We start from the raw sequence: 56,534 nt of genomic DNA on the forward strand, positions 1-56,534 counted from the left end.
TCGGCCACATGGCGCAGGCGGTCGAAGTTGACGTTGGCGCCGGAGTCGATGGCCACCAGGGTCTGGCCTGTCACGCCCTTGAGCTCGACGTACTTCTTGATCCCGGCAACGCCAAGTGCGCCGGCAGGTTCGGTGATCGAGCGGGTATCGTCGTAGATATCCTTGATGGCTGCACAGATTTCATCGGTGCTGACGGTGATCACCTCATCGACGTGGTGACGACAGATATCGAAGGTGTGCTGGCCGATCTGCGCCACCGCCACGCCGTCGGCGAACAGCCCGACCTGGGGCAGCACCACGCGCTCACCAGCGGCCATGGCGGCTTGCAGGCAGTTGGAGTCGTCCGGCTCGACGCCAATCACCTTGATCTCAGGGCGCAGGTACTTCACATAGGCGGCGATGCCGGCGATCAAGCCGCCGCCGCCGACCGGCACGAAGATAGCGTCCAGCTGGCCCGGGTGCTGGCGCAGGATTTCCATGGCCACGGTGCCTTGGCCGGCGATGGTGTGCGGATCGTCGTATGGATGGATATAAACGAAGCCCTTTTCCTCGACCAGCTTGAGCGAATAGGCCAGCGCCTCAGGGAACGAGTCGCCATGCAGCACCACCTTGCCGCCCCGCGAGCGCACGCCTTCGACCTTGATTTCCGGGGTGGTCTTGGGCATCACGATGGTCGCCTTGATGCCCAGCTCGCGGGCCGCCAGGGCCACGCCCTGGGCATGGTTACCGGCCGAGGCGGTGACCACGCCCCGGGCCAGTTCCTCGGCACTGAGCTGCGCCAACTTGTTGTAGGCCCCACGGATCTTGAACGAGAACACCGGCTGCAGGTCCTCGCGCTTGAGCAGCACCGTGTTGCCCAGGCGCTTGCTCAGCTGCCCGGCACCGTGCAACGGGGTTTCGACGGCAACGTCGTAGACGCGCGAGGTGAGGATCTTCTTGACGTACTGTTCGAGCATCGGAAAGCATCACTGGGCCGCGGGACAAGGGCTGGGAGTCTACCGCAGCGCTACGTCGGGCGACCACAGCAAAGCCACGGGAGCCGTTATACTAGGCCATTTCCCGCCCTGCCCCTCCCGGAGCCCGCATGACCCAGGACCAACTCAAACAGGCCGTCGCCCAGGCCGCCGTCGACCTCATCCTGCCGAAACTGGATGAGAAAAGCGTCGTCGGCGTCGGTACCGGTTCGACCGCCAACTTCTTCATCGACGCCCTGGCCCAGCACAAGACCGCCTTCGACGGCGCCGTCGCCAGCTCCGAGGCTACCGCCCAGCGCCTGAAGGGCCATGGCATCCCGGTATACGAGCTGAACAGCGTCAGCGAGCTGGAGTTCTACGTGGACGGCGCCGACGAGAGCGACGCCCACCTCAACCTGATCAAGGGCGGCGGCGCAGCCCTGACCCGCGAGAAGATCGTCGCGGCGGTGGCCAAGACCTTCATCTGCATCGCCGACGCCAGCAAGCTGGTGCCGGTGCTGGGCGCCTTCCCGCTGCCGGTCGAGGTGATCCCGATGGCCCGCAGCCACGTGGCGCGCCAGCTGGTCAAGCTGGGCGGCGACCCGGTCTACCGCGAAGGAGTGGTGACCGACAACGGCAACGTCATCCTCGATGTGCACAACCTGCAGATCACCGACCCGGTGGCCCTCGAAAGCCAGATCAACGCCATCGTCGGCGTGGTCACCAATGGCCTGTTCGCCGCGCGCCCGGCCGATGTGCTGCTGCTGGGCACCAGCGAAGGCGTGAAGACCCTCAAGGCCGAGTGACAGGCACCGCGCCGCCTGCTTCGCGGGTAAACCCGCTCCCACAGGCGTAGCGCATGGCTTGAGGTCAGCGCGGTCGCTGTGGGAGCGGCTTCAGCCGCGAACACCGGCGCAGCCGGTGCCAAACACCGCGTCGCCTGCTTCGCGGGTAAACCCGCTCCCACAGGTGTGGTGCATGCCCTGAGGTCAGCGCGATCCCTGTGGGAGCGGCTTCAGCCGCGAACACCGGCGCAGCCGGTGCCAAACACCGCGTCGCCTGCCTCGCGGGCAAGCCCGCTCCCACAGGCGTAGCGCATGGCTTGAGGTCAGCGCGGTCGCTGTGGGAGCGGCTTCAGCCGCGAACACCGGCGCAGCCGGTGCCAAACACCGCGTCGCCTGCTTCGCGGGTAAACCCGCTCCCACAGGTGTGGTGCATGCCCTGAGGTCAGCGCGATCCCTGTGGGAGCGGCTTCAGCCGCGAACACCGGCGCAGCCGGTGCCAAACACCGCGTCGCCTGCCTCGCGGGCAAGCCCGCTCCCACAGGCGTAGCGCATGGCTTGAGGTCAGCGCGGTCGCTGTGGGAGCGGCTTCAGCCGCGAACACCGGCGCAGCCGGTGCCAAACACCGCGTCGCCTGCTTCGCGGGTAAACCCGCTCCCACAGGTGTGGTGCATGCCCTGAGGTCAGCGCGGTCGCTGTGGGAGCGGCTTCAGCCGCGAACACCGGCGCAGCCGGTGCCAAACACCGCGTCGCCTGCTTCGCGGGCAAGCCCGCTCCCACAGGCGTAGCGCATGGCTTGAGGTCAGCGCGGTCCCTGTGGGAGCGGCTTTAGCCGCGAACACCGGCGCAGCCGGTGCCAGACGCCGCGCTGCTAGTTTCTCGGGCAAGCCCGCCCACAGGTCCATCAAGGCTGCCTGAAGACATAGAACAGGTTCGGCTCACTGACCAGGTAGATAGTCCCCGCGTCATCCATCGCAATGCCCTCCGCCTGCGGCACGTTGCGCTGCAACCCCTGGAAGCCCTTGCGCAACGACAAGGTGCTCAACGGCCGGCCTTGCACATCCAGCTCCAGCACCAGCCGCGACTCGTCCGACAGCGCCATCAGGTGCCCGCTGCGCTCGTCGAACTGCAGGCTGGACAGGTCACGCACGAACAGCCGACGGTCACGCTTGCGGTCCTGCAGCACATGCACGGCATAGGGTTTGTCAGGGTTGTCGTGGGGGAAGCCGTGCACTTCGTAGATCATCATCGGGTCGCGTTCCTTGGCCACGAACAGGCGCTTGCCGACCGAGTCGTAGGCCAGCCCCTCGAAGCCCTTGTTGCCGTTCAGGCCAATGCCCAGGGACAGTTGCTCGGCATCGTTGGCGTCGAGGAACGGCGTGTCGTCGTCCAGGCGCACGCGTATCAGCCGCTGCTCCCGCTCGTCGGTGATCACGTAGCTGTTGGGGCCTACATATTCCACGGCTTCGGGGTCGCCGAAACCGGTCAACGGCACCCGGCGCAGGATGCGCCCATCCAGCGACAGCTCGATCAGCTCCGACTTGGCGTTGGTGACGGTGAACAGGCTCTTGCGGTCAGGGTCGTAGGTCAGCGCCGAGATATCGTCGTCCAGGCCTTCGATGGGCTGCGCCTCAATCGCCACCTGGTAACGGTCCAGGCCAATGCTCTGCTCGGCCGGTTGCCACCAGGTCTTGAGGTTGAACCAACCGCGCTCGAACAGGCGGAACTCATGCCCGGCCACGCCCAGCACGAGCAACGGGACCAACACGATGAAGACAAAGAACAGGCGATGGGAACGGCGCATGGTGGCAGACTCGGCTTGAGGAGCACGCATCTAACCACTATCAACTGAAGCAAAGCTTAATGCCATCATCCGAAATGGCTGAGGGCATTGTCAGTGCTTTCTGAAGCGATAGAACAGATTCGGCTCGCTGACGATGTACAGGGTGCCCTGCTCGTCCATGGCCACGCCTTCGGCCCGCGGGATAGTGTCGGCCAGGCCATTGAACCCGCCCAGCAGGGTCATGAAACTGACCTGCTCGCCCTGCTCGTCCAGCTCCAGCAGCAAGTTGGAGTCGGCCGACAGCACCAGCAGGTGGCCGGTGCGCGGATCGACCCCCAGGGCCGAGAGATTGCGCAGGTCGAGCTCATCGTTGGGCAGCGGCTGCTTTTCGCCCTGCAGTGGGCTGTGGCCGTCGGTGTTCCAGGTGTACAGCTTCGGCGGACGCTCTTCGCCAATGATCAGGCGCTGGCGCGGCACGTCCCAGGCGATGGCCTCGAAGCCCTTGTTGCCATTACCGGCATCGCCCAGGTCGTGGCTGAGGTAGTCGGCGCGGTTGAGCGAGGTAGTGCCGGCGTCTACCTTGACCACCGTCAAGTCGTGGTTGCGCTCATCGACAATGGCGATCTGCCCGTCCTCGAGCACCGCCACGCCTTCGGGGTTGGCCCATCCGACCAGGGGCATCTTGCGCAGGACGTCGCCATCGAGGGTCAACTCGACCAGGAACGGGTGCTTGCCCATCACCGAGAACAGCGTGCGAGTGTGCGGGTTGTAAGCCAGGTCGGAGGCTTCGTCGCGTTCCATGCCCGGCAACGGTTTGGCGTCGATGTCCGCCACATAGTCCGGCAACCAGATGCTTTCCTGGCGCTCGGCCGGGCTTTCGAAGCCTTCCTTTATCCACAGCAGGCCACGGTCATCCCAATGCATGGCCACCACCACGCCATAGCCGATCAGCGCGGCCACGGCCAGGCAGAACGGCCAGCGCAGGTAAAAACGGCGCTTGGAAGGTACGGAGGCGCTGGCGGGAGACGGCATGCAAGGGTCCTGGGAAAATGGGCGGAGTTTCGCGCATTATCCGCATGAGGTGTGAAAAAACGGTAAAAGCGAAGGTATCAACCATGCCGGTGTTCGCCGGCAAGGCCGGCGTCTACCCAGGCTTGGGTCAGAGCACCCGGCCTTCGAAGCGGCTGGCGCCGGGAAGCTCGAGCACCAGCTCATCGCCAACATTGAACGGCCCCACGCCGGCCGGGGTGCCGGTGAGAATCACATCGCCCGGTTGCAGCGCGAAGTGCCCTGCGATGTGTTGGATCATCGGCACGATGGGGTTGAGCATCAGCGCGCTGTTGCCATCCTGGCGCACTTCACCGTTGATGGTCAGGCGGATACCGATATCGGTCAGATCCTCGAAAGTCCCCGCCGAAACGAACGGTGGCAGCACACAGGCGCCATCGAAGCTCTTGGCCAGCTCCCACGGCAGGCCCTTTTCCTTCAGCTTTGCCTGCACCTCGCGCAGGGTGAGGTCGAGCGCCGGGGCATAGCCGGAAATCGCGTCGAGCACCTCTTCCTCGGTCGGATGGGTGGACAGCGGCTTGCCCAGCAGCACGGCGATCTCCGCCTCGTAATGCACCGAGCCGCGGTCGGTCGGGATCTTGAAACCACCTTCCAGGGGCACCACGCAGCTGCCCGGCTTGATGAACAGCAGCGGCTCGCTGGGGATGGGGTTGTCCAGTTCCTTGGCATGCTCGGCATAGTTGCGGCCGATGCACACCACCTTGCCCAGCGGGAAGTGGATACGGGTGCCATCTACATACTGGTGCTGGTAACTCATGGCCGACTCCTGTGAATACTGCTTTTATTCGGGAGCGAAGATCTTACCCGGATTCATGATGCCGTTAGGGTCGAACACGGCCTTGATCGCCTTCATGCAAGCGATTTCATCCGCCGAGCGGCTGTAGCCGAGGTAGTCGCGCTTGGTCATGCCCACGCCATGCTCGGCGGAGATCGAGCCGTTGTAGCGCTCGACGATCTCGAACACCCATTTGTTGACCTTGGCACACGAGGCGAAGAAGTCGTCCTTGCTCATGGCGTCGGGCTTGAGAATGTTCAGGTGCAGGTTGCCGTCGCCGATGTGGCCGTACCAGACCACTTCGTAATCCGGGTAGTGCTCGGCGACGATGGCATCGATGTCGCGCAGGAACGCCGGCACCTTGGATACGGTGACGGAGATGTCGTTCTTGTACGGCGTCCAGTGGGAGATGGTCTCGGACAGGTACTCGCGCAGCTTCCACAGGTTCTTCAGCTGGGTTTCGCTCTGGCTCATCACCCCATCCAGCACCCAGCCCTGTTCGACGCAGTGCTCGAAGGTGGCCAGCGCTTGGTTGGCCACCTCTTCGGTGCTGGCTTCGAACTCCAGCAGGGCGTAGAACGGGCACTCGGTCTCGAAGGGCGCGGGCACATCGCCACGGGCGAGGATCTTGGCCAGGCCCTTGTCGGAGAAGAACTCGAAGGCTGTCAGGTCGAGCTTACCCTGGAAGGCATGCAGCACCGGCATGATCGCGTCGAAGTCCGGCGTGCCCAGCACCATTGCCGTCAGGTTGCGCGGCGCGCGGTCCAGGCGCATGGTCGCCTCGACCACGAAGCCCAGGGTGCCTTCGGCGCCGATGAACAGCTGGCGCAGGTCGTAGCCGGTGGCGTTCTTGATCAGGTCCTTGTTCAGCTCGAGCAGCTCGCCCTTGCCAGTGACCACTTTCAACCCGGCGACCCAGTTGCGGGTCATGCCGTAGCGAATCACCTTGATGCCGCCGGCGTTGGTGCCAATGTTGCCGCCAATCTGGCTGGAGCCACTGGAGGCGAAGTCCACCGGGTAGTACAGGCCCTGGTCTTCGGCGAACTGCTGCAGCTGGCGAGTGATCACGCCTGGCTGGCAGACCACGGTGCGGTCGAATTCGTTGAACGCGAGGATCTGGCTCATGTAGTCGAAGGCCACCACCACCTCGCCGTGAGCGGCGACCGCGCCTCCCGACAGGCCGGTACGCCCACCGGACGGCACCAGGGCGACCTTGTGCCGGTTGGCCCAAAGCACGACGGCCTGGACCTGCTCGATGGACTTGGGGAAGACAATGGCGCTGGGCGCGGGCGGGTAGTGCTTGGTCCAGTCCTTGCCATAAGCCTCGAGCGAGGCGGGATCGGTGAGGACCTTGCCAGGGTCGACCAGGGTCATCAGCTCATCAATTACCGCAGACTGGGTCATCGCAGGAACTCTCGACTTATTCATAGTCACCCTGAGCACGCTTCACCTGTCGGGATAAGCTCAGATCAGGTCGCGTATGCTAGCATAGCCCTCCCGTCGTTCGTGCTAAGGCCGACGCCGCGCCGCTTCACCCCCCTCGCCATTTTTCTCCGGGATACAGGTTTACGCAGATGAGCAAGACTTCTCTCGACAAGAGCAAGATCAGGTTCCTTCTTCTTGAAGGCGTCCACCAGAACGCGGTGGATACCCTGAAGGCTGCCGGGTACACCAATATCGAGTACCTCACCGGTTCGCTGCCAGACGCCGAACTGAAGGAAAAGATCGCCGATGCCCACTTCATCGGCATCCGCTCGCGCACCCAGCTGACCGAAGAGGTCTTCGACTGTGCGAAGAAACTGGTCGCGGTCGGCTGCTTCTGCATCGGCACCAACCAGGTCGACCTGGGCGCGGCCCGCGAGCGCGGCATCGCGGTGTTCAACGCCCCGTACTCCAACACCCGTTCGGTGGCCGAGCTGGTGCTGGCCGAAGCCATCCTGCTGCTGCGCGGCATCCCTGAGAAAAACGCCTCCTGCCACCGTGGCGGCTGGATCAAGAGCGCAGCCAACTCGTTCGAGATCCGGGGCAAGAAACTGGGCATCGTCGGCTACGGCTCGATCGGTACCCAGCTGTCGGTCCTGGCCGAAAGCCTGGGCATGCAGGTGTACTTCTACGACCCGCTGACCAAGCTGCCGCTGGGCAACGCCACCCAGGTCACCAGCCTGAACGAACTGCTGGGCCTGGCCGACATCGTCTCGCTGCACGTGCCTGAGCTGCCGTCCACCCAGTGGATGATCGGCGAGAAGGAAATCCGCGCGATGAAGAAGGGCGCGATCCTGATCAACGCCGCCCGTGGCACCGTGGTCGAGCTCGACCACCTGGCCGCCGCGATCAAGGACAAGCACCTGATCGGCGCCGCCATCGACGTGTTCCCGGTGGAGCCGCGTTCCAACGACGAAGAGTTCGAAAGCCCGCTGCGCGGCCTGGACAACGTGATCCTGACCCCGCACATCGGTGGTTCCACCGCCGAGGCCCAGGCCAACATCGGCCTGGAAGTGGCCGAGAAGCTGGTCAAGTACAGCGACAACGGTACTTCCGTGTCGTCGGTCAACTTCCCGGAAGTGGCCCTGCCGGCCCACCCTGGCAAACACCGCCTGCTGCACATCCACGAAAACATTCCGGGCGTGCTCAGCGAGATCAACAAGGTGTTCGCCGAGAACGGCATCAACATCTCCGGCCAGTTCCTGCAGACCGACGAGAAAGTCGGCTATGTGGTGATCGACGTCGACGCCGAGTACTCGGACCTGGCCCAGGAGAAACTGCAGCACGTGAAGGGCACCATCCGCTCGCGCGTCCTGTTCTGATTTTTCCTGCGACATGAAAAAGGGAGGCCCTGGTGGCCTCCCTTTTTTTCGCCCTCGGGCCGGCATGCCCCTGTGTAGGAGCCCGGATGCGTGCGGTTTACTTCACGGTGACCGTGATCTTCTGCGACTCGACACTCGGTTTGAACGGCACGTGGTACTGGTCACCCAGCACCAGTTGCAGGGTGTGCTTGCCCGGGGTCAGGGTGATGGTCGCCTCGGTCTGCGCCTTGCCAAAGTGCAGCACTTGCGGGCCGGCCGGCAGCGGCGCGTTGTTCTCCGGCATCAGGCTGGTGGGCAGCGGCTGGTCGGCCAGCGGCGCCTTGTCGACATCCACCAGCAAATGATGGTGGCCGGTGTGCGGAGTCTGGTCACCGGCGGGCTTCAGGCCCATGCCTTCGATGCCGAACTTGACGGTGAAGGTCTTGTCGACCGTGGCCCCATCGGCCGGGGAAACGATGAAGACCTTGGCGCCTTCCGGTGGCTGCTGGCTCTTCAGGGCATCCGCGGCGCTGGCGAACACCGACACCCCCATCAGCAGACCGGCGACGGCAGCACGCGAAAATAGGCTTTTCATTCACTTCTCCTGTGATTCACTTCAATTGACCGCTATCACTCAAACCCAGTGCGGCGGTACTTCACCATAGTCCACCTGAACCTCGAGTGGTTCAAAAACGCTGCACAAATATTTCAGGAGCAGGGCAAACATAAGGCCTGCGCCGAGGTCATAGGCTGCGTTCGACCGGCGCATGAACAAAGCGCCGGCGGCTGACACTCTTCTGCCAAACAAGAAAGGGGCTCCCATGCGTTTGACCATTGGCGTACTGCTGGCTGTACTGTTCACCCCGTTGGCCCAGGCCGAACTGATCGACGAGATCAACGATCGGGGTGAACTGCGTATCGCGGTACAAAGCGACGCCGCGCCCTATGCATTCAAGCAGGACGAACACCTGACCGGTTTCGATATCGAGCTTGGCCAGGCATTGGCCAAGGAATTGGACCTGCGCGCCGAATTTATCGAAACGCCCGCCGCGCAAGTGCTACCGGGAGTGGAGAGCGGCAAGTTCGACATTACGGTCGACAAGCCAGACGAGGAAAACAAACTCGCACCCGCGTTGAGCGCCAGCCAGCCGTTTGGCGAGCAGCACCTGGTGATTCCATTCCAGAAGGATAATCCGGCGTTCGAGAGCGCCGTGAACAACGCCTTGCAACGGCTCAAGGACAATGGACGCCTGGCCGAACTGGAACAGAAATGGTTCCCGTAGGCACCAGCTCGCGGGCTTCTACGGGCCCGCGAGATTCAAGGCCTGCGCGGCCTGTTCCAGCTCCAGTTCGCTGAACACCAGCACCCCTTCGCGCCGCAGCGATGCCGTGGTCACCCCCTCCCCCGACACCTTCACACCGGTGAAGCTACCGTCATAGGTCAGGCGGTTTCCACACGAAGGGCTGCCGGATTTGAGCACCGCCACGCGGATCCCGTGCCGCCGCACCAGGGCCAAGGCTTGCCGGGCGCCAGCGAGAAATGCCGCGCTGACATCCTCGCCGGACACCGTCACGACCTGCGCCAGCCCATCCAGCACCTCGCCGCCCTGCCCGCCCGGAATCTCCGCGGGCGGGCGCGGCGTCGGCAAGCCACCGGCTACCTCCGGACACAACGGCACCACCCGGCCTTCGGCCTGCCAGCGTTGCAACAGGTCGGGATGGCCACTGGCGCGCCCGTCGTAGCGCACCGGCTGGCCCAGCAGGCAGGCGCTGACCAGGACCTTGGGCAACTCAGAACGGGTCATTGCCACGACGCCGGAACCAGCCCGTCAACGACAGGCGCTCGCGCCCGGCCGGCAGGACTTCGTGGGGCACATCGCCCGAGAGGAACACCACCAGGGTGCCGGCGCGCGGTTGCACATCATGCTCGCGGTCGCCGTCCAGGAACATGCGCAGCTGCCCACCATCCTCCGGTTGCCAGCCTTCATTGAGATAGAGCACGGCGGAAACCATGCGCCGGTCATCGTCGCGGAAGCGATCGAGGTGGCGTTTGTAGAACGCACCCGGCGGGTACAGGGCGAAGTGGCATTCGAAATCCTCCAACCCCAGGAACAACCCTTGGTTGATGGCCTGACGCAACCCATCCATCTCGTCCAGGTAGCCGTCGCAGGCGTCCGACTCCCCAGGATCGATCCACTGGATCTGGTCACCACGAATCGCTTCGCGGATCTCCTGCCCGGCGCCGCGCCCGACCCCGGCGGGGTTGAGTTCGCCCTCGGCGTAACGGCGCCGACACTCGGCCGCGAGCGCGCGCGACAGCTCGTCGGGCAGGAATAGGGATTGCTGCGACCAGCCACGGGTGGCCAGGTCGTCGACGATGGCCGACAGCAGCGGATGTTCGGAAGGATTGTGCATGGCGCATCATATCCATTCGCCCGGCGCTCGCACAGCGCCACTTGGTCAGGAAGCGCCACGGGCGTCTCGACAAAGGCCCGCCACGCCAAGGACAATAGCGGCCTGCCGACAGGAGTCCTGAATGCGCCGTTTGTTTTCCCTGCTAGTGCTGCTGACCTGCACCATGCCTGTCTGGGCAGACAGCCTCGATCAACTGTACAAGGCCGCCGGCTGGCCCGACCAGCGCGCCCACTTCAACGATGCCGTGAGTGCCGCCCAGCAGCGCTACCGCAACAGCCTGCCGCCGGCCGTCTACCAGGCGCTGGTGAACAACAGCAACCAGCGCTTCCAGGCCCAGGCCATGGACCGCCGCGCCCAGGCACAGCTGCGTGCCAACCTGGGCAACCCGACACCGGCCCTGGCGTTCTTCCAGTCGCCCGTGGGGCGCAAGGTGGTGGCCGCCGAGCTGCTGGCCACGCGCAAGGACCAGCTGGCGAAGAACGCCAAGGGCCTGCCGAAGATCCAGGCCAGCGACACCCGCCTGCTGATCATCGGCCACCTGGCCCAGGCCCTGCCTGCCCGCGAAGCCGGTGCCGAAGTCAGCCTCGCCATCGCCGGGGTCGCGGCCGACAGCCTAAGCTCGATGCTGCCCGGCCTGTTCGGTGGCGGCCAGGCCCAGAGCCTGCTCGACGGCCAGCGCCAGCGGCTGATGAACCAGGTGGGCGAAGACCTGAACAACACCCTGTTGTACGTCTACCGCGACCTCTCGGATACCGAACTCGAGGCGTTCGCCACCTTCGCCGAATCCGCCGACGGCCAGGCCTACTACAAGGCCGCGGTGACCGCGGTGCGCGCCGCCTTGGCCGTCGGCCAGAACGCCGCCGACCTGAACTGATCAGCCCAGGCGCTGGCCGATGAAGTCGAAGTAGCGCTGGCGGATACCAGGCAATTCATTGGCCAGGTGATGGCGCGCTTCGGGCAGCATGAGGATCTGCGGTTCGGCGAACTTGGCCTTGAGCACCTGCAGGTTGTAGGGCCAGTCCACCGTGCCGTCCGCCTCGCCCTGCACGATCAAGGGCCGCCGTGCGCTGCGCGGCGCCGCCTCGATCCGCTTGACCCAACGCAGCAGCGCCCCGACCCAGGCGGTCGGCAGGCGGCGCGGCTGCAGCGGATCGGCCTCGAGAAACGCCAGGAAGTTCGGGTCGTTGGTGTTCTCGCTGAAGCGCCGCTCGATGCCGTTGACGAAATGGCGCAGCACGCAATAGCTCAGCTTGGACCAGTGCCAGGCACGCGGGCGTACCAGCGGCGCCAGCAGGATCACCTCGCCATCCGCCGGGCTGTGCTCACCTTGGTGCAACAGGTGGTCGACCACGATCGCCCCACCGGTGCTTTGCCCGCACAGATGCCAGGGGCGCGGCAGATCGAGCTGGCGCGCCTGTTCGAACAAGGTGTCGAGCACCTGCTGGTATCGCCCGAAATCGTCGATGCTGGCCCGTTCGCCGCTGGACAACCCATGCCCGGGCAGGTCGCAGGCGATCACCGCATAGCCCTGTTGCAGGGCCCAGGCGATCACATGGCGGTACAGGCCCATGTGGTCGTAGTAGCCATGCAGCAGGAACAGCGTGGCCTGGGGCTGCTCGGGCAACCAGGCCTGGCCGACCAGGTCGAAGCCGGCCGCCTGGAAACCGCCCAGCCAACTGCGTACCGGCAGGTCCAAGCCATAGAAATGCTGGTAGGCCTGGCCCTGGCTGGATAACGGCTGGCGAGCGGTGAGAGGCGACAGGCTGGCGCGCAGCACGTCGGCTTGGAAACTGGCGGTCATGGGGTGAATCCGAAGTGCAGCGAGTATTGATCTGCGATATTCAGCTCTGGGCCGCGCCATGGCAAGCTTGGCCCCTTTTCCAACCAACCACGCGACCCAGCGGGCGCGGGCCAGGGCACCTATGGCAAAGCGACTCTTCACCCTCCTTGCACTGCTACTCGGCGCCGCCGCCCTGTGGTGGGCCTACGACAGCTTCCAGAGCCGCTACCTGCGCCCGTTCGACAACCAGGCCACCCTGTTCGACGGCAACCAACTGCGCCTGCCGCCAGAACTGGCCGGCCCCGGCCCGATCCGCGTGGTGCATTTCTGGGACCCGGCCTGCCCCTGCAACGTCGGCAACCAGCAGCACCTGGGTGAGCTGGTCGAGCGCTTCGCGCCCCTGGGCGTGAGTTTCCATGTACTGCAAAAGCCCGGCAGCCATGGCCAGCTGCCGGCCAACCTCGGCGCGCTCAAGCCCCTGGCCAACCTGCCCGGCAGCGAACAGTTGCCGGCCAGCCCTGCGGTGGCAATCTGGGACCGCGATGGCCAGCTTGCCTATTTTGGGCCATACAGCGAAGGCGCGGTGTGCAACGCGAGCAACAGCTTCATCGAGCCGATCCTCAGGGCATTGCACGAGGGGCGTCGGGTTCAGGCCTCCAATACCCTGGCGGTAGGCTGCTACTGCCCCTGGGCCGGTTGACGATAACGCTGGCCAGCGCCAGCGGTTGTTCATCGAGGGGCATGGAAACGCCCTCAGGGACTATGCTCAGGTCGCGATTGCGCCGATGATCGGCCCACAGCCAACCCTCGAATGCACAAGGAGTCTCGATGAAGCGCAGCCTGACCCTGCTGGCGGTGGTGATCACCATCGCAGCCGCTGGCACCGGTTACTGGTACGTGCAAGGCAAGCAGCCGCAACGTGAGGGCGAGCTCGCCATCGCCGGGTTGCAGGCGCCAGTCAGCGTGCGCTATGACGCCCGTGGCGTACCGCACCTGCAGGCGCAGAACGAACAGGACCTCTATCGCGCGCTCGGCTACGTGCACGCCCAGGACCGCTTGTTCCAGATGGAAATCATGCGCCGCCTGGCCCGCGGCGAACTGGCCGAAGTGCTGGGCGACAAGCTGCTGGCCACCGATACCCTGTTCCGCAGCCTGCGCATCCGCGACCAGGCCGCGTTGATGGTACAGCGACAAGACCAGCAATCCCCCGCCTGGCAGGCGCTGCAGGCGTACCTGGACGGCATCAATCAATGGCAGGCCGGCCACCCGAAACCCATGGAGTTCGACCTGCTCGGCATCCCATCCCGGCCCTTCACCGCCGAGGACACCCTGAGCATCGCCGGCTACCTGGCCTACAGTTTCGCCGCGGCGTTTCGCACCGAGCCGGCACTGACCTACATCCGCGACCAGCTCGGCCCCGACTACCTGAAGATCTTCGACCTCGACTGGCAGCCGGACGGGGCCCTGGCCACGCCGCTGGCCGCCGCCGACTGGCGCAGCCTGGAGCAGCTCGCCCAGCTCAGCCAGGAGGCCCTAGGCGACGCTGGCATCCCGCAGTTCGAAGGCAGCAACGCCTGGGCCGTGGCCGGCCGCCATACCCGCAGTGGCCGCCCGCTGCTGGCCGGCGACCCGCATATCAGCTTCGCCGTGCCGGCAGTCTGGTACGAGGCCGAGCTGTCGGCACCGGGCTTCAACCTGTATGGCTATTTCCTGGCCCTCAACCCGTTCGCCCTGCTTGGCCACAACCGCGACTTCGGCTGGAGCCTGACCATGTTCCAGAATGACGATGTCGACCTGATCGCCGAAAAAACCAACCCGGACAATCCCGAGCAGGTCATGGCCGATGGCCGCTGGCAGGCCCTGGAGAAAACCGAGCAGCGCGTTGCCGTCAAGGGCGAGGAAGCCACCACCCTCACCCTGCGTCGCTCACCCCATGGCCCGATCGTCAACAACGTGCTGGGCGACACCGCCGGCCCCACGCCGATCGCCCTGTGGTGGGCGTTCCTCGAAACCGAGAACCCGATCCTCGAAGGCCTCTACCAACTCAACCGTGCCGACACCCTGGACAAGATGCGCGAGGCCGCGGCCCAGATCCAGGCGCCGGGGCTCAACCTGGTCTGGGCCAATGCCCGCGGCGATATCGGCTGGTGGGCGGCGGCGCGCCTGCCGATCCGCCCGGACGGGGTCAATCCAACGTTCATCCTCGATGGCAGCAGCCACCAGGCCGACAAGCTCGGCTTCTACCCGTTCAGCGTCAACCCGCAGCAGGAGAACCCGGCCAGCGGCTACATCGTCTCGGCCAACTACCAGCCGCCGTCGGCAGTACCGGTGCCCGGCTACTACAACCTGGCCGACCGCGGCCGCCAGCTGGACCGCCTGCTGCGCAACTCTGACAGCCAATGGGACACCCAGAACAGCCAGGCGCTGCAGTTGGACACCAGCAGTGACTACGGCCCACGGACCCTGGCACCGCTGCTGGGCACCCTGCGCGAAGTGGCCCAGGGCGATGAGGAAAAAGAGCTGGTCGAGCAACTGGCCGCCTGGCGTGGCGACTACCCCGTGGACTCCACCAGCGCCACGCTGTTCAACCAGTTTCTCTACGAGCTGGCCTACGCCGCCCTGCACGACGAGCTCGGCGATACCTGGTTCCCGGTGCTGCTCGGCACCCGCGCCATCGACGCCGCCCTGCCGCGCCTGGCGGCCGACCCAAGCTCACCGTGGTGGAACCTGCGTGGCGGCAACCAGCACAGCGACCGTACCGCCGTGGTGCGCCAAGCCTGGCAACACAGCCTCGCGCACCTGCGCCAGACCTTCGGCCAGGACCCGGCCAGTTGGCAATGGGGCAAGGCTCACACCCTCACCCACAACCACCCGCTGGGGGTGAAGAAGCCGCTGAACCTGCTGTTCAATGTCGGCCCGTTCGCCGCGCCCGGCACCCACGAGGTGCCCAACAACCTCTCGGCGAAGATCGGCCCAGCACCTTGGCCGGTCACCTATGGCCCCTCGACCCGGCGCCTGATCGACTTCGCCGACGCCGGCGCGGCGCTGACCATCAACCCGGTCGGGCAGAGTGGCGTGCCGTTCGATCGACATTATGGCGACCAGGCGCAGGACTATATCGAGGGCCGCTACCACAAGGCACGGATGGGGGTGATTCCAGCGCAGAGCACATTGCGCCTGGTGCCCGCTCAGTAACAGTGGGCGCCGGCCTTGTCGGCGAACACCGGCGTGGCCGGTGCCAGCCGCCATGGCCGGGAGTGCTCAACCCTGCCACTTGCCCCCTTCGACGATCACGCTCTCAGGCTTGGTGTCGTCGCTCAGCTCCTTGCGCACGTACTGGTCGTACAGCTTGAGCAGGTACTTCTCCTCGCCCAGCTTGGCCAGCTCGGCGTTCACCCAGTCACGCAGCTCGGTGTTGCCCTTCTTCACCGCCGGCGCAATCGGCGCTTCATCGCCCAACAGGTCAGGCAGCACACGGTAGCCCGGGTTCTGCTTGGCCCAGCTGAACAGGATCAGGTTGTCCTGGGCGTAGGCGTCGCCACGGCCATTGGCCAGGGCCGCCAGCGACTCGGTGTTCTTCTCGAACTTGAGCAGCTTCCACTGCGGATGGGTCTTGGTCAGCCAGATATCGGCCGTGGTGCCGGTGGTGACGATGATGGTCTTGTCGGCCAGGTCGTCGAGCTTCTGCACCGGGCTGCCGTCGGCGACGATGGCCTGTACCGCCACGCGCAGGTTCGGGTTGGTGAAGTCCACCACCTCCTTGCGCTCCGGGGTGACGGTCATGTTGGCCAGGATCAGATCGACCTTGTCGCTCTGCAGGAATGGAATGCGACTGGCGGGCTCGACGGCGACGAACTCGACCTTGTTCTCGTCGCCCAGCAGGTCCTTGGCGAAACGCCGGCCAATGTCGGTGTCGAAGCCGACATAGCGGCCGCTTTCATCGACGAAGCCGAATGGCGGCTTGTCGGTGAACACGCCGACGATCAGCTTGTCGCGGGCCTTGATGGTTTCCAGGTAGCTGCTGGCCGGCGAAGCGGCAGCGGGCTTGGCCGTCTCTTCGGACTTGTTGCAGCCGGCCAGCAAGGCCAGGCCAAGCAGGGGGGCGAGCAGTTTGGCGAACGGTGCGGTCTTCATGACAGTTCCTTGTGCAATGACATGGGCAGGCTTTCGACGAACGAGAATTTCTCCAGGAACTGCTGCGCGCGTGCGGTCCGCGGTCGGGTGAAGAAAGGCTCGGGGTGACTCTGTTCAAGGATCCTGCCGGCCTCCATGAACACGATGCGGTCGGCCACCGCGCGGGCGAAGGCCATTTCGTGGGTGACGATCAGCAGGGTCATGCCGTCGCGGGCCAGGCCCTGGATCACCTGCAGCACCTCCTTGACCATTTCCGGGTCGAGGGCCGCGGTGACCTCGTCGAACAGCATCACCTGGGGGTTCATGCACAGCGAGCGGACGATGGCGATGCGCTGCTGCTGGCCACCGGAGAGCTGGCGCGGGAAGGCATCGCGCTTGTCCAGCAAGCCCACCCGGGCCAGCAACGCCTCGGCCTGGGCCAAAGCCTCGGCGCGTTCGCGCTTCTGCACCTTGAGTGGGCCGAGCAACAAGTTGTCGATCACGCTCATGTGGCCAAACAGGTGGTAGCTCTGGAACACCATGCCGACCCGCTGACGCACCTGGCGCCAGTCGGTATCCGGCCTGAGCAGCTGCTCCCCGGCCAGGGTCAGGCTGCCGCCCTGGGCCGCCTCCAGGCCGTTGAGGCAGCGCAGCAGCGTGCTCTTGCCGCAGCCGCTGGGGCCGAGGATCACCACCACCTCACCGGCGTTTACCTGCAGGTCGATGTCCGCCAGCACCTGGTGCTGGCCGAAGAATTTGTTGAAGCCTTGGAATTCGATCAGTGGATTCATGCATGGGCCCAGCGCCGCTCCAGCACACGCGAGGCGGCGGACAGCGGATAGCAGACGAAGAAGAAGAACAGGAACAACACGCCATAGATCAGCACCGACTCGTAGGTGCGCTCGATGATTTGCTGGCCGGCCTTGATCACCTCGACCACGCCGATCAGCACTGCCAGCGAGCTGGTCTTGACGATGCGCGTGTAGATGTTGATGGTCGGTGGAGTCATGCGCTTGAGCGCCTGGGGCAGCAGCACGTAGCCATACAGCTGCCAGCCGGACAGGCCGATCGACAGCCCGGCTTCGCGCTGGCCCCGGGGCAGCGAGCGTAACGCGCCGCGCACCACCTCGCCGACCTCGCTGGCGCCCCATAGCCCCAGCACCAGCACCGCGCACCAGAAGCTGGGGATGCTCAGGCCAAAGAAGATCGGCAGGCCGAAGAACACCAGGTACAGCCAGACCAGCACCGGGATAGCCCGGAACAGCTCCAGGTACACCTGCAACAAGACATTCAGCAGTCGGTTGCCAAGGCTCGCCAGCACCCCGTAGAGCACGCCGCCCAGGGTCGCGAAGACGATGCCCAGGGCCGAGATCGCCAGGGTCTGCGCGGCGCCGGCCGCCAGTTGTGGCAGCGACACCTGCAACAGCTCAAATGCCGAACTGGCCATGTTGCAGCCTCCGTTCCAGGTAGCGCAGCAGCAGCGACAGCGGCAGGAAGATCAGCACGCACAGCAGGGTCAGCACGGCGAGCATCTCGTAGGTCTTGTAGTACAGGGCGATGTAGTTCTTGGTGGTGTAGAGGATCTCCGGCACCGCCACCGCCGAGACCACGGTGGTCTCCTTGAGCAGGAACACGAAATTGGCGAACAGCGCCGGCAGGCTGAGGATCCCTGCCTGGGGCAGGATCACATGGCGCAGCAACTGGCCTTCGGACAGGCCGATGGAACGCCCCGACTCCAGTTGCGCCCGTGGCACCGCCTCGACCCCGGCGCGCAGCACCTCGGTGAGGTAAGCACCGCCCATGAAAGTCATGGTGATGATCGCGGCGCTGAAACCTGAGACTTTCAGCCCCAGGCTCGGTAGAGCGAAATAGACGAAGAACAGCTGGATCAGCAACGGCGTGTTGCGCGCCAGCTCCACATAGCCTTTGACCAGCCGCCACAGGTACGGGATGCGCAGCACCAGCAAGGTGGCGTTGACCAGGGCCACCAGCAGCGAAGTGGCAATGGCGATCAGCCCGACCTGCAGGGTCACGCCCACGGCCTTGAGGAAGGCCGGTAGGGTGCTGAGCATGAAAGCGGTGTCGAAGCTCATGCTGGGCGCCTCGACAGAAGATTACGGGGGTACGGCATTGGGGTACGTCCAGGGTCGGCACGAGGGTCGCTCGGCGTCTGTCAGAAGAGATGGCGTTGTGCCGGTAAGCACGTAGCGCTGACTTTACGGGTATAAAAAACTTTTTATAAATACCCATATCGCATATCGATATCCCTGGCGGGGCTAACGGTAAAAATCGCTCATCGTGTCGGGATCTTTCAGCAGGATTGCCCCTCAAAAGGGCTTCACCTCCTGTCTTGCATGGCCATTCCCCTACAAGGACGACAACGATGAACAGCCCTTGCTCGCCGACCTCGAACGAACAGCTTCTCTGGCTCCTGGCCCTGCGCCGGGCGCTGGCCAACGCGTAGGCGCCAGGCTTTCTGGCGCAAACGAAAACGCCGACGCAAATGCGTCGGCGTTTTCATGTCAGGTCTGGCCAGTGCCGCGTATCAGAACGCCGGCAATACCGCGCCTTGGTATTTCTTCTCGATGAATGCCTTCACTTCCGGGCTGGTCAGGGCCTTGGCCAGTTTCTGGATGGCGTCGCTGTCCTTGTTGTCCGGGCGGGCCACCAGGAAGTTCACATACGGCGAATCGCTGCCTTCGATCACCAGGGCGTCCTTGGCTGGGTTCAGGCCGGCTTCCAGGGCGTAGTTGGTGTTGATCATGTCCAGGTCGACCTGGTCCAGCACGCGCGGCAGCATGGCCGACTCGAGCTCCTTGAACTTGAGCTTCTTCGGGTTCTCGGCGATGTCCTTGGGCGTGGCCAGGGCGTTCTTCGGATCTTTCAGGGTGATCAGCCCAGCCTTTTGCAGCAGGAGCAGCGCGCGGCCGCTGTTGCTGCCTTCGTTGGGGATGGCGACGGTGGCGCCGTCCTTCAGCTCGCTCAGGTTCTTCACCTTCTTCGAGTAGCCGCCGAAGGGTTCGACATGCACACCGACCACGGTCTCCAGGTGCGTGCCCTTGCCTTCGTTGAAGTTCTTCAGGTACGGCAGGGTCTGGAAGTAGTTGGCGTCCAGACGCTTCTGGTCGACCTGCACGTTGGGCTGGACATAGTCGGTGAAGACCTTGATCTGCAGGTCCACGCCTTCCTTGGCCAGGGTCGGCTTGATCAGTTCGAGGATTTCAGCGTGCGGTACAGGTGTGGCGGCGACCACCAGTTTCTCGGCGGCATTGGCCAGGCCGGCGAACGACAGGGCGGCGGCCAGGGCGGTGGTCAGCAGGGTCTTTTTCATGGTGATCCTTGTTATCAAGCTGGGCCATCGCAGATGGCGAGTCGGATGCCCATCCGTTCGGGTGGGCGTGAGGCCGACGATACCGGGATTTTTTATTCCGTAACAATATCTTTTGATTAGCTTCTTATTCCAAAAACAAATGGCCATTACGGCCTTTGGTCATGAGCGCCTGTCCACTGCTCTAGACCGTGGCTTGGCCAAGTTTCGCCAGGTTTTGCGCAAGCAACTGGCGCAGGGTATCGAGGGTCTGCACCTCGCCACTGCTGCCCAGTTGCGCCAGTTGGCGGGCCAGACTGGCCAAGGGCGTGACATCCGGCAGGTCGAGGTGCTCGGGGAGGATTTCCTCACCGTCACTGACCAGCAGGGCAAAGTGAATGACGTTCTCCAGTTCACGGGTGTTGCCAGGCCAGGCATGGGCCTCGAGCGCCTGCTGGGCGGCCTCGCTGATCAGCGCCACGGGGCGGTCCAGGCGCAGGCTGTAGATGCCGACGAAGTATTCGGCCAGGGGCAGGATGTCACCGATACGTTCGCGCAACGCTGGCAGGGCCAGCTCACCTTCGTGCAGGTAGTGGTAAAGCCGCTCGTTGAAGCGCCCGGCTTGTACCGCCCTGGCCAGGTCGATGCTGGAGGCGGCCACCAGGCGCACGTCCACCGGCTGCGGGTGCGCGGCCCCCACCCGGGTGACCTCGCGGTTTTCCAGCGCGGCCAGCAGCTTGGCCTGGATCGCCAGTGGTAAATCAGCGATCTCGTCCAGGTACAGCGTGCCGCCATTGGCCGAGCCGAACCAGCCGGCCCGGCTGCTGGCGGTGCCGCCCTGGCTGCCGGCGCTGTAGCCGAACAGTTCGGCATCGGCATAGGTCGGGCTGATCGCCGCGCAGTTGACCGAGACGAACAACCCGCCACGGTCGCTGGCACGGTGGATCTGCCGCGCCAGCAACTCCTTGCCGGTACCGGTCTCGCCACGGATCAGCACCGGCAGCGCCTGCGGCGCCAGGCGCTCGAGGGCCCGGCGCAACGCCTGCGAACGCGGGTCGACGAACACCAAGGCCTTGGCGCGGATGCTCAGCGGGCTCTTGTCCAGTTCGGGGAAGGTCAGCAGCGGCTGGCCGAAGGGGCTGTGAAAAGTCATGCAATGCTCCCGCCCCGGCCATGGCGTGCCGGGGAATCAGCTGGTTCGAAAAACACCGGCGACTCAGGCGCGGCGCAGGGCGCGCTGGTCGACTCGGGCCTGCAGGCGATAGAGGTAGGCAAAGCCTTGCTCCCAGCGCTCATGGCCGGACTTGACGTTGATATGCCCGGCGTTGGCCAGCAGCCCGGCCTCGGCGCCCCAGGCGCGAGCCAGGTACAGGGCGCGTGGCACGCTCACCGCTGGGTCGTTGTCGGAGCTGACCACCTGGCTGGGGAACGGCAAGGCCTGCAACGGGATCGGCGCGAAGTTGCGCAAGGCCGGCGCGCAGGTCGGCCGCTCAACATCCGCCGGCGCCACCAGCAGAGCGCCACGCACCTGGCGCAGCCGTTGCGGGCTGGCCTGGGCGGCCCAGTGGGCGACGGTGATGCAGCCCAGGCTATGGGCGATGAGAATCACCGGCGAGCGCTCGGCGGCAATGGCCTGCTCCAGCGCCTGCACCCAGTCGCGGCGCTGCGGGGTCAACCAGTCTTGCTGCTCGACCCGGGCGCTGTTGGGCAGGCTGCGTTGCCAGTGACTCTGCCAATGGTTGTCTGGCGATCCTTGCCAGCCCGGCACAATCAGGTAACGAATCGACTCATTGCGCATGGGGACGCCTCCGGAAGTTTGCGTGCTTGGCTGCAAGTATAGGGAGGGGGTTATATTCGTAAAGGAATAAGAAGCTATTTATTAATAACCAAAATCATATTAAAGCAACTGTCTTGCACAGTGTTAAGCCCCACGCTTCCCCCTGTAGGAGCGGCCTCGTGTCGCGAAAGGGCTGCGAAGCGGCCCCGGCGATCTGTGCATAAACACTGAAATCCTGGGGCTGCTCCGCAGCCCTTTCGCGACACGAGGCCGCTCCTACAGGAGAGAGGGGATTCCTGATCATTGATAAAAAAAGGGCCATCCCCTGCCAAGGAAAATGGCCCCTAAGCACTTGCCTGAAGAGGGTATCGCCGGTCAGCGCGCGGTGATCACCGCCAGCTTGCTGATCCCGGCCCGTTCGATGGCCGCCATCGCCCGCGCGACCTCGCCGTAGTTCACACCATCATCGGCCTGCAGCTGCACCCGCAGCTCGGCGTCCCTGTCCTTGGCAGCCTTGAGATTGCTCTCCAGCAGGTCCGGCTGGATTTCGTCCTTGTTGATGAACAGCTTGCCGCTGCCATCGATGCTCACCACCAACGGATCCTTCTGCTCGACCGGGGCCACGGCCTCGGTCTTGGGCAGGTTGATGGGAATGGCGTTGGTCAGCAGCGGCGCGGTGACGATGAACACCACCAGCAGCACCAGCATGACGTCCACCAAGGGCGTGACGTTGATTTCACTCAACACTTCGTCGCTGTCCTGGGTCGAGAAAGCCATGTCAGGAGGCCTCCTTCACCGGCTGGGTGAAACCGGCCTGGGCCTTGTGCGCCGTCGGGTGCACCAGCACGCGGAAGGCACTCTTCTGCGCCAGGCTGTAGAAGTCGTGGGCGAAGTCGTCGAGGTCGGCGGCGGTCAGCTTGAGGCGCCGCAGGAAGTAGTTGTAGACCAGCACCGCCGGCACCGCGACGGCGATCCCCACGCCAGTGGCGACCAACGCCGCGCCGATCGGCCCGGCCACGGTTTCCAGGCTCGCCGAGCCGGCCGCGCTGATGCCCTTGAGCGCTTCCATGATGCCCCACACCGTGCCGAACAGGCCGATGAAAGGGGAAGTGCTGCCGATACTGGCGACCACCGCCAGGCCAGTTTCCAGCGAGCGCCGCTCGCGCACGATCTGCTGGCGCAGGGCGCGCTCCAGGCGGTCTTGGTGATTGATCGCATGGCTCAGGTCATTGGCCTGGCCCGGTTCGCCCACGGCAATGGCGGCATAACCAGCCTGGGCGACGCGGGCGGCCGGGCCGGGGCGTTCGTGGCTGAGCTCGGCGGCCGAGTCCAGGCTCGAGGCTGCCCAGAACTGTTGGTGGAAGCGCTTGTCCTGATTCTTCAAGCGCACGAACTGCACGACCTTGACCAGGGCCAGGGCCCAGGTGGCGACGGAAAAACCAACCAGCAGCCAGATGACTGCGCTTTCTACGGATTCGAGGGGGGATGCCAGCAGGCTCATGGTGATGTCTTCCTGTGTTCTGCGAAAAAGTTAGCGAAGCTTGAAATCGATCGGCACGCTGACCCAGCCCGCCTGGGCCACGTCGCCCTGCTTGGCGGGGACGAAGCTCCAGCGCTTGACCGCGGCCAGCGCGGCCTCGTCCAGGGCCGGGCGGCCACTGCTCTGCTGGATCTGGATCTGCCCCGGCTTGCCGCTGGGCAGCACCTCGACACGCAGCAGCACGGTGCCTTCCCAACCCCGGCGCAGGGCCATCTGCGGGTATTCCGGTGCCGGGTTCTTCAGGTACGCGGCATTGGCCGACGGCGGCGTCACTGGCGCCGGCGCGGGTGGCGCCGCTGCGGCCACTGGTGGCGCGGGCGGCGCCGGGGCCGGCTTGGGCTCGGGCTTGGGTTCTGGCTTGGGCCTGGCCACCGGTTTGGGTAGCGGTTTGGGCTTGGGCTTGGGTTTGGCGGCCAGTTCATCGATCACCGGCGGTGGCGGTTCGACCACCGGTGGTGCCGGGGCGGGTGGCGGCGGCTCGACCACTGGTGGCGCGGGTGCGGCGAATTCGATGGTCATCGGTGGGATCTGCGGCGGCACCACCGGCAGCGCCGGGGTCGGTGCCTGGCTGACCCAGTAGGCCGCGGCGCCATGCAAGGCCAGCACCAGCAGGCCCAGGGCCAGCTTGTCGCGGCGCTTGAGGCCACTGACCGGGGTGCGCTGCAGGCGCAGTTGGCCAAGCGGCAGGCGCAGCGTGCGTCCGAGCTCGACCAGGTCGCCCGCTGCCGGACGCCATGGCTGGTCGTAGGCCCTGACGGCCGTCTGGACATTACCCATTGCTCAAACTCCTGGGGTCTCGATTCAGGTGTGTGGCTGAATCATCGGGGCCAGAGACTTAGGTCATAAAGTAATGTTTGAAGTTAAAGTTAGATCCTTTGGGAATATTTGATTTGAGCGCTTGGCTCTAGGCCGCAGGTTTCGCGGGGTGTGGCGTCAGAGCGTTTGGATGATGCTTTACCGGCATATTAAATATTCGCGCAAGGCATCAAATTCTCGCGAGGACGGCGCCCTTGTTCGCGGGTAAACCCGCTCCCACAGGTGTGGTGCCGGCGCGTTCCCTGTGGGAGCGGGTTTACCCGCGAAGACGATGGCGCAGGCAATAAAAAACCCGGGACCATGCCCGGGTTTTCATCACAAGCGGCGGCTCAGATATCCGCCACCTTCTGCCACACCTTCGGCCGGAAGAACAAGGTCTCCCCGCGCGCCAGCCCGGTCAGGCTATCGTGGTCCTTGACCACCTCGGCCTCGATCAGCTCGCTCTGCCCTGCCACCTTCAAGGTGACCCGCGTGGTCGCGCCCAGCGGGCGGATATCGCGCACTTCGGCGGCATGGTGCCCCTCGGTCTCATGGCGCGACAGCGACACCTCGTGCGGGCGGAACAACACATGCTGCCCTTCGGCCAGCGCCAGGCGGTTGGAATCGCCAAGGAAGTGGTAGACGAAATCGTTGGCCGGCTGCTCGTACACCTCGCCGGGCGAACCGATCTGCTCGATCACGCCCTTGTTCATCACCACGATGCGATCGGCCACTTCCATTGCCTCTTCCTGGTCGTGGGTGACGAACACCGAGGTCAGGTTGATGTCTTCGTGCAGCCGCGCCAGCCAGCGGCGCAGCTCCTTGCGCACCTTGGCATCCAGCGCCCCGAACGGTTCGTCGAGCAACAGCACCTTGGGCTCCACCGCCAGGGCGCGGGCCAGGGCGATACGCTGGCGCTGGCCACCGGACAGCTGCTCGGGGTAGCGATCCGACAGCCAGTCGAGTTGGACCATGTTCAGCAGCTCATGGACTTTCTCGGCGATCTTGCTCTCGCTCGGGCGCTCGCCCTTGGGCTTCATGCGCAGGCCGAAAGCGACGTTGTCGAACACGCTCATGTGACGGAACAACGCGTAGTGCTGGAACACGAAGCCGACGTTGCGATCGCGCACGTCGTGGCCGGACACATCCTCGCCATGGAACACGATGCTGCCGTTGTCCGGGGTCTCGAGGCCGGCGATGATGCGCAGCAGGGTGGTCTTGCCGCAGCCGGAAGGGCCAAGCAGGGCCACCAGCTCGCCGCTGTGGATGTCCAGGTTGATGTTGTCCAGGGCCTGGAAGCTGTTGAAGCGCTTGCTGACGTTACGTACTTCGATCGACATGAATCATTCCTCCGCGGCGCTGTGGCGCAGGCGGTTAATACGGTTCTCGCTCCACTGCTTGAGCAGCAGGATGAAGAGCGCCAGGATCAGCAACAGGCTGGCCACACTGAAGGCCGCGACATGGTTGTACTCGTTGTAGAGGATCTCCACGTGCAGCGGCAAGGTGTTGGTGACGCCGCGGATGTGCCCGGACACCACCGACACCGCGCCGAACTCACCCATGGCCCGGGCGGTACACAGCACCACGCCGTAGATCAGGCCCCACTTGATGTTCGGCAAGGTCACGTGCCAGAACATCTGCCAGCCGTTGGCGCCGAGCAAGCGCGCGGCTTCCTCTTCCTGGGTACCTTGCTCCTGCATCAGCGGGATCAGCTCGCGGGCCACGAACGGCACGGTGACGAAGATGGTCGCCAGGACGATGCCTGGCAGGGCAAAGACGATCTGGATGTCATGGTCCTGCAGCCATGGGCCGAACAGCCCCTGGGCGCCGAACATCAGCACGTAGACCAGGCCGGCGATCACCGGCGACACCGAGAACGGCAGGTCGATCAGGGTCACCAGTACGCTCTTGCCACGGAAGCTGTACTTGCTCACGCACCAGGCGGCGGACACCCCGAACACCAGGTTCAACGGCACCGAGATGGCCACCGCCAACAACGTGAGCTTGAGCGCGGACAGCGCGTCGGGCTCGAAGATCGCCTCGAAGAAGGTGCCGAAACCGTTCTTCAGGGCCTGCGACACCACGATCACCAGCGGCAGCGCCAGGAACAGCGCGAAGACGATCCAGGCCAGGGTGATCAGCACGCGGCGCGAGGTCGCGCTGCCACGCCGGGCGGCGTTTGCGGCGGCGGTTGCAGCGAGGGTTTGACTAGACATTGCCGGCCTCCTTCAAGGGGTTTCGATGCGCCGCTGCAGCAGGTTGATCAGCAGCAGCAGGATGAAGGAAACCACCAGCATCAACACGCCGATGGCGGTGGCGCCGGTGTAGTCGTACTGGTCGAGCTTGACCATGATCAGCAGCGGCAGGATCTCGGTCTTCATCGGCATGTTGCCGGCGATGAAGATCACCGAACCGTACTCGCCGACACCCCGGGCGAAGGCCAGGGCGAAACCGGTGAGCCAGGCCGGCAGCAGCGCTGGCGCCAGCACATGGCGGAACACCTGCAAGGGTTTCGCGCCCAGGCAGGCTGCGGCTTCTTCCACTTCACGCGGGATATCGGCCAGCACTGGCTGCACGGTACGCACCACGAACGGCAGGGTGACGAAGGTCAGCGCCAGGGTGATGCCCAGCGGGGTGTAGGCGATCTTGAAGCCCAGCTCGGTGGCGAACTGGCCGACCCAGCCCGCCGGGGCGTACAAGGCGGTCAGGGCGATGCCGGCGACGGCGGTGGGCAGGGCGAACGGCAGGTCGATCATGGCGTCGATGACCTTGCGCCCAGGGAAGGTATAACGCACCAGTACCCAGGCCAGCAGGGTGCCGATCACCCCGTTGATGATGGCGGCGAACAGGGCGGTGCCGAAACTCAGCTTCAGCGCGGCGATGACCCTTGGCGCGCTGATGATGTTCCAGAACTGCTCCCAGGTCAGCTGCGCGGCATGGATGAACATGGCCGCCAGCGGTATCAGCACGATCAGGCTGAGGTACACCAAGGTGTAGCCCAGCGTCAGCCCGAAGCCGGGTATGACGGGGGAAATGCGACGTGACATAAAGGTCCCTGGTTGAACGCACGAAGCCCGGAAACGATCCCGGGCTGGTGCTAGCTTCTGAATCCCGGGGCTGCTTTGCAGCCCATCGCGACACAAGGCCGCTCCTACAGGGGATCGCGCTTTTCTGTAGGAGCGGCCTTGTGTCGCGAAAGGGCCGCAAAGCGGCCCCCGCTCTTTCCATTGCCGATCACTGTGCCTGATAAATCTGGTCGAACACCCCACCGTCATTGAAGAACTTGGGTTGTGCAGTCTTCCAGCCACCGAAGTCCTTGTCGATGGTCACCAGGTCCAGTTGCGGGAACTGCTTGCCGAATTCGGCGGCGACCTTCGCGTCACGCGGCCGGTAGAAGTTCTCCGCGGCGATCTTCTGGCCCGCCGGGCTGTACAGGTGCTTGAGGTATTCCTCGGCGATCTGCTCGTTGCCCTTCTTCTCGGCGTTCTTGTCGACCACGGCCACCGGTGGCTCGGCCAGGATCGACAGCGACGGCACGACGATCTCGAACTTGTCGGCGCCGCCGTCTTCCTTCAGCGCCAGGAAGGCCTCGTTCTCCCAGGCCAGCAGCACATCGCCCTGGCCGTTGTTGACGAAGGTGATGGTCGAGCCACGGGCACCGGTATCGAGCACCGGCACATGCTTGAACAGCGTCTGCACGTATTCCTTGGCCTTCTCTTCGCTGCCACCGGTCTTCAGGCCATAGGCCCAGGCAGCGAGGAAGTTCCAGCGGGCGCCACCGGAGGTTTTCGGGTTCGGGGTGATGACCGAGACGTCCTGCTTGATCAGGTCGCCCCAATCCTTGATGCCTTTCGGGTTGCCCTTGCGCACCAGGAACACGATGGTCGAGGTATACGGCGTGCTGGCGTCCGGCAGGCGCTTCTGCCAGTCCTCCGGCAGGGTCTTGCCGAGCTTGGCGATCTCGTCGATGTCGCCGGCCAGGGCCAGGGTCACCACGTCGGCGCGCAGGCCGTCGATGACCGCCCGCCCCTGCTTGCCCGAACCACCGTGGGACTGCTGGATCTTCACCTTGTCGCCCGGGTGGGCGGCTTGCCAGTGCTTGATGAACTCGGCGTTGTACTGCTGGTACAGCTCGCGAGTCGGGTCATAGGACACGTTCAGCAGTTCGTAGTCCTTGGCGATCGCGGAACCGGCAAAAACGGCACTGGCCAGGGCGGCAAGCGCATAACGGCGGATGGACATGGTGAAGCTCCCGATTGGCATTTTTCTAGTTTTGAAGTGATGCGGGGTCAGCCGGACTTGTTGCCGGGCTGCTGCAGGCGGAACTTCTCCTTGCGTTCGATCTGCACCACCTGAGCGTTGTGCACGGTGATCTCCACTGCGCCGAAGCGCAGGTCGCGCAGGGCGCTCTGGATTTCACGCAGAATGGTGGTTTCGTCCTGACCGTCGATGCTGCGCAGAGATGCACTCATGCTCGTTCTCCTGTGAGTAAGGGTGCCGGGCAGAGGTTTGAAGGGGATTTGCGCCTGGCGTGAGAGCCATACTAGTGAGGCGCGGATATTCTTAAAAATACTGTTTAAGAATGTTTATATAACCGAATTTCAAGCGCTGGATAGATAACCTGTGGGAGCGGGTTTACCCGCGAATGCGGCAGTGGCTGCACCCTCGCATTCGCGGGTAAACCCGCTCCCACAGCACCTCAATGGGCCTTCGGGGTTTTGTTCTGCGGCTCGCGAATCCTGTACCAGGCCACATACAGCGCCGGCAGGAACAGCAGCGTCAGCAGCGTTGCGCTGATGATGCCGCCGATCATGGCGTAGGCCATCGGCCCCCAGAACACTTCCCGGGCAATCGGGATCATGCCAAGGCTCGCCGCCGCGGCCGTCAGCAGGATCGGCCGGCGCCGGTGGTTGGTCGCCTCCACCACCGCATCCCAGGGCGCCAGGCCCTGCTCCTCGAACTCATCGATCTGGGTCACCAGGATCACCGAGTTGCGGATGATGATCCCGACCAGGGCGAGGATCCCGAGGATCGCCACGAAGCCCATCGGCGTGCCCGTGGGCACCAGCGCCAGGACCACGCCAATCAGGCCCAGGGGCGCGACACTGACCACCAGGAACAGCTTCTGCACGCTGTGCAGCTGGATCATCAGGAAGGTCGCCATCAGAAACAGCATCAGCGGGATCACGTCGGCAATCGGCCCCTGGGCCTTGCCACTCTCCTCCACCGTGCCGCCGGTGGCCACTTCGTAGCCCGGTGGCAGCTGGCTGGCGAACGCGTCGATCTTCGGCTTGAGCTGCTCGACCAGGTTGGTGGGCTGGATATCGCCGACCACCGAGGCCTTGATGGTGATGGTCGGCTTGCGGTCGCGCCGCCACACCAGTGGCTGCTCCAGCTCGTAGCGCACGGTGGCGAAGGCCAGCAGTGGGATCGAGGTGCCGTTGGGGCTGACGATCTGCAGGTTCTGCAGGGTGTCGGGCGAGCCGCGCTCGCTGTCCTCGGCACGGGCCACCACATTGACCAGGTAGATGTTGTCGTTGACCTGGGTGATCGGCACGCCGGTGACGATGCTGTTCATCACATTGGCCACATCCTCGGACGACAGCCCGAGCTGGCGCGCCTTGTCCTGGGCGATCTCGACCCGCAGCACCTTACCGGGCTCGTTCCAGTCGTAGATCATCTCGCCGATGTGTTCGTTCTGGTCGAGCAGCGTGGCCAGGTCGATGGCGTGCTTGCGCACCTGGTCGATGTCCTTGCCGCTGACCCGGTACTGGATCGGCCGGCCCACCGGCGGGCCCATTTCCAGCGACTGGACGTTGGTGCCGATACCGACGAAGTCCTTGGTCAGGCGCTCCTGCAGGCGCTGCATCAGTCCACCGCGCTCCTCCAGGCCCTTGCTGACGATGACGAACTGCGCGTAGTACGGGTTCTGCAGTTGCTGGTCCAGGGGCAGGTAGAAGCGGATCGCGCCCTGGCCAATGTAGGTGCTCCAGCTGACGATGTCCGGGTCGCCCTTGAAGGTCGCCTCGAAGCGGTCGACCACCTTGCGCGTTTCCTCGATCGAGGCATTCTGCGGCAGGTTGAGGTCGACGAGGATTTCCGGGCGGTCCGACGAGGGGAAGAACTGGTTCTGCACGAAGCGCATGCCCAGCACCGACAGCACGAACAGCACGATGGTGCCGATCACCGTCACCCAACGGTGGCGCAGGCACCACAGCAGGCTGTGCTCGAAGGCGCGCCCCACCCGGCCTGGCTCGGACTCGTGGGGCTTGAGCTTCTTGCTGTCGAGAATGTGCACGCCCAGCACCGGGGCGAAGAACACCGCGACGATCCATGACACCAGCAGGGCCACGGCGATCACCGCGAACAGGGTGAAGGTGTACTCGCCCGCCGAGCTGGCGTTGAGGCCGATCGGCACGAAGCCGGCCACCGTCACCAAGGTGCCGGTGAGCATGGGGAAGGCGGTGGAGGTGTAGGCGAAGGTCGCCGCCTGCTCCTTGGTCTCGCCCATTTCCAGGCGCGTGACCATGACTTCCACGGTGATCATCGCGTCGTCCACCAGCAAGCCCAGGGCGATGATCAACGCGCCGAGGGAAATCCGCTGCATGGTGATGTCGCTGTACTCCATGAACACGAACACCATGGCCAGCACCAACGGGATCGAGCAAGCCACCACCAGCCCGGCGCGAACCCCGAGGCTGACGAAACTCACCACCAGCACGATCACCACGGCCTCGAACAGCGCGCTGGTGAAGCCACCGACGGCCTGCTTGACCACCACCGCCTGGTCGGAGACGGTATGCACCTCCACGCCCACCGGCAGGTCGTGGGTGATCTGGTCCATGCGCTCGCGCAGCAGTTTGCCGAATACCTGCATGTTGCCGCCGGCCTTCATGCCGATGGCCAGGCCAATGGCGGTCTGGCCGTTGTAGCGGAACATCGGTGAAGGCGGATCGACGTAGCCACGCTCGATGTCGGCCAGGTCGGCGAGGCGGAAGAAACGGTCGTTGATGCGCAGGTTGACGGTTTCCAGGTCCTTCTCCGAGGCGAACTGCCCGGTGGTACGCACCGAAATACGCTCGGGCCCGGCCTCGATCACCCCGGCGGGGGTCACCGCGTTCTGCGCCTGCAAGGCCTGCATCACCTGGCTCTGGTCGATGCCGAACGAGGCCAGCTTGCGGGTCGAAAAGTTGAGGTAGAGCACTTCGTCCTGGGTACCGATAAGCTCGATCTTGCCGATATTGGGCACATCGCGGACCTCGGCACGCACCTGCTCCACATAGTCGCGCAATTGGCGCAAGGTCAGGCCATCGGTGGTGAAGCCGTAGATCGAGCCATAGACGTCGCCGAATTCGTCGTTGAAGCCCGGGCCCTGGATCCCCTTGGGGAACTGGCCGCTGATGTCCTGGATCTTCTTGCGTACCTGGTACCAGATCTCGGGGATGTCCTTGCCCTTGGTGGTGTCGCGCAGATAGACATAGACCGTGGACTCGCCGGGGCGGGTGTAGCTTTTCACATAATCGAGCGAATCCAGTTCCTCGAGCTTCTTCTCGATACGGTCGGTGATCTGCAGCAGGGTTTCGTCCTGGGTCGCGCCGGGCCAGCGGGTCTGGATCACCATGGTCTTGATGGTGAACGACGGGTCTTCCTCGCGGCCCAGGTTGAGGTAGGAGAACACCCCCATCACCAGGCTGACGGCCATCAGGTACCAGACGAACGACTGGTGCCGCAACGCCCACTCGGACAGGTTGAAGCTTCCTTTCATCGTGCGTCCTCGTCGAAGGTGACCTTCTGGCCGGGCTTGAGGATGTTGACGCCTGCGGTGACCACGCGCTCGCCGGGCTGCACGCCACTGGCCAGCACGATGCGCTGCGGGTCGCGCTCGAGCAGTTGCACATCACGGGTGGCGACTGTCTTCTGCTGCGGGTCGACCACCCACACCTGGGTCTTGCCGTCCCGTTCGAGCAGGGCGCTGCGCGGCAACTCGCTGCGCGGGCTGACCGCCGAGCTCAGGGTCACGCTGACGGCGGTGCCGAGGTGGAAGGTGTCCGGGGTGCTGACCAGGGTCAACCGGGCGCGCCGGGTGCGGGTGGTGGCGTCGGCCTGGGGCTCAAGCTCGCGCAGGGTGGCGGTGGTGCTGATGCTCGGCTCCAGTTGCAGGGCGACGGTGAAGGTCAGGTCCTTGCTCAATTGCTCGGCCAGATAGGTGGGCAGGTCGATCACCGCCTCCTTCACGTCCGGGCGGGCCAGGGTGACTACGGCCTGGCCGGCACTGACGGTCTGCCCGGCCTCGGCCTGCCAGGCGGTGACCACGGCCGCGTGGTCGGTACGCAGTGTGCTGTAGTCGAGCTGGTCACGGGCCTGGCTGACCGCCGAACGCGCCTGCTCCAGGGCGGCGCCGGTGGTCTTCAGGTTGGTCTGGGCGATATCCAGCTGGGCCTGGGCGCCCACGCCGCGGTCGTACAGCTGCTGCTGGCGGCGGGCATCCGCCTGGGCGTTGATCCACTGTGCCTGCACCTTGGCCAAGTCGCCCTCGGCGGCGCGCAACTGGTTCTGCTGGTCGGTCGGGTCAAGGGTGGCGAGGGTATCGCCGGGTTTCACCTGGGCACCGACATCGAGCCAGCGCCGGGCGATGCGCCCCGAGACGCGAAAGCCCAGGGTGCTCTCGAAGCGCGCCTGGATGCTCCCGGCAAAGCGCCCCAGTTGTGCCTGCACCTGGGGCTCGACCAGGGTGGAGAGCACTGGCCGGACCGGCTCGGCCTGCTCCTTGTCACTGCCGCAGGCGCTCAGCAGCAGCGCAACCGGCAACACGATCATCAGGCGGTTCATTGCGCACCTCCGGCATCCCGGACGTCGATCTTCTGCACCTGCATGCCCGGGTGCAGCAATTGAGCGCCGCCGACCACCACGGTCTCGCCGCCCTTCACCCCATCGGCGATCACTATCTTGCCGGTGAGGTAACGCCCCACCCGGACCTTGCGCAGTTCGACCTTGTCGCCCTCGCCCACCACCCACACCGCCGGCTCGTGCAGCGCCTTGGTCAGCGCCGCCCATGGCAGCTCGATGCTGGGCCGGCCCTGGGCATTGGTCGCGGCGGTGACCGGCGAACCAAGCTGCATGCCCGCGGGCACATCGCGCAGGGCCACCTTGACCTGTACCGTGCCGCTCTGCGCCGAGACGGTCGGGGTGATTTCACGCACCCGGCCCTTGGCCTGGATCTGCGGATCGTCGAGCAGGCTGACCGTCACCCCCTCATCGCTGGGCCCGCCCACCAGCAAGGACTCATACACGTTGAACACCGCGTCACGGTCGCCGTCCACGGCCAGGCTGAAGATCGGCATGGTTGCCTGCACCACTTGGCCGACCTCGGCCTGGCGCGCGGTGATCACTCCGTCGGCTTCCGACACCAGGGCCGTGTAGCCCAACTGTTCGTTGGCGTTGGCCAGTTGTGCCTGAGCGGCCTTGAGCGCGCTCTGGCTGCTGCGCAGCGCCGCTTCGGCGGAATCGTACTCGCTCTGGCTGGTGTAGCCCTTGGGCAGGAGCTTCTGCTGGCGCACGAACGCGGCGCTGGTCTGGGTGACCCGGGCCTGTTCGGCGAACACCTCGGCCTTGGCCGAGTCGACGTTGTTCTGCAGGTCTTTCGGGTCCAGGCGCGCCAGCACCTGGTTGGCCTTGACGTGGTCGCCGACATCGACGCTGCGGGCGATGATCTTGCCGCCCACGCGGAACGACAGGTCGGTCTGCACCCGTGCCTGCACGTCCCCGGTCAGGGTGACCCGGGCGGCGAAGTCGGTGGGCTGCACCTGTTGCACCACGACCCGGGGCAACACCTGGACGACCTCCTCCTTGCCACAACCCGAAAGCATGAACAGCAGCCCCAGGCAAACGACCGACGATGGACGTGTCAACGTCATTCGGGCTCCTTGCTTGCGCGCAGATGATTCGTGGGATGCGACTGTTAGCGTAGATCAGGGATGGGAAAAGGGTACTGGGTTGGAATTTGTGGTGGCTGCAGAGGCCTCTTCGTGGGCAAGCCCGTTCCCTCAGGGGCCGAGGGACACACAGCGCCTGTGGGAGCGGGTTTACCCGCGAAGAGGCCATCACCCTTGCCACATGCAGAAACCATCTGCAGCCAAGTCACTTCACTCCAACCGCTACCGTTCAGAAGAGATGTGTTCTCAAGGAATGACTCGAATGCCTGTCGCTCAATCCCATCTGCTGCGTCGTGGCCGCTTTTCCGAGCCAGGGAGGCTCTACCTGCTGACCAGCATCACCCACCAACGCAAACCTTTCTTCGGGGATTTCCATAACGCGCGCCTGGTCGTACAGCAACTGCGTCGGTCAGATCAGGAACAAGCCTGCCGATCACTGGCTTGGGTGGTGATGCCGGATCATCTGCATTGGTTGGTCGAGTTGAAGTCGGTAACGCTTGGAACGCTGATGCGCAGGTTCAAGTCGCGCTCCAGTCTTGAATTACACAAGGCTGGTGTCAGGCATCATCCGATCTGGCAGAGCGGATATCAGGACCATGCATTGCGCCGGGTAGAGAATGTGGTCCATGTCGCCAGGTACATCGTTGCCAATCCGTTGCGGGCAGGACTGGTCAGCAGTGTCAGGGACTATCCGCATTGGGACGCGGTCTGGCTTTGATTCGGTGTGGGGAGCATTCGCGGGTAAACCCGCTCCCACAGGGGCTGTGATGCACACATGCCCTGTGGGAGCGGGTTTACCCGCGAAAGGCTCAGGCCTGCGCGGTGGCCTGGGCTGGACGGCGTACTTGCGGCTGCGAGACGTTCGCCGCGGCGCCCTCTTCGATGGCCTGCTGGATCGCCCGGCGGCGACGCTCTTCGGCCTGGCGGCTGAAGTACCAGACCAGGAAGGTCACCAGCGACACCGACAGCAGGATCAAACTGGCAATGGCGTTGATGTCCGGCTTCACGCCCAGGCGCACTGCCGAGAACACTTCCATCGGCAGAGTGGTCGAGCCGGGGCCGGAGACGAAGCTCGCCAGCACCAGGTCATCCAGCGACAGGGCGAACGACATCATCCCGCCCGCCGCCAGCGACGGCGCGATCATCGGGATGGTGATCAGGAAGAACACCTTCCACGGCTTGGCGCCCAGGTCCATGGCGGCTTCTTCGATGGACAGGTCCAGCTCACGCAGGCGCGCCGACACCACCACCGCCACATAGGCGGCGCAGAACGTGGTGTGGGCGATCCAGATGGTGACGATGCCACGCTCCTGGGGCCAGCCGATCATCTGTGCCATGGCCACGAACAGCAGCAACAGCGACAGACCGGTGATCACCTCGGGCATTACCAGCGGCGCGGTGACCAGGCCACCGAACAGGGTGCGGCCCTTGAAGCGGGTGACCCGGGTCAGCACGAAGGCCGCCAGGGTGCCCAGCGCCACCGCCGCGACCGCCGTGTAGCAGGCGATCTCCAGCGAGCGCATCACCGAACCCATCAGCTGGGTGTTGTCGAGCAGGCCGACGTACCACTTCACCGACCAGCCACCCCACACCGTCACCAGCTTCGAGGCGTTGAACGAGTAGATCACCAGGATCAGCATCGGCAGGTAGATGAACAGCAAGCCGAGCACCAGCATCAGCTTGGAGAAACTGAAGCGTTTCATGCGCGGCCCTCCATCTCTTTGGCCTGACTACGGTTGAACAGCAGGATCGGCACGATCAGGATCGCCAGCATCACCACCGCCAGGGCGGACGCCACCGGCCAGTCGCGGTTGTTGAAGAACTCCTGCCACAGCACCTTACCGATCATCAGGGTTTCCGGGCCGCCGAGCAGCTCAGGGATGACGAACTCGCCCACCACCGGGATGAACACCAGCATGCAGCCGGCGATGATGCCGTTCTTCGACAGCGGCACGGTGATCTTCCAGAAGCTGTTGAAGGTGCTCGAACCCAGGTCCGAAGCGGCCTCGAGCAGGCTCTCGTCGTGCTTCACCAGGTTGGCGTACAGCGGCAGGATCATGAACGGCAGGTACGAATAGACCACGCCGATGTACACCGCCAGGTTGGTGTTGAGGATCTGCAACGGCTGGTCGATCAGCCCCAGCCACATCAGGAAGCTGTTGAGCAGGCCGTTGTTGCTGAGGATGCCCATCCAGGCATAGACGCGGATCAGGATCGCGGTCCAGGTCGGCATCATGATCAGCAGCAGCAGGACGGTCTGCGACTCCTTCTTGGCCTTGGAGATGGCATAGGCCATCGGGTAGCCGATCAGCAGGCAGAGCAAGGTGCTGAAGAAGGCCACTTTCAACGAGCCAAGGTAGGCCGCGATGTACAGTTCATCCTCGGTGAGCAGGCCGTAGTTGGCCAGGTTCAGCACCAGCTGGACCTTGCCTTCGAGATAGGTGTAGATCTCGGTGTACGGCGGAATCGCCACGTCGGCTTCGGCAAAGCTGATCTTCAGGACGATGAAGAACGGCAGCATGAAGAACAGGAACAGCCAGATGAACGGCACGCCGATCACCATGTGCCGTCCTTCGGGGATCAAGCGCTGGAGGGCTCGTTTGAGCTTTCGTGGTTTCATGAGCGCAGTACCACGCCACTGTCGTCTTCCCACCACACGTAGACTTCGTCATCCCAGGTCGGCCGAGTGCCCTGACGCTCGGCGTTGGCGACGAACGACTGGACGATCTTGCCGCCGGGCAGCTCGACGTAGAACACCGAATGACCACCAAGGTAGGCGATGTCGTGGACCTTGCCGCGCGACCAGTTGTGCTCGCAGGTCGGCTGCTCGGTGGTGACCAGCAGCTTCTCCGGGCGCAGGGCGTAGGTGATGTGCTTGTCCTCGACCGAGGTGGTGACGCCGTGGCCGACGTAGATCTTGCGCTCCAGTTCCGGGCTGGCAATGATCGCGTGGCCTTCGGCGTCGTCGACCACTTCACCTTCGAACAGGTTGACGTTGCCGATGAACTCGCAGACCAGGCGGCTGGTCGGGGTCTCGTAGACGTCGATCGGGCTGCCGATCTGGGCGATCCAGCCCAGGTGCATGATGGCGATGCGCTGGGCCATGGTCATGGCCTCTTCCTGGTCGTGGGTCACCATCACGCAGGTCACGCCCACGCGCTCGATGATCTCCACCAGCTCCAGCTGCATCTGCGAGCGCAGCTTCTTGTCCAGCGCGCCCATTGGCTCGTCGAGCAGCAGCAGCTTCGGGCGCTTGGCCAGCGAGCGGGCCAGGGCCACGCGCTGGCGCTGGCCACCGGACAGCTGGTGCGGCTTGCGCTTGGCGTACTGGGTCATGTGCACCAGCTTGAGCATCTCGGCCACGCGGGCTTCGATCTCGGCCTTGGGCATCTTGTCCTGCTGCAGGCCGAAGGCGATGTTCTGCGCCACGGTCATGTGCGGGAACAGCGCGTAGGACTGGAACATCATGTTGATCGGCCGCTCGTAGGGCGGCATGTCGGTGATGTCGACGCCATCGAGGAAGATCCGCCCTTCGGTCGGACGCTCGAAACCGGCCAGCATGCGCAGCAAGGTGGACTTGCCGGAACCGGAGCCGCCCAGCAGGGCGAAGATCTCGCCCTTGCGGATTTCCAGGGACACATCGTCCACGGCTACCGTTTCGTCGAACTTTTTCGTGACCCGGTCGATCTTGACCAGCACCTGCTTGGGTTGCTGGCCACCCTCGAGGGCTTTCTTATAGGCACCGGAGGCAACTGCCATGAGTGAAACTCCCAACAAGATTTGTGTGCCCACCGCTGCGCTGGCGGGCCTGGATTGTTACTTGCCCGACTTGACCTTGGTCCAGCTGCGGGTCATCAAACGTTGCACCTTGGGTGGCAACTCGGCATTGACGAACATCTTGTCCAGCACTTCCTGCGGTGGGTAAACCGCGGCGTCAGCCCTCACGGCCTGGTCCATCAGGTCGCCAGCCTTGGGGTTCGGGTTGGCGTAACCGACGTAATCACTGACCTGGGCGATGACCTCAGGCTTCAGCAAATAGTTGATAAAGGCGTGGGCCTCCTTGACGTTGCGGGCGTCCTTGGGGATCGCCAGCACATCGAACCAGAGGTTGCCGCCTTCCTTGGGAATCGCATAGGCCAGCTTGACCCCCTTGTGCGCCTCTTCGGCGCGGGCCTTGGCCTGGAATACATCGCCGGAGAAACCGGCGGCGACGCAGATGTCGCCGTTGGCCAGGTCGGTGATGTACTTCGAGGAATGGAAATAGGTCACGTAAGGACGCACCGCCTGCAGCTTCTGCTCGGCCTTCTGGTAGTCCTCGGGGTTCTGGCTGTTCGGGTCCAGGCCCATGTAGTTGAGCACCGCCGGCATCATCTCGTCGGCCGAGTCGAGGAAGGCCACCCCGCATTTGCTGAGTTTCTGCATGTTCTCGGGCTCGAACAGCACCGCCCAGGAATCGATCTTGTCGACGCCCAGCGCCGCCTTGACCTTCTCGACGTTGTAGCCGATGCCATTGGTGCCCCACAGGTAGGGGACGGCGTACTGGTTGCCCGGATCGTTCTTCTCGAGGCGCTTCATCAGCGCCGGATCGAGGTTCGGGTAGTTGGGCAGCAGGTCACGGTCGAGCTTCTGGAACGCGCCCGCCTTGATCTGCTTGCCGAGGAAATGGTTGGTCGGCACGACCACGTCGTAGCCGCTGCGCCCGGCCAGCAACTTGCCTTCCAGCGTGTCGTTGCTGTCGAACACGTCGTACTTGGGCTCGATCCCGGTTTCCTTCTGGAAATCGGCGAGCGTGGTGGGGCCGACATAGTCGGACCAGTTGTAGATGTGCACCGTGGGCGCCGCTTGGACGCTGCAAGCCAGCGTCAGGCCCGCTCCGGCCATCAAGGCCTGGCGAAAAACAGAAATGGACAAGTGGGTGGTCCTCACAATCAGTGCCTTTGCGGGCAGTAAACCTCGGCCGCACACGCAAAACCGGCGCGCAACTTACCTTCACGGCGTGGATGCCGCAAACTTATTTGCCTCAAGCGTCCCCCAGGCCGGGAAACCCCGGCCCAGAGGCTCCTGCATCGGGCTTACTTGCCCGACTTGATCTTGGTCCAGCTGCGGGTGATCACACGCTGGGCGGCAGCCTCGGGGGCGGCGATCGCGTACAGCTGTTTCTTCACTTCGGCCGGCGGGTAGATGCTCGGGTCGCTGGTGATGTCCTTGTCGACGAAAGCGGTGGCCGCCTTGTTGCCGTTCGGGAAGCGCACGGCATTGGTGATCTCGGCCATGACTTCAGGCTGCAGCAGGAAGTCCATGAACTTGTAGGCGGCTTCCTTGTGCTCGGCATCCTTGGGGATGGCGACCATGTCGTAGAAGGTACCGGCGCCTTCCTTCGGAATGATGTAGTCCAGCTTGACCTTGTCGCCGGCTTCGTGGGCGCGGGCCTTGGACTGCTCCAGGTCGCCCGAGTAACCGACGGCCAGGCAGATGTTGCCGTTGGCCAGGTCACCGATGTACTTGGAGGAGTGGAAGTAGGTGATCGAAGGACGGATGCTCAGGAACAGGTCCTCGGCGGCCTTCAGGTCTTCTTTCTTGGTGCTGTTGCTCGGCTTGCCCAGGTAGTGCAGCGCGGCCGGGAGCATTTCGGTCGGTGCATCGAGGAAGCTCACGCCGCAGCTCTTGAGCTTGGCGATGTTCTCGGGCTTGAACACCACGTCCCACGAGTCGATCTTGTCCACGCCCAGCGCGGCCTTGACCTTCTCCGGGTTGTAGCCGATGCCGATGGAGCCCCACATGTACGGGAACGCGTGCTTGTTGCCCGGGTCGCTGGCGTCGCCGACGGCCTTGAGCAGGTCTTCGTCGAGGTTCTTCCAGTTGGGCAGCTTGGAGCGGTCCAGCTCGTCATAGACGCCGGCCTTGATCTGCTTGGCCAGGAAGTTGTTGGACGGCACCACGATGTCGTAGCCCGACTTGCCGGCCAGCAACTTGGCTTCGAGGGTTTCGTTGCTGTCGAACACGTCGTACTTGACCTTGATGCCCGACTGCTTCTCGAACTTGGCGATGGTGTCCGGCGCGATGTAGTCCGACCAGTTGTAGACGTTCAACACCTTGTCTTCAGCCTGAACAGCGGTGGCCATGGCGCCCATCAGGGCGGCGGCCAGCAGCGTCTTGCCCATTTTCTTCATGCGTTATGCTCCAGAATTTATTATCAAGCCATCTGTTCAGCAGCCAGGTCCCACGGGTCACGCGCTGGGCGACTGAAACAGCCGTTAGTCTGGCAAGTTACAAGGCGCTGTTTCAACCGAAGCAGGGCCTTGTAACGACTTAATGTCACCTCGCCAGCCTAGCAGACCGTCATTTGATCGCTTCGTACGTCAAATCCAGGCACTTGCGCGCCTTTTCCACCAGTTCGTCCACCTCTTGGCGGCTGATCACCAGCGGCGGCGCGATGATCATGGTGTCGCCCACCGCGCGCATGATCAGGCCGTTGTCGAAGCAGAAGTTGCGGCAGATCATGCCCACGCCCTTGCCCTCGTAACGGCTGCGGGTGGCCTTGTCCTTGACCAGCTCGATCGCGCCGAGCAGGCCCAGGCCGCGCACCTCGCCCACCAACGGGTGGTCCTGCAGCTCACGCAGACGTTTTTGCAAGTACGGTGCCACTTCCGTGCGCGCCTTCTCGACGATCTGCTCGTCGCGCAGGATGCGCAGGTTTTCCAGGCCCACCGCCGCCGCCACCGGGTGGCCGGAGTAAGTAAAGCCGTGGTTGAAGTCGCCACCTTCGCTGATTACCTTGGCCACACTGTCACGCACGATCACACCGCCCATGGGGATGTAACCGGAGGTCAGGCCCTTGGCGATGGTCATCAGGTCGGGGGCGAGGTCGTAGTAGTCCGAGCCGAACCATTCGCCGGTGCGGCCAAAGCCACAGATCACCTCGTCGGCGACGAACAGGATGTCGTACTTGGCCAGGATCTCCTTGATCTTCGGCCAGTAGGTCTCTGGCGGAATGATCACCCCACCGGCGCCCTGGATCGGCTCGGCGATGAAGGCGGCGACGTTGTCCTCGCCGACTTCGAGAATCTTCTTCTCCAGCTGTTCGGCCGCCCACACGCCGAACTCGTCCGGAGTCATGTCGCCACCCTCGCCGAACCAGTACGGTTGCGGGATGTGCACGATGCCCGGGATCGGCAGGCCGCCCTGCTCGTGCATGCCGCTCATGCCGCCCAGGCTCGCGCCGGCCACGGTGGAGCCGTGGTAGCCGTTGACCCGGCCGATGATGGTCTGCTTGCTCGGCTTGCCCTTGAGCGCCCAGTAGTGGCGGACCATGCGCAGCACGGTGTCGTTGCCCTCGGAACCGGAACCGGTGAAGAACACATGGGTCATGCCCTTGGGCGCCACCTCGGTGATCGCCTTGGCCAGCTCCAACGCTGGCGGGTGGGCGGTCTGGAAGAACAGGTTGTAGTACGGCAGCTCGCGCATCTGCTTCTCTGCCGCCTGCACCAGTTCCTCACGGCCGTAACCGACCGCCACGCACCACAGGCCGGCCATGCCGTCGAGGATCTTGTGCCCCTCGCTGTCCCACAAATGCACACCCTGGGCCTTGGTGATGATGCGCGGCCCCTTCTCCTTCAGCTGCTTGTAGTCACTGAACGGAGCCAGGTGGTGCTCGCCGCTGAGGGCTTGCCATTCACGGGTTTGCGGGTTGTTGACGCTCATGTGCCTCTCCATTTTCCGGTGGCCGCCCAGCGGCGGCCTCAGGGTTGATCACACAGCAAACAGCAGGAACTCACGCTCCCAGGAGCTGATGACGCGTTTGAAGTTCTCGTGCTCGGCGCGCTTGGTGGCGACGTAGCCGGCGATGAATTTCTTGCCCAGGTACTGCTCCAGCGCCCGGCTGTTCTCCATGCGCTCGAGGGCGTCCTCGATGGTCAGCGGCAGGCGCAGGTTGCGTCGCTCGTAACCACGGCCCTGTACCGGCGCGCTGGCCTCGATGCCCTCGACCATGCCGATGTAACCGCACAGCAAGCTGGCGGCGATGGCCAGGTAAGGGTTGGCGTCGGCGCCCGGCAGGCGGTTCTCGACACGGCGGTTCTGCGGGCCGGCATCCGGCACGCGCAGGCCGACGGTGCGGTTCTCCTCGCCCCACTCGACGTTCACCGGCGCCGAGGTGTCGGGCAGGAAGCGGCGGAACGAGTTGACGTTGGGGGCGAACAGCGGCAACGCCTCGGGGATGAACTTCTGCAGGCCGCCGATATGGTTGAGGAACAGCGCGCTCATGCTGCCGTCTTCATTGCTGAAGATGTTCTTGCCGGTGGCCACGTCGACCACGCTCTGGTGCAGGTGCATGGCGCTGCCCGGCTCGCCGGTCATCGGCTTGGCCATGAAGGTGGCGGCCACGTTGTGCTTGAGCGCGGCCTCGCGCATGGTGCGCTTGAACACCAGGATCTGGTCGGCCAGGTGCAGCGCGTCGCCGTGACGGAAGTTGATCTCCATCTGCGCCGTGCCGTCCTCATGGATCAGCGTGTCGAGGTCCAGTTGCTGCAGTTCGCACCAGTCGTAGACATCCTCGAACAGCGGGTCGAATTCGTTGGCGGCCTCGATGGAGAACGACTGGCGACCGGTTTCCGGACGCCCGGAACGGCCCACCGGCGGCTGCAGCGGGAAGTCCGGATCTTCGCTACGCTTGGTCAGGTAGAACTCCATCTCTGGCGCGACAATCGGCTGCCAGCCCTTGTCGGCATAGAGCTTGAGGACTTTTTTCAGGACGTTGCGCGGCGACAGCTCGACCGGGTTGCCCTTCTTGTCGTAGGTGTCGTGGATCACCTGGGCGGTTGGCTCGATGGCCCAGGGCACGAGGTACACCGCGTTCTCGTCGGGGCGGCAGATCATGTCGATGTCGGCCGGGTCGAGCAGTTCGTAATAGATGTCGTCGTCGACGTAGTCGCCGGTCACGGTCTGCAGCAGCACGCTCTCGGGCAGGCGCATGCCCTTCTCGGCGATGAACTTGTTGGTGGGCGAGATCTTGCCGCGGGTAATGCCGGTCAGGTCGCTGATCAGGCATTCCACTTCGGTGATCTTGTGCTCTTTCAACCAATCGGTGAGCTGGTCGAGGTTGGTACTCATAAATACCTCAGGAGGTAATGTGGCCCGGTTGCACAGAACCGGCCGCCACTGACGCCAGGCGTCGGGCAAAGTCGGCGCGCACGGCGCCGAGGGGCCTGGACAGGCCCGCGCCTTGATTCTGGATGGTGTCGCTGGCTAAAGCAAAACCCCTCGCGCAGGGCGGCAGCGCAGGCACGCGATGAGCGTGGCCACGGGCACGAAGCGAAAGGCTGACAGGAAGGAGGTGCGGCGCTAAAGCGTTACGAGGTATGGCCTTTTTAGGCGAACCGTCAATTATTGCGGCCAGCGCGGCGCCCTGTTCGGGCAGGCGTGCAATGACCGGACGGTAACCGGGAGATGTACCTGAACGCACCGTGCATGCGGTGCTGGCAGGTCTCGACAGGCGGACCATGTGACCCTCGTATTATTGTGTTCTGGGTTGTGACCGAGCTTAGCCTCGTTCATTTTTTTACACAACTCCTCCGTAAAAAATAAAACACGGCCTGCTCGGGATAACCCTTCAGGACGAAAATAGCGGATAATGGCACGCCCCGATATGCGGCAAATCTGCCGTAGATGTGCCATTTAAGGGCATCATGGGGCTGGCTTGACTTCACCTGGTCTTTCCGATTGACTGGGGTTGCAAGCCCCCCTTGATTGATATTTTTAACAACAAAGGTGTTGCATCATGTCGGTACCCCCGCGTGCCGTTCAGCTTAACGAAGCGAACGCGTTCCTTAAGGAACATCCTGAGGTTCTCTACGTTGACCTTCTGATTGCAGATATGAATGGTGTGGTGCGCGGCAAGCGCATCGAGCGCACCAGCCTCCACAAGGTTTACGAGAAAGGCATCAACCTGCCGGCCTCCCTCTTCGCCCTGGATATCAACGGTTCGACCGTCGAAAGCACCGGCCTTGGCCTGGACATCGGCGATGCCGACCGCATCTGCTATCCGATCCCAGACACACTCTGCAATGAGCCGTGGCAGAAACGCCCGACCGCCCAGTTGCTGATGACCATGCACGAGATCGAAGGCGAGCCGTTCTTCGCCGACCCTCGTGAAGTGCTGCGCCAAGTGGTGAGCAAGTTCGACGAGCTCGGCCTGACCATCTGCGCCGCGTTCGAGCTGGAGTTCTACCTGATCGACCAGGAGAACGTGAACGGCCGCCCGCAGCCGCCGCGCTCGCCGATCTCGGGCAAGCGCCCGCAGTCGACCCAGGTCTACCTGATCGACGACCTCGACGAATACGCCGACTGCCTGCAAGACATCCTCGAAGGCGCGAAGGAACAAGGCATCCCCGCCGACGCCATCGTCAAGGAAAGCGCCCCGGCCCAGTTCGAAGTCAACCTGCACCACGTTGCCGACCCGCTCAAGGCCTGTGACTATGCGGTGCTGCTCAAGCGCCTGATCAAGAACATCGCCTACGACCATGAAATGGACACCACCTTCATGGCCAAGCCCTATCCGGGCCAGGCAGGCAACGGCCTGCACGTACACATCTCCGTGCTGGACAAAGATGGCAACAACATCTTCACCAGCGAGGATCCCGAGCAGAACGCCGCGCTACGTCACGCTGTCGGCGGTGTGCTCGAGACCCTGCCCGCCTCGATGGCGTTCCTCTGCCCCAACGTCAACTCGTACCGCCGTTTCGGCGCCCAGTTCTACGTGCCCAACGCACCGAGCTGGGGCCTGGACAACCGTACCGTGGCCCTGCGCGTACCGACCGGCTCGCCGGACGCGGTGCGCATCGAGCACCGCGTGGCCGGCGCCGACGCCAACCCGTACCTGCTGATGGCGGCCGTGCTGGCCGGCGTGCACCATGGCCTGGTCAACAAGATCGAGCCGGGCGAGCCGATCGAAGGCAACTCGTACGAGCAGTTGGAGCAGAGCCTGCCGAACAACCTGCGCGATGCCCTGCGCGAGCTGGACGACAGCGAGATCCTCAACAAGTACATCGATCCGAAGTACATCGACATCTTCGTCGCGTGCAAGGAGAGCGAGCTGGAGGAGTTCGAACACTCGATCTCCGACCTCGAGTACAACTGGTACCTGCATACCGTGTGAATAAAAACGCCGCCCACAAGGGCGGCGTTTTTCATTCCGTTCGGTGTCGCCTGCTTCGCGGGCAAGCCCGCTCCCACAGGTATAGCGCCAGCCCCAAGGCCTGTGCAGTACCTGTGGGAGCGAGCTTGCCCGCGAAGAGGCCGGTACAGGCTTACAGGGATTTCTCGAAAATCTTCGAATTACGCTGGTAGTTGTACAGCGAAGCCCGCGCCGCCGGCAGCTGCTCCACACCACAAGGCGCAAAGCCTCGTTCGCGGAACCAGTGCGCGGTACGGGTCGTGAGCACGAACAGGGTCTTCAACCCCAACTGTCGCGCCCGCGTCTCGATGCGTTCGAGCAACTCGTCGCCACGCCCACCATGACGGTACTCCGGGTTAACCGCCAGACACGCCAGCTCCCCCGCCTCGGAATCGGCGATCGGGTACAGCGCCGCGCAGGCGATGATCATGCCCTCGCGCTCGACTACGCTGAACTGCTCGATCTCACGCTCCAGCACCTCGCGAGAACGCCGCACCAGGATGCCCTGCTCTTCCAACGGACTGATCAGGTCGAGCAAACCACCGACATCGTCGATGGTCGCCTCACGCACCACCTCGAACTGCTCCTGGGATACCAAGGTGCCACCGCCACCACGGGTGAACAGCTCGGTCAGCAACGCGCCGTCCTCGGCATAGCTGACGATATGACTGCGCGCCACGCCCCCCTTGCAGGCCTCGGCGGCGGCATCGAGCAATTCGCCCTGATAGTCGCTGCCCAAACGCAGCAAGTGCGGGCCGATATGCTGTGGACGCAGTTCGCGCACCAGTTGCCCCCGCTCATCCAGCAAGCCCGGCTCGGCGCCGAACAACAGCAGCTTGTCGGCCCCCAGCTCGATGGCCGCGCGCGTGGCGACGTCCTCGCAGGCCAGGTTGAAAATCTCGCCGGTGGGCGAATAGCCCAGCGGCGACAACAACACGATGGAACGTTCGTCGAGCAGGCGGCTGATGCCTTTGCGGTCGACCCGCCGCACTTCGCCGGTGTGGTGGTAGTCGACCCCTTCGAGCACGCCGATCGGCCGTGCGGTCACCAGGTTGCCGGACGCCACCCGCAGGCGCGAACCCTGCATCGGCGAAGCCGCCATGTCCATCGACAGGCGCGCCTCGATGGCCAGGCGCAAAGCGCCGACCGCGTCGATCACGCAATCGAGCGTCGCCGCGTCGGTGATGCGCATGCCGCGATGGTAGTGCGGGGTCAGGCCGCGGGCGGCCAGGCGGCTTTCGATCTGCGGGCGCGAGCCGTGGACCAGCACCAGCCGCACGCCGAGGCTGTGCAGCAGTACCAGGTCGTGGACGATGTTGCCGAAATTCGGGTGCTCAACGCCGTCGCCCGGCAGCATGACCACAAAGGTGCAGTCGCGGTGGGCGTTGATGTAGGGAGAAGCATGGCGCAGCCAGTTGACGTAATCGGGCATGACAGGGCCTGTGGATAAGTGAACGGAGAACGAAAAGGCGCACAACGTTCGAAAGTCATCGTCGGAACAGGCTTGCGGTCACGCGCGGTCTCCTCTAGGCAGAAACGAATCAGGTCAGTGGACGTTTAGCTCAGGCAATAGTGCCGGATCAGCTCACGCAATAGACGCACGGTAGGCTCGATACGTGACATTTCAAGGTATTCGCCAGGCTGGTGGGCACAGGCGATGTCGCCCGGGCCGAGCACGATGGTCTGGCAGCCAAGCTGCTGAAGATAAGGCGCTTCGGTGCCGAAGGCCACTGCTTCGGCGCGATGGCCGGTCAAACGTTCGGCCACTTTCACCAGCTCGCTGTCGGCGGCCTGTTCGAATGCAGGCACCTCTGGGAACAGCGGCGCGTAGTCGATGCGCACGTCATGACGCTCGGCCAGCGGTTGCAGCTTGGCCCGGATGGCGGCGCGCAACGGCTCTGCATCCATGCCTGGTAGCGGTCGCAGGTCGAACTCCAGGGCACACTGGCCACAGATGCGGTTGGGGTTGTCGCCACCGTGGATGCAACCGAAGTTCAGGGTCGGGGTAGGCACGCTGAACTGGGGATTGCGGTACTTTTCCTGCCAGCCCAGGCGCAGTGCCATCAACTCGCCCATCACCGCGTGCATGGCCTCCATGGCGCTGCGCCCCAGGCTGGGATCCGACGAATGGCCACTGCGCCCGAGGATATCGATGCGCTCCATGAGGATGCCTTTGTGCATACGGATCGGCTTGAGCCCGGTGGGTTCGCCGATCACCGCTGCCCGGCCGAGCGGCTGGCCGGCTTCGGCCAACGCCCGGGCGCCGGACATGGAGCTTTCTTCGTCACAGGTGGCGAGGATCAGCAAAGGTTGCTTGAAGTCGTGTTCGAGCAGCGGGATCACCGCGTCGATGACCAGGGCGAAGAAGCCTTTCATGTCGCAACTGCCCAGCCCTACCCAGCGGCCATCGACCTCGGTCAGCTTGAGCGGGTCGCTGCTCCATAGTTGTGGATCGTAGGGTACGGTGTCGCTGTGCCCGGCCAGCACCAGGCCGCCCGGGCCGGTGCCACGGCTGGCCAGCAGGTTGAACTTGCCGGGCGTGACCTGCTGGATTTCGCAGGCAAAGCCCAGATCGCCGAGCCAGCCGGCCAGCAGGTCGATGACAGGGCGATTGGACTGATCCAGCGCGGCCTGGGTGCAACTGACCGAGGGCGTGGCGATCAGGGCGGCGAACTGGTCTTTCAGCGACGGCAACGGCATGCACGAACTCCTCGAAAGCATGAAGGGCATCATAGCAATGAGGCCCCTTTACCTGGCAATCCACAGAATTCTCTTGGCACAAGTGCGGTAGACTGCCCGACAACGATGCCCCTCCTTCCGAGCCCGCGATGCACAAAGAAACCGAACTCAAACTCCGCGCCAGCCGCGAGACCCTTGCCGCCCTGCGCGAGCACCCCCTGCTGAAGAAGCGCAACAAGTCCGGCTGGCAGACCCGCGAACTGCTCAACCAGTACTTCGACACCCCCGAGCGCGACCTGTCCGCCGCCCGTGTCGCCCTGCGCCTGCGCCGTGACGGCGAGGCCATCATCCAGACCCTCAAGTGCCGCGGCCAGAGCGTGGCCGGGCTGTCCGAGCGCAACGAGTACGAATGGTCGCTGGACAAGGTCAAGCTGGACCTGAAGAAGCTCGACGCCACCTGCTGGCCCGAACAATTGGCCGGGCTCGACAAGAAGACCATCAAGCCGCTGTTCACCACCGACTTCACCCGCGAGTACGCCGAGATCGCCTGGGGCCGCGGCAAGGCCAAGGTAGTGATCGAAGCGGCCATCGACCAGGGCTTTGTCATCGCCGGCAAGCGCAAGGAAGAAATCTGCGAGCTGGAACTCGAACTGCGCGAGGGCGCACCGGAGGCGCTGCTGGAGCTGGCCGCCGAGCTGTCGGCGAGCCTGGCGCTGATGCCTTGCGACATCAGCAAGGCCGAGCGCGGCTACCGCCTGCTCGACCCGGACAGTTACGAGCTGGGCCTGCCGGGCACCGAGCTGGACGCCGAGATGCCGCTGGACGACGCCTACGCCGCCCTGGCCTGGCAACTGCTGGGCGGCAGCCAGCGCCTGGCCGAGCAATATCGCCACAATGGCCACTGGCGCCTGCTGCAGGACTGGGTGAACAACCTGGCCGAACTGCGCGCCCTGACCGCGAGCCTGGGCCAGGCCGCGCCGCGTCCGACCACCCGGGCCTTGCGCGCCAGCCTCGACGCGCTGCTGGAAGACTGGCGCCCGCTGGTACAGGCCGGCAACGACGACGAAGACATCCGTCGCGCCGCCCCCGAGCAGTTCGCCGAAGAGCTGGAGGACCCACGCTGGGGCCAGTTCTCGCTGGAAACCGCACGCTGGCTGACCGCGCGGGCCTGGACCGTTGAGCGCAAGGGCCGTGGCGAGCGCCAGGGCAAGGCGCAGCTGGCCAGCTGGCTACAGCACCAGCTCGGCGAGGAAGCCCGCGCCCTGAAGCTGCCGCTCTACGTGCAACGCCCCGAGGACCTGGCCGAGCAACTACCACGCATCGAAGGCATCCAGGCCTGGCTGCACCATGCCCGCCAGGTGCTCGAGCTGCCGCAGCTGGACCGCTTGTATGGTGAGCTGAACAAGCTGCACCAACTGGCCGAGCAACCGCTGGGCGAGGAAGACAAGAGCGAGCTGCTGGAAGCACGCATCGAGCAGGCCCGCGCCATCGAGCAGAACCGCGCCTGGAAGCACCTGCTCAAGGCCTGATGGCGCAACCCAACCTGTAGGAGCCACGCGGTGGATGGCACCGGCTTCGCCGCTGTTCGCCGGCAGGCCGGCTCCTACGGGCTGTGTTCGCGCTCAGCGCCCCAACGGCAGGCTCGTGGTGCTCTTGATTTCCGACAGCGCCACGATCGAATTCACTTCCTGAATCCCCGGCACGTTCGACAGCTTTTCGAAGAAGAACCGTTCGTACGCCTCGATATCCGAGGTCACGATGCGCAGCAGGAAATCCACCGCGCCCATCAGCACATAGCACTCCAGCACTTCAGGAAAGCCGCGGATCGCCTCGGTGAATTCGGCGAAGTTCGAACGCCCGTGGGCATTGAGCTTCACCTCGGCGAAGATCTGCGTATTGAGCCCAACCTTCTTGCGATCCAGCAACGTCACCTGCCCACGAATCACCCCCTCCTCCCTCAGGCGTTGAATACGCCGCCAGCAAGGTGACTGCGACAGGCCTACACGCTCGGCGATCTGCGCACTGGATAACGAGGCGTCTTCCTGCAGCAGTTCCAGAATGCGCCGATCATAAGCGTCCAACTCGCCAAGCATTGATAATCCTCCAAAATAACTTTTAACGAATTAAACAATTCGCAAATAACCGAAATACCTGAATCATAGCGAAGAAATGCCCCGCGCGAGCTGCAAGAATTTCTCCACTTCCGCGGAGACCCAGCATGAACGCACTCGAACGCCCCCTGATCTCGCCCCGCCTCGATGCCTGGGCCGCCAACGCTGTCCACTGCACCGTGCACTACCGTTTGCAGGCCGATGCCGAACCGGACAGCCTGTGCCGTGTGCTCAACCTGTTCGCCCTGCAGTTCCTCACCCCCCACAGCGTCAACGTGAGCCAGCGCGACGACCTGCTGGACGTGGCGATCGGCGTCGGCGGCCTGAGCTGGCACCGCGCCGAGGTGATCGCCCAGAAACTGCGCAACCTGGTCTGCGTCAGCGAGGTCTGCCTGGCGAACCTGCCACAACTGGTGGAGGTCGCCAGCCGCTGAAACCTGGTGCGGGTAACGTCCGGAAATCCTTTGCTCCGACACTGACGTCCCCGCCCGGCTAGCCTTGCCCAGGCCTTCGCAGCCCGGCCAGGACGCCCCCATGCTCGCCAATGACCACCATGACCTCGACCTCAATCACCTGCTGGACGCCCTGCTCGCCGAACGGCTGATCGCCCCCGGCACGGCCCTTGCCGCACTCGAGCGGGCCAAGGCGCGCCCCGCCGATCATCCCCTGGAGTTGATCGCCGAGCTTGCCGAGCCAGACCCACGCCACCCTGGCCGCCAGCTGGACCTGGAGGCCCTGTGCCGCTGGCTGGCCGAACGAGTGGGCCAACCGTTCATGACGATAGATCCCCTGCAAGTCGACCTGGTACGCATCGCCGGGCTGATGTCGGCAGCCTTCGCCCAACGCCATGGCATCCTCGCCGTGGCCGTTGACGAACACAGCGTCACCGTCGCCAGTGCCCAGCCCTACCAATCGGACTGGGAAGCCGACCTGGGCCGCAGCCTGGGCAAGACCGTGCGTCGGGTACTGGCCACGCCCCGGCAGATCCGCCAACTGCGTCCGACCTTCCTCGGCCTGGCCCAGTCGGTGCGAGGCGCGGGCCAGGGGCAGTCGGTACGCCTGGGCGAGCTGGAGCAACTGCTCGAACTGGGTGCCCAGCAACCCCAGGCCAACGCGGACGATGCCCATATCGTGCACATCGTCGACTGGATGCTGCAGTACGCCATCGAACAGCGCGCCAGTGATATCCACCTGGAACCTCGCCGGGACCAAGGCCAGCTACGCCTACGCATCGATGGCCTGCTGCATGCGGTGTATGCGTTTCCGGCGGGCGTTACCCTGGCGATGGTCAGTCGCCTGAAACACCTGGGCCGCATGAATGTCGCCGAAAAACGCCGGCCACAGGATGGCCGCCTGAAATCCCGCCTGGCCGGCGGGGCCGAGGTCGAACTGCGGCTGTCCACCCTGCCCACCCCGTTTGGCGAAAAACTGGTGCTGCGCCTGTCCGACCCTCAGCAGCAGCACGACAGCCTGGAAACCTTGGGCCTGGAAGGCTCGCTGCTCACGCAATGGCTCACCCTGTTGCAACGGCGCCAGGGCATGCTGCTGGTGACCGGCCCGACCGGTTCGGGCAAGACCAGCACCCTCTATGCCAGCCTCCGGCACCTGGCCAGCCCCCAGGTGAACCTGTGCAGCATCGAGGATCCGATCGAGCGCCTGGAGCCCATGATCAATCAGTTGCAGGTCCAGCCCAGCCTGGAGCTGGACTTCGCCAGCGGCGCCCGTGCCCTGCTGCGCCAGGATCCGGACATCATCATGATCGGCGAGATCCGCGACCGCGAAACCGCCCAGGTAGCCGTGCAGGCGGCGCTCACCGGGCACCTGGTGCTGTCGACCCTGCACACCCAGGATGCCTGTGGCGCGATCACCCGCCTGCTGGAGCTGGACGTGGCCGACTACCTGATCAAGGCCACCCTGCTCGGGGTCATGGCCCAACGCCTGGTACGCACGTTGTGCCCTCTTTGCCGCAACGGCGGGGCTCGGCAAGGCCAGGCCTGCCAGCAGTGCCGGGGTACAGGGTTCCATGGCCGCACCGGGCTATTCGAACTGCTTGAGGTCAGCGCCAGCCTGCGCGAGCGGATCAGCCCCGCCAGCGACCTCGCGGCCTTGAGGCAACAGGCCGTGGTAGACGGTCTGCGTGATCTGCAACGGCATGGCAGGGACAAGGTCGCTCAAGGCCGCACCAGCCTCGAAGAGGTCCTACGGGTCTGTGGATAAGTAATAAATCCCCTTTGTGAGTGGGAACTTGCGGCCCTCGGTCGTGATCAAATCGGCATCTCAACCGCCCTCATCCACCGAGGTGATACATCATGCGTTTCAAAACAGCCATCGCAGCCACCGTCCTGTTGTCGCTGCCCCTGGGCTCCGCCATGGCCGACACGTTCTGGCGCAACATCATCTCCTCCGGTGCCACCACCGCCTCGACCTATCTGACCTTCAAGGACCACAAACTGATCGTCGCCGCCCAGGACGATGCTGGCAGCTTCGTCGCCAGTGACGGCGCGATTCGGGGTCCGTTCCTGGAGGCCGCGATGCGCCAGGTGCGCGCCGACAACCCAGGCATCCAGGCCAGCGACATGGAACTGGCCAACGCGATCCTCGCCAAGAATGCAGTAGCGCAGTAACCGTCCAGCGCCCACGGCGATTGCGCGGGATTTCAAATCCTGTGGGTGCGGGCTTGTCGGACCGCCGCACCGCCACGAAGTAAGCGACGCGGTGCCTGGCACCGGCTGCGCCGGTGTTCGCGGCTAAAGCCGCTCCCACAGGGATCGCTCTAGCTTTAGCAGTCGAGCAAGACAGTTGCGCCCACAGGTACAGCGCAAGCTTGAGATTTTGCCCAATCCTGTGGGAGTGAGCCTCAGCGATACGCCTCCAGCGGCACGCACGCACAGAACAGGTTACGGTCCCCATACACGTTGTCGACCCGGTTCACCGCCGGCCAGTATTTGTGCTGACGCGTGTGCGCACTGGGGGCAATGCCCTGCTCGAGCGCATAGGGCCGGGTCCAGGGCGCCAGCACGTCGGCCAGTGTATGCGGCGCATGCTTGAGCGGGTTGTCCTCGGCCGGCCAACTGCCCTCCTGCACGGCGGCGATTTCCGCGCGGATCGCCAGCATCGCCTCGACGAAACGGTCCAGCTCGGCCTTCGACTCGCTCTCGGTAGGCTCCACCATCAGCGTGCCCGGCACTGGGAACGACATGGTCGGGGCATGGAAGCCATAGTCCATCAGGCGCTTGGCCACATCCTCCTCGGTGATCCCGGTCAACGCCTTGAGCGGACGCAAATCGAGTATGCATTCATGGGCCACCCGCTGGTTACGCCCGCGGTAGAGCACCGGGTACGCGTCACGCAGCTGGCTGGCCAGGTAGTTCGCCGAGAGGATCGCCACCTCGCTGGCATCGGCCAATTGCGGCCCCATCATGGCGATGTACATCCAGCTGATCGGCAAGATGCTCGCACTGCCCCAGGGCGCGGCGCTGACGGCACTGTTGTTCGGATCGAGCCCCGGCACCGGCACCACCGGGTGGCTGGCGACGAACGGCTTGAGGTGGGCGCGGATACCGATCGGCCCCATGCCCGGGCCACCGCCACCGTGGGGAATGCAGAAGGTCTTGTGCAGGTTCATGTGGGAAACGTCGGCGCCGATATCCGCTGGCCGCGCCAGCCCCACCTGGGCATTGAGGTTGGCGCCGTCCATGTACACCTGGCCGCCGTGCTGGTGCACCACCTCGCAGATTTCGCGAATACCTTCCTCGTACACGCCGTGGGTCGACGGGTAGGTGATCATCAGGCAGGAAAGGCGCTCGCCAGCCTGACGCGCCTTGGCCTTAAGGTCATCGAGGTCGACGTTGCCCGCCTCGTCGCACTCGACGATCACCACCTCCATGCCGGCCATCTGCGCCGACGCCGGGTTGGTGCCATGGGCCGACGACGGGATGAGACAGAGCGTGCGTCCAGGCTGGTGGCGGCTGCGATGGTAGCGGGTGATCGCCATCAGCCCGGCGTACTCGCCCTGGGCGCCGGAGTTCGGTTGCATGCAGATGGCATCGAAGCCAGTGATGGCGCACAACCAGGTTTCCAGCTCGTCGATCATCGCCTTATAGCCCTGCACCTGCGCCGCCGGGGCGAATGGATGCGGCTGGGCGAACTCGGGCCAGGTGATGGGGATCATCTCGCTGCTGGCGTTGAGCTTCATGGTGCAGGAACCCAGCGGGATCATCGACTGGTTGAGCGCCAGGTCCTTGTTCTCCAGCTGCTTGAGGTAGCGCAGCATCTCGGTTTCGCTGTGATGCAGGTTGAACACCGGGTGCTGCAGGATCGGCGAACGCCGCACCAGGGTGCCGGGGATACCCTCGGGCAGCGCCAGCTGGTCGAGGCTGGCGATGTCCAGGCCGTGATCGACACCGAGGAAGATGTCGAACAGCTTGAGCACGGTGGCCTCGTCACAGGTCTCGTCCAGGCTCACGCCCAGGTGACCACGGCCGAGGATGCGCAAGTTGATGCGGGCGTGCTCGGCGCTTTCCAGGATCGCCGCCTGGGTGCCGCCGACGTCCAGGGTCAGGGTGTCGAAGAAGTGCTGGTTGAGGCGTTTGATGCCCTTGGCCTCGAGCCCGGCGGCGAGGACGAAGGTCAATCGGTGCACGCGCTGGGCGATGCGCTGCAAGCCCTCGGGGCCGTGATACACGGCATAGAAGCCGGCCATGTTGGCCAGCAGCACCTGGGCGGTGCAGATGTTGGAGTTGGCCTTCTCACGGCGAATATGCTGCTCGCGGGTCTGCAGGGCCATGCGCAGGGCGGTGTTGCCACGGGCGTCGCGGGACACGCCGATGATGCGTCCGGGCATGGCCCGCTTGTACTCGTCGCGGCAGGCAAAGTAGGCCGCGTGCGGGCCGCCGAAGCCCATGGGCACGCCAAAACGCTGGGTCGAGCCGAGCACCACGTCGGCACCCAGTTCGCCCGGCGGCGCCAGCACCACCAGGCTGAGAATATCGGCAGCCACGCAGGCCAGGGCTTGCTGAGCATGCAACTGGTCGATCAGCGGGCGCAGGTCACGCACCTCGCCGTGGGTGTCTGGGTATTGCAGCAAGGCCCCGAACACCGAGTGCTTGGCAAGGTTATCCACAGCATCGACGATCAACTCGAAACCGAACCCTTCAGCGCGGGTTTTGAGCACCGACAGTGTCTGTGGATGGCAGTGCTCGTCGGCGAAGAAGGCGTTGCTCTTGTTGCGCGCCACCCGTTTGGCCAGGGCCATCGCCTCGGCGGCGGCGGTGGCTTCGTCGAGCAGCGAGGCGTTGGCCAGGGCCAGGCCGGTGAGGTCGATGACCATCTGCTGGAAGTTCAGCAAGGCCTCCAGACGCCCCTGGGCGATCTCGGGTTGGTAGGGCGTGTAGGCGGTGTACCAGCCTGGATTCTCCAGTACATTGCGCAGGATGACCGTGGGCGTAATGGTGGCGTGGTAGCCCATGCCGATCAGGCTGGTCCACAGCTGGTTCTGCGCGGCATAGCCGGCGAGCTTGGCCAGCGCGGCCTGTTCGTCGAGGGCCGGAGGTAGGTCGAGCAGGCGGTTGAAGCGAATGCCCGGAGGCACCGTCTGCTCGATCAGTTCGTCGCGACTGGCGATGCCGAGGGCCTCGAGCATGGCCTGCTGCTCCTGGGCATCAGGCCCCAGGTGGCGACGCAGGAAGGGGTTGCTCTCTTGCAGCTGACGCAGGGATGGCGACTGGGACATGGCGATCATCTCTTCCTGGACCAGTTCTCATGGAGACTTACAAGTCTAGGAAGGATTGCCGAATGTGCGGGGATTATTGCATTGGCCGTGCAGGCCTCATCGCGGGGCAAGCCCGCTCCCACGCATGGAGCACATGGTCATGGCGTCGTGGGAGCGGGCTTGCCCCGCGATGAGGCCGTTCCTGTCACTCGCCGATCAGGGCTGCGTAACCAGCGGCATCCAGCAGCTTGTCCAGCTCGGACTTGTCGCTTGGCTTGAGCTTGAAGATCCACGAATCATAGGGTCCTTCGTTGAGCAGCTCCGGGCTGTCGGTCAGCTCTTCGTTGACGGCGATCACTTCACCGCCAACCGGCGCGTAGATATCCGAGGCAGCCTTCACCGACTCCACCACGCCAGCGGCGTCGCCGGCGGCGAACACCTTGCCGACTTCGGCCAGTTCGACGAACACCACATCACCCAGCGCCTCCTGGGCATGGTCGCTGATGCCCACGGTCACCGTGCCATCGGCTTCCAGGCGGGCCCACTCGTGGCTTTCGGCAAAACGCAGGTCGGCGGGGATTTGGCTCATTGTCTTGTATTCCTCGTAATGGGTCAGCGGTCGGCCCGCCGTTAAGTATTCAGATCAGGATCTTGCCATGGCGCACGAAGGTCGGCTTGACCACCCGCACCGGGTACCACTTGCCACGGATCTCCACCTCGGCGCGATCGCCGGTGGCCATGGGCACCCGTGCCAGGGCAATGGACTTGCTCAGCGTAGGCGAGAAACTACCACTGGTGATCTCCCCTTCGCCAATCCCGGATACACGGACCACCTGGTGGGCACGCAACACGCCGCGCTCCTCGAGCACCAGGCCGACCAGTTTTTCCTTCACGCCCTGCTCGATTTCCGCCAGCAGCCCGGCACGTCCGATGAATTCGCGAGCGGCCGGCTCCCAGGCGACGCTCCAGCCCAGGTTGGAGGTCAGCGGGGTATGGGCTTCATCGATGTCCTGGCCGTACAGGTTCATGCCGGCCTCCAGGCGCAGGGTGTCACGGGCGCC

The 56,534-nt window shown here is 64.4% G+C and carries 52 protein-coding genes (2 of these 52 only partly in view); 12 read left to right on the forward strand and 40 right to left on the reverse strand.

The window, feature by feature from the left end; all coding sequences use genetic code 11:
• Positions 1 to 956: the 5' portion of a threonine ammonia-lyase, biosynthetic gene (gene ilvA, locus HU772_RS23605; RefSeq protein WP_186662205.1), read on the reverse strand. Its footprint begins 559 nt before the window's first position; only the first 956 of its 1,515 coding nucleotides appear in the window; the start codon lies at positions 954 to 956; its stop codon lies beyond the left edge, outside the window.
• A 128-nt stretch (positions 957 to 1,084) separates the two neighbouring features.
• On the opposite strand from ilvA, the gene rpiA reads away from it, so the two are divergent.
• Positions 1,085 to 1,759 carry a ribose-5-phosphate isomerase RpiA gene (rpiA, locus tag HU772_RS23610; protein WP_186662204.1) on the forward strand — a complete coding sequence of 225 codons (675 nt, stop codon included), beginning with the start codon at positions 1,085 to 1,087 and terminating at the stop codon, positions 1,757 to 1,759.
• 880 nt (positions 1,760 to 2,639) lie between these two features.
• On the opposite strand, the gene HU772_RS23615 is transcribed toward rpiA, so the two are convergent.
• The 4 genes from HU772_RS23615 to HU772_RS23630 form a co-directional block, all read right to left on the reverse strand.
• Complete coding sequence (locus HU772_RS23615) at positions 2,640 to 3,539, reverse strand: SdiA-regulated domain-containing protein (protein WP_186660694.1); 900 nt, start codon at positions 3,537 to 3,539, stop codon at positions 2,640 to 2,642.
• Positions 3,540 to 3,629: 90 nt separating this feature from the next.
• Positions 3,630 to 4,550 carry an SdiA-regulated domain-containing protein gene (locus HU772_RS23620; RefSeq protein WP_186660692.1) on the reverse strand — a complete coding sequence of 307 codons (921 nt, stop codon included), beginning with the start codon at positions 4,548 to 4,550 and terminating at the stop codon, positions 3,630 to 3,632.
• Positions 4,551 to 4,677: 127 nt separating this feature from the next.
• Positions 4,678 to 5,343 (reverse strand): fumarylacetoacetate hydrolase family protein, encoded by a 666-nt coding sequence (locus HU772_RS23625; RefSeq protein WP_186660690.1) that lies wholly within the window; start codon positions 5,341 to 5,343, stop codon positions 4,678 to 4,680.
• A 24-nt stretch (positions 5,344 to 5,367) separates the two neighbouring features.
• Positions 5,368 to 6,765, reverse strand: a complete 1,398-nt coding sequence (locus tag HU772_RS23630; protein ID WP_186660688.1) for a D-2-hydroxyglutarate dehydrogenase — start codon at positions 6,763 to 6,765, stop codon at positions 5,368 to 5,370.
• Between the two features lie 170 nt (positions 6,766 to 6,935).
• Here HU772_RS23630 and serA point away from each other — a divergent pair, with 170 nt between their 5' ends.
• Entirely contained in the window at positions 6,936 to 8,165 is a 1,230-nt protein-coding gene (gene serA, locus HU772_RS23635) for a phosphoglycerate dehydrogenase (protein WP_186660686.1), read from the forward strand.
• A 97-nt stretch (positions 8,166 to 8,262) separates the two neighbouring features.
• On the opposite strand, the gene HU772_RS23640 is transcribed toward serA, so the two are convergent.
• Complete coding sequence (locus tag HU772_RS23640) at positions 8,263 to 8,739, reverse strand: DUF4399 domain-containing protein (protein WP_186660684.1); 477 nt, start codon at positions 8,737 to 8,739, stop codon at positions 8,263 to 8,265.
• A 226-nt stretch (positions 8,740 to 8,965) separates the two neighbouring features.
• Here HU772_RS23640 and HU772_RS23645 point away from each other — a divergent pair, with 226 nt between their 5' ends.
• Positions 8,966 to 9,427: a substrate-binding periplasmic protein gene (locus HU772_RS23645; RefSeq protein WP_186660682.1), complete on the forward strand. Its 462-nt coding sequence runs from the start codon at positions 8,966 to 8,968 to the stop codon at positions 9,425 to 9,427.
• Positions 9,428 to 9,445: 18 nt separating this feature from the next.
• Here HU772_RS23645 and HU772_RS23650 read toward each other — a convergent pair whose 3' ends face one another.
• Both HU772_RS23650 and HU772_RS23655 read right to left on the reverse strand, forming a co-directional pair.
• Complete coding sequence (locus tag HU772_RS23650) at positions 9,446 to 9,949, reverse strand: 2-thiouracil desulfurase family protein (protein ID WP_186660680.1); 504 nt, start codon at positions 9,947 to 9,949, stop codon at positions 9,446 to 9,448.
• Entirely contained in the window at positions 9,936 to 10,559 is a 624-nt protein-coding gene (locus HU772_RS23655) for a 2OG-Fe(II) oxygenase (protein WP_186660678.1), read from the reverse strand. Before HU772_RS23655 ends, HU772_RS23650 begins: the two co-directional genes overlap by 14 nt.
• A gap of 121 nt (positions 10,560 to 10,680) precedes the next feature.
• Between HU772_RS23655 and HU772_RS23660 the strand changes: the two genes are divergently transcribed.
• The gene (locus HU772_RS23660; protein ID WP_186660676.1) at positions 10,681 to 11,433 is read left to right on the forward strand and encodes a DUF2059 domain-containing protein; all 753 of its coding nucleotides are present in this window, start codon (positions 10,681 to 10,683) and stop codon (positions 11,431 to 11,433) included.
• On the opposite strand, the gene bipL is transcribed toward HU772_RS23660, so the two are convergent.
• A complete protein-coding gene (gene bipL / locus HU772_RS23665; protein WP_186660675.1) occupies positions 11,434 to 12,360 on the reverse strand; it encodes a phospholipase BipL in 927 nt (308 codons plus the stop codon).
• A 121-nt stretch (positions 12,361 to 12,481) separates the two neighbouring features.
• On the opposite strand from bipL, the gene HU772_RS23670 reads away from it, so the two are divergent.
• The gene (locus HU772_RS23670) at positions 12,482 to 13,039 is read left to right on the forward strand and encodes a DUF6436 domain-containing protein (RefSeq protein ID WP_186660673.1); all 558 of its coding nucleotides are present in this window, start codon (positions 12,482 to 12,484) and stop codon (positions 13,037 to 13,039) included.
• Between the two features lie 128 nt (positions 13,040 to 13,167).
• A complete protein-coding gene (locus HU772_RS23675) occupies positions 13,168 to 15,534 on the forward strand; it encodes a penicillin acylase family protein (protein ID WP_186660672.1) in 2,367 nt (788 codons plus the stop codon).
• Between the two features lie 66 nt (positions 15,535 to 15,600).
• Here HU772_RS23675 and HU772_RS23680 read toward each other — a convergent pair whose 3' ends face one another.
• The 18 genes from HU772_RS23680 to HU772_RS23765 all read right to left on the reverse strand — a co-directional run bounded on the left by HU772_RS23680 (position 15,601) and on the right by HU772_RS23765 (position 33,785).
• Complete coding sequence (locus tag HU772_RS23680) at positions 15,601 to 16,473, reverse strand: transporter substrate-binding domain-containing protein (RefSeq protein WP_186660671.1); 873 nt, start codon at positions 16,471 to 16,473, stop codon at positions 15,601 to 15,603.
• Complete coding sequence (locus HU772_RS23685; protein ID WP_186660670.1) at positions 16,470 to 17,243, reverse strand: amino acid ABC transporter ATP-binding protein; 774 nt, start codon at positions 17,241 to 17,243, stop codon at positions 16,470 to 16,472. Before HU772_RS23685 ends, HU772_RS23680 begins: the two co-directional genes overlap by 4 nt.
• On the reverse strand, positions 17,240 to 17,899 hold the full coding sequence (locus HU772_RS23690; protein WP_186660669.1) for an amino acid ABC transporter permease: 660 nt from the start codon (positions 17,897 to 17,899) through the stop codon (positions 17,240 to 17,242). The genes HU772_RS23685 and HU772_RS23690 overlap by 4 nt, the downstream gene beginning before the upstream one ends.
• Complete coding sequence (locus tag HU772_RS23695) at positions 17,880 to 18,545, reverse strand: amino acid ABC transporter permease (RefSeq protein ID WP_186660668.1); 666 nt, start codon at positions 18,543 to 18,545, stop codon at positions 17,880 to 17,882. Before HU772_RS23695 ends, HU772_RS23690 begins: the two co-directional genes overlap by 20 nt.
• Positions 18,546 to 18,997: 452 nt before the next feature.
• Positions 18,998 to 19,783 carry a MetQ/NlpA family ABC transporter substrate-binding protein gene (locus HU772_RS23700; RefSeq protein WP_186660666.1) on the reverse strand — a complete coding sequence of 262 codons (786 nt, stop codon included), beginning with the start codon at positions 19,781 to 19,783 and terminating at the stop codon, positions 18,998 to 19,000.
• A 181-nt stretch (positions 19,784 to 19,964) separates the two neighbouring features.
• Positions 19,965 to 20,912 carry a sigma 54-interacting transcriptional regulator gene (locus tag HU772_RS23705; protein WP_186660664.1) on the reverse strand — a complete coding sequence of 316 codons (948 nt, stop codon included), beginning with the start codon at positions 20,910 to 20,912 and terminating at the stop codon, positions 19,965 to 19,967.
• A gap of 63 nt (positions 20,913 to 20,975) precedes the next feature.
• Entirely contained in the window at positions 20,976 to 21,557 is a 582-nt protein-coding gene (locus HU772_RS23710) for an alpha/beta hydrolase (protein WP_186660662.1), read from the reverse strand.
• Between the two features lie 354 nt (positions 21,558 to 21,911).
• Entirely contained in the window at positions 21,912 to 22,313 is a 402-nt protein-coding gene (locus HU772_RS23715) for an ExbD/TolR family protein (protein ID WP_186660660.1), read from the reverse strand.
• Position 22,314: 1 nt separating this feature from the next.
• Positions 22,315 to 23,037, reverse strand: a complete 723-nt coding sequence (locus HU772_RS23720) for a MotA/TolQ/ExbB proton channel family protein (RefSeq protein ID WP_186660658.1) — start codon at positions 23,035 to 23,037, stop codon at positions 22,315 to 22,317.
• Between the two features lie 30 nt (positions 23,038 to 23,067).
• Entirely contained in the window at positions 23,068 to 23,853 is a 786-nt protein-coding gene (locus tag HU772_RS23725; protein WP_186660656.1) for an energy transducer TonB, read from the reverse strand.
• 368 nt (positions 23,854 to 24,221) lie between these two features.
• The gene (locus HU772_RS23730) at positions 24,222 to 25,211 is read right to left on the reverse strand and encodes a sulfate/molybdate ABC transporter ATP-binding protein (RefSeq protein WP_186660654.1); all 990 of its coding nucleotides are present in this window, start codon (positions 25,209 to 25,211) and stop codon (positions 24,222 to 24,224) included.
• A 3-nt stretch (positions 25,212 to 25,214) separates the two neighbouring features.
• A complete protein-coding gene (gene cysW, locus HU772_RS23735) occupies positions 25,215 to 26,087 on the reverse strand; it encodes a sulfate ABC transporter permease subunit CysW (protein WP_186660652.1) in 873 nt (290 codons plus the stop codon).
• Between the two features lie 12 nt (positions 26,088 to 26,099).
• Positions 26,100 to 26,918, reverse strand: coding sequence for a sulfate ABC transporter permease subunit CysT (gene cysT / locus HU772_RS23740; RefSeq protein WP_186660650.1), 819 nt, complete (start codon positions 26,916 to 26,918; stop codon positions 26,100 to 26,102).
• Positions 26,919 to 27,105: 187 nt separating this feature from the next.
• A complete protein-coding gene (locus HU772_RS23745; RefSeq protein ID WP_186660648.1) occupies positions 27,106 to 28,113 on the reverse strand; it encodes a sulfate ABC transporter substrate-binding protein in 1,008 nt (335 codons plus the stop codon).
• A 47-nt stretch (positions 28,114 to 28,160) separates the two neighbouring features.
• On the reverse strand, positions 28,161 to 28,343 hold the full coding sequence (gene oscA / locus HU772_RS23750; protein WP_134688907.1) for a sulfur starvation response protein OscA: 183 nt from the start codon (positions 28,341 to 28,343) through the stop codon (positions 28,161 to 28,163).
• A 227-nt stretch (positions 28,344 to 28,570) separates the two neighbouring features.
• On the reverse strand, positions 28,571 to 31,636 hold the full coding sequence (locus HU772_RS23755) for an efflux RND transporter permease subunit (protein WP_186660646.1): 3,066 nt from the start codon (positions 31,634 to 31,636) through the stop codon (positions 28,571 to 28,573).
• Complete coding sequence (locus tag HU772_RS23760) at positions 31,633 to 32,700, reverse strand: efflux RND transporter periplasmic adaptor subunit (protein ID WP_186660644.1); 1,068 nt, start codon at positions 32,698 to 32,700, stop codon at positions 31,633 to 31,635. The genes HU772_RS23755 and HU772_RS23760 overlap by 4 nt, the downstream gene beginning before the upstream one ends.
• Positions 32,697 to 33,785, reverse strand: a complete 1,089-nt coding sequence (locus HU772_RS23765; RefSeq protein WP_186660642.1) for an efflux RND transporter periplasmic adaptor subunit — start codon at positions 33,783 to 33,785, stop codon at positions 32,697 to 32,699. Before HU772_RS23765 ends, HU772_RS23760 begins: the two co-directional genes overlap by 4 nt.
• 280 nt (positions 33,786 to 34,065) lie before the next feature.
• Between HU772_RS23765 and HU772_RS23770 the strand changes: the two genes are divergently transcribed.
• Complete coding sequence (locus HU772_RS23770) at positions 34,066 to 34,521, forward strand: REP-associated tyrosine transposase (RefSeq protein ID WP_186660640.1); 456 nt, start codon at positions 34,066 to 34,068, stop codon at positions 34,519 to 34,521.
• Positions 34,522 to 34,612: 91 nt separating this feature from the next.
• On the opposite strand, the gene HU772_RS23775 is transcribed toward HU772_RS23770, so the two are convergent.
• The 7 genes from HU772_RS23775 to HU772_RS23805 all read right to left on the reverse strand — a co-directional run bounded on the left by HU772_RS23775 (position 34,613) and on the right by HU772_RS23805 (position 42,911).
• Positions 34,613 to 35,506 (reverse strand): ABC transporter permease subunit, encoded by an 894-nt coding sequence (locus HU772_RS23775; protein ID WP_186660638.1) that lies wholly within the window; start codon positions 35,504 to 35,506, stop codon positions 34,613 to 34,615.
• Positions 35,503 to 36,384: an ABC transporter permease subunit gene (locus tag HU772_RS23780; RefSeq protein ID WP_186660700.1), complete on the reverse strand. Its 882-nt coding sequence runs from the start codon at positions 36,382 to 36,384 to the stop codon at positions 35,503 to 35,505. Before HU772_RS23780 ends, HU772_RS23775 begins: the two co-directional genes overlap by 4 nt.
• Positions 36,385 to 36,419: 35 nt before the next feature.
• Positions 36,420 to 37,562: a polyamine ABC transporter ATP-binding protein gene (gene potA / locus HU772_RS23785; protein WP_062359856.1), complete on the reverse strand. Its 1,143-nt coding sequence runs from the start codon at positions 37,560 to 37,562 to the stop codon at positions 36,420 to 36,422.
• Between the two features lie 57 nt (positions 37,563 to 37,619).
• Positions 37,620 to 38,714, reverse strand: a complete 1,095-nt coding sequence (locus HU772_RS23790; protein WP_186660636.1) for a polyamine ABC transporter substrate-binding protein — start codon at positions 38,712 to 38,714, stop codon at positions 37,620 to 37,622.
• 161 nt (positions 38,715 to 38,875) lie between these two features.
• Complete coding sequence (locus HU772_RS23795) at positions 38,876 to 39,973, reverse strand: polyamine ABC transporter substrate-binding protein (RefSeq protein ID WP_186660635.1); 1,098 nt, start codon at positions 39,971 to 39,973, stop codon at positions 38,876 to 38,878.
• 169 nt (positions 39,974 to 40,142) lie between these two features.
• On the reverse strand, positions 40,143 to 41,504 hold the full coding sequence (locus HU772_RS23800) for an aspartate aminotransferase family protein (RefSeq protein ID WP_186660634.1): 1,362 nt from the start codon (positions 41,502 to 41,504) through the stop codon (positions 40,143 to 40,145).
• 48 nt (positions 41,505 to 41,552) lie between these two features.
• Positions 41,553 to 42,911 (reverse strand): glutamine synthetase family protein, encoded by a 1,359-nt coding sequence (locus tag HU772_RS23805; RefSeq protein WP_186660633.1) that lies wholly within the window; start codon positions 42,909 to 42,911, stop codon positions 41,553 to 41,555.
• Positions 42,912 to 43,578: 667 nt separating this feature from the next.
• Here HU772_RS23805 and HU772_RS23810 point away from each other — a divergent pair.
• A complete protein-coding gene (locus HU772_RS23810) occupies positions 43,579 to 44,955 on the forward strand; it encodes a glutamine synthetase family protein (protein ID WP_186660632.1) in 1,377 nt (458 codons plus the stop codon).
• 151 nt (positions 44,956 to 45,106) lie between these two features.
• Here HU772_RS23810 and argA read toward each other — a convergent pair whose 3' ends face one another.
• Complete coding sequence (argA, locus tag HU772_RS23815) at positions 45,107 to 46,405, reverse strand: amino-acid N-acetyltransferase (RefSeq protein WP_186660631.1); 1,299 nt, start codon at positions 46,403 to 46,405, stop codon at positions 45,107 to 45,109.
• Positions 46,406 to 46,530: 125 nt separating this feature from the next.
• A complete protein-coding gene (gene argE / locus HU772_RS23820; protein WP_186660630.1) occupies positions 46,531 to 47,673 on the reverse strand; it encodes an acetylornithine deacetylase in 1,143 nt (380 codons plus the stop codon).
• A gap of 128 nt (positions 47,674 to 47,801) precedes the next feature.
• Here argE and HU772_RS23825 point away from each other — a divergent pair, with 128 nt between their 5' ends.
• Positions 47,802 to 49,181: a CYTH domain-containing protein gene (locus HU772_RS23825; protein WP_186660628.1), complete on the forward strand. Its 1,380-nt coding sequence runs from the start codon at positions 47,802 to 47,804 to the stop codon at positions 49,179 to 49,181.
• 93 nt (positions 49,182 to 49,274) lie between these two features.
• On the opposite strand, the gene HU772_RS23830 is transcribed toward HU772_RS23825, so the two are convergent.
• A complete protein-coding gene (locus HU772_RS23830; protein WP_134688923.1) occupies positions 49,275 to 49,745 on the reverse strand; it encodes an Lrp/AsnC family transcriptional regulator in 471 nt (156 codons plus the stop codon).
• Positions 49,746 to 49,870: 125 nt separating this feature from the next.
• Here HU772_RS23830 and HU772_RS23835 point away from each other — a divergent pair, with 125 nt between their 5' ends.
• The 3 genes from HU772_RS23835 (at position 49,871) to HU772_RS23845 (ending at position 52,387) form a co-directional block, all read left to right on the forward strand.
• Positions 49,871 to 50,197, forward strand: coding sequence for an ACT-like domain-containing protein (locus HU772_RS23835; RefSeq protein ID WP_186660626.1), 327 nt, complete (start codon positions 49,871 to 49,873; stop codon positions 50,195 to 50,197).
• Positions 50,198 to 50,297: 100 nt separating this feature from the next.
• Positions 50,298 to 51,980 (forward strand): GspE/PulE family protein, encoded by a 1,683-nt coding sequence (locus HU772_RS23840; RefSeq protein ID WP_186660624.1) that lies wholly within the window; start codon positions 50,298 to 50,300, stop codon positions 51,978 to 51,980.
• A gap of 92 nt (positions 51,981 to 52,072) precedes the next feature.
• Positions 52,073 to 52,387 carry a DUF2388 domain-containing protein gene (locus tag HU772_RS23845; RefSeq protein ID WP_186660622.1) on the forward strand — a complete coding sequence of 105 codons (315 nt, stop codon included), beginning with the start codon at positions 52,073 to 52,075 and terminating at the stop codon, positions 52,385 to 52,387.
• Between the two features lie 233 nt (positions 52,388 to 52,620).
• Here the strand turns inward: HU772_RS23845 and gcvP are convergent, their stop codons facing one another.
• The 3 genes from gcvP to gcvT form a co-directional block, all read right to left on the reverse strand.
• Positions 52,621 to 55,494: an aminomethyl-transferring glycine dehydrogenase gene (gene gcvP / locus HU772_RS23850; protein ID WP_186660620.1), complete on the reverse strand. Its 2,874-nt coding sequence runs from the start codon at positions 55,492 to 55,494 to the stop codon at positions 52,621 to 52,623.
• 184 nt (positions 55,495 to 55,678) lie between these two features.
• On the reverse strand, positions 55,679 to 56,062 hold the full coding sequence (gene gcvH, locus HU772_RS23855; RefSeq protein ID WP_186660618.1) for a glycine cleavage system protein GcvH: 384 nt from the start codon (positions 56,060 to 56,062) through the stop codon (positions 55,679 to 55,681).
• Positions 56,063 to 56,111: 49 nt separating this feature from the next.
• On the reverse strand, positions 56,112 to 56,534 hold the final stretch of the coding sequence (gene gcvT, locus HU772_RS23860; protein ID WP_186660616.1) for a glycine cleavage system aminomethyltransferase GcvT. Its footprint extends 660 nt past the window's final position; only the last 423 of its 1,083 coding nucleotides appear in the window; its start codon lies off the right edge, out of view — the gene reads right to left on this strand; it ends in the stop codon at positions 56,112 to 56,114.

It is taken from the genome of Pseudomonas xantholysinigenes (assembly GCF_014268885.2).
Classification (GTDB): Bacteria; Pseudomonadota; Gammaproteobacteria; order Pseudomonadales; family Pseudomonadaceae; genus Aquipseudomonas; species Aquipseudomonas xantholysinigenes.

Coding starts and splice junctions, on each gene's coding strand:
- HU772_RS23725 (WP_186660656.1), bottom strand. CDS start 23,853: ATGGGTAATGTCCAGACGGCCGTCAGGGCCTACGACCAGCCATGGCGT.
- HU772_RS23755 (WP_186660646.1), bottom strand. CDS start 31,636: ATGAAAGGAAGCTTCAACCTGTCCGAGTGGGCGTTGCGGCACCAGTCG.
- HU772_RS23655 (WP_186660678.1), bottom strand. CDS start 10,559: ATGCACAATCCTTCCGAACATCCGCTGCTGTCGGCCATCGTCGACGAC.
- cysW (WP_186660652.1), bottom strand. CDS start 26,087: ATGTCTAGTCAAACCCTCGCTGCAACCGCCGCCGCAAACGCCGCCCGG.
- HU772_RS23670 (WP_186660673.1), top strand. CDS start 12,482: ATGGCAAAGCGACTCTTCACCCTCCTTGCACTGCTACTCGGCGCCGCC.
- oscA (WP_134688907.1), bottom strand. CDS start 28,343: ATGAGTGCATCTCTGCGCAGCATCGACGGTCAGGACGAAACCACCATT.
- serA (WP_186660686.1), top strand. CDS start 6,936: ATGAGCAAGACTTCTCTCGACAAGAGCAAGATCAGGTTCCTTCTTCTT.
- HU772_RS23650 (WP_186660680.1), bottom strand. CDS start 9,949: ATGACCCGTTCTGAGTTGCCCAAGGTCCTGGTCAGCGCCTGCCTGCTG.
- HU772_RS23630 (WP_186660688.1), bottom strand. CDS start 6,765: ATGACCCAGTCTGCGGTAATTGATGAGCTGATGACCCTGGTCGACCCT.
- HU772_RS23810 (WP_186660632.1), top strand. CDS start 43,579: ATGTCGGTACCCCCGCGTGCCGTTCAGCTTAACGAAGCGAACGCGTTC.
- HU772_RS23715 (WP_186660660.1), bottom strand. CDS start 22,313: ATGGCTTTCTCGACCCAGGACAGCGACGAAGTGTTGAGTGAAATCAAC.
- HU772_RS23690 (WP_186660669.1), bottom strand. CDS start 17,899: ATGGCCAGTTCGGCATTTGAGCTGTTGCAGGTGTCGCTGCCACAACTG.
- cysT (WP_186660650.1), bottom strand. CDS start 26,918: ATGTCACGTCGCATTTCCCCCGTCATACCCGGCTTCGGGCTGACGCTG.
- HU772_RS23710 (WP_186660662.1), bottom strand. CDS start 21,557: ATGCGCAATGAGTCGATTCGTTACCTGATTGTGCCGGGCTGGCAAGGA.
- HU772_RS23705 (WP_186660664.1), bottom strand. CDS start 20,912: ATGACTTTTCACAGCCCCTTCGGCCAGCCGCTGCTGACCTTCCCCGAA.
- HU772_RS23775 (WP_186660638.1), bottom strand. CDS start 35,506: ATGAAACGCTTCAGTTTCTCCAAGCTGATGCTGGTGCTCGGCTTGCTG.
- gcvP (WP_186660620.1), bottom strand. CDS start 55,494: ATGTCCCAGTCGCCATCCCTGCGTCAGCTGCAAGAGAGCAACCCCTTC.
- HU772_RS23680 (WP_186660671.1), bottom strand. CDS start 16,473: ATGAAGACCGCACCGTTCGCCAAACTGCTCGCCCCCCTGCTTGGCCTG.
- HU772_RS23675 (WP_186660672.1), top strand. CDS start 13,168: ATGAAGCGCAGCCTGACCCTGCTGGCGGTGGTGATCACCATCGCAGCC.
- HU772_RS23770 (WP_186660640.1), top strand. CDS start 34,066: ATGCCTGTCGCTCAATCCCATCTGCTGCGTCGTGGCCGCTTTTCCGAG.
- HU772_RS23845 (WP_186660622.1), top strand. CDS start 52,073: ATGCGTTTCAAAACAGCCATCGCAGCCACCGTCCTGTTGTCGCTGCCC.
- HU772_RS23835 (WP_186660626.1), top strand. CDS start 49,871: ATGAACGCACTCGAACGCCCCCTGATCTCGCCCCGCCTCGATGCCTGG.
- HU772_RS23700 (WP_186660666.1), bottom strand. CDS start 19,783: ATGAAAAAGACCCTGCTGACCACCGCCCTGGCCGCCGCCCTGTCGTTC.
- HU772_RS23800 (WP_186660634.1), bottom strand. CDS start 41,504: ATGAGCGTCAACAACCCGCAAACCCGTGAATGGCAAGCCCTCAGCGGC.
- HU772_RS23625 (WP_186660690.1), bottom strand. CDS start 5,343: ATGAGTTACCAGCACCAGTATGTAGATGGCACCCGTATCCACTTCCCG.
- rpiA (WP_186662204.1), top strand. CDS start 1,085: ATGACCCAGGACCAACTCAAACAGGCCGTCGCCCAGGCCGCCGTCGAC.
- HU772_RS23840 (WP_186660624.1), top strand. CDS start 50,298: ATGCTCGCCAATGACCACCATGACCTCGACCTCAATCACCTGCTGGAC.
- HU772_RS23660 (WP_186660676.1), top strand. CDS start 10,681: ATGCGCCGTTTGTTTTCCCTGCTAGTGCTGCTGACCTGCACCATGCCT.
- HU772_RS23645 (WP_186660682.1), top strand. CDS start 8,966: ATGCGTTTGACCATTGGCGTACTGCTGGCTGTACTGTTCACCCCGTTG.
- HU772_RS23745 (WP_186660648.1), bottom strand. CDS start 28,113: ATGTCCATCCGCCGTTATGCGCTTGCCGCCCTGGCCAGTGCCGTTTTT.
- HU772_RS23805 (WP_186660633.1), bottom strand. CDS start 42,911: ATGAGTACCAACCTCGACCAGCTCACCGATTGGTTGAAAGAGCACAAG.
- HU772_RS23730 (WP_186660654.1), bottom strand. CDS start 25,211: ATGTCGATCGAAGTACGTAACGTCAGCAAGCGCTTCAACAGCTTCCAG.
- potA (WP_062359856.1), bottom strand. CDS start 37,562: ATGGCAGTTGCCTCCGGTGCCTATAAGAAAGCCCTCGAGGGTGGCCAG.
- HU772_RS23685 (WP_186660670.1), bottom strand. CDS start 17,243: ATGAATCCACTGATCGAATTCCAAGGCTTCAACAAATTCTTCGGCCAG.
- HU772_RS23765 (WP_186660642.1), bottom strand. CDS start 33,785: ATGACGTTGACACGTCCATCGTCGGTCGTTTGCCTGGGGCTGCTGTTC.
- HU772_RS23825 (WP_186660628.1), top strand. CDS start 47,802: ATGCACAAAGAAACCGAACTCAAACTCCGCGCCAGCCGCGAGACCCTT.
- HU772_RS23830 (WP_134688923.1), bottom strand. CDS start 49,745: ATGCTTGGCGAGTTGGACGCTTATGATCGGCGCATTCTGGAACTGCTG.
- HU772_RS23720 (WP_186660658.1), bottom strand. CDS start 23,037: ATGAGCCTGCTGGCATCCCCCCTCGAATCCGTAGAAAGCGCAGTCATC.
- argA (WP_186660631.1), bottom strand. CDS start 46,405: ATGCCCGATTACGTCAACTGGCTGCGCCATGCTTCTCCCTACATCAAC.
- HU772_RS23620 (WP_186660692.1), bottom strand. CDS start 4,550: ATGCCGTCTCCCGCCAGCGCCTCCGTACCTTCCAAGCGCCGTTTTTAC.
- HU772_RS23615 (WP_186660694.1), bottom strand. CDS start 3,539: ATGCGCCGTTCCCATCGCCTGTTCTTTGTCTTCATCGTGTTGGTCCCG.
- argE (WP_186660630.1), bottom strand. CDS start 47,673: ATGCCGTTGCCGTCGCTGAAAGACCAGTTCGCCGCCCTGATCGCCACG.
- HU772_RS23760 (WP_186660644.1), bottom strand. CDS start 32,700: ATGAACCGCCTGATGATCGTGTTGCCGGTTGCGCTGCTGCTGAGCGCC.
- HU772_RS23640 (WP_186660684.1), bottom strand. CDS start 8,739: ATGAAAAGCCTATTTTCGCGTGCTGCCGTCGCCGGTCTGCTGATGGGG.
- HU772_RS23695 (WP_186660668.1), bottom strand. CDS start 18,545: ATGAGCTTCGACACCGCTTTCATGCTCAGCACCCTACCGGCCTTCCTC.
- bipL (WP_186660675.1), bottom strand. CDS start 12,360: ATGACCGCCAGTTTCCAAGCCGACGTGCTGCGCGCCAGCCTGTCGCCT.
- gcvH (WP_186660618.1), bottom strand. CDS start 56,062: ATGAGCCAAATCCCCGCCGACCTGCGTTTTGCCGAAAGCCACGAGTGG.
- HU772_RS23795 (WP_186660635.1), bottom strand. CDS start 39,973: ATGAAGAAAATGGGCAAGACGCTGCTGGCCGCCGCCCTGATGGGCGCC.